The organism is Luteimonas panaciterrae, from assembly GCF_020511115.1.
Classification (GTDB): Bacteria; Pseudomonadota; Gammaproteobacteria; order Xanthomonadales; family Xanthomonadaceae; genus Luteimonas; species Luteimonas panaciterrae.
In genome coordinates this window covers 57,672-113,778 of the sequence record NZ_JAJAVH010000012.1, presented here as the reverse complement: position 1 = coordinate 113,778, position 56,107 = coordinate 57,672, and the positions used below count along the sequence as shown (strand labels likewise).

Sequence of the window (56,107 nt, the reverse complement as noted above, 5' to 3'; positions counted from 1 at the left end):
CGCAAGGTCGCGGGCATGTTGTCCGGCGGCTTGTTCAATGTGCGTCTCAGCGGTCACGGCATCGTTGCGATCACCTCACACTACGAGCCGCTCACCTTGCCGGTGAATGCGACGACCGGCCCGGTGTTCACCGATCCCAATGCCACCGTTGCATGGTCGGGTGGCTTGACGCCGGAGATCGTCACCGATATTTCGCTCGGAACGCTGTTCGGACGCGGCTCTGGCGAAAGCATGCAGCTCAGGTTTGCCGGCGAAGGCTGGGTGGTGGTGCAGCCTTACGAGGAAGTCGCGTTTCAAGCCAAAGAGTGATTGGCTGTCGATCGATGTCGGATAAAGCGGCGAGGCTTTCGATGGCGCCGCTTCACCGGCCTCGGAGATTCCTCTTCATCGCCGCGCTGACGGCGTGGTTCTGAATTCCCGGCTGGCATTGGTCCGCAGGCGATATCGACAGGACATCGATCAGGCGCGGACCAATGCCCAATGCCATGGTTCGTAGACAATGCCGTGCGGATTGCCGCGCGGATAGCTCATGGCGAAACCATAGGCGGCCGCGTTGCGTTCGAGCCAGGCGAAGGCGTCTGTCCGTTCGAAGGATTCCTCCGCCGGCGGTTCACCTGGTGTGCCGATGTCGAGCGCGAGTCCGGAGTGGTGCTCCGAATAGCCAGGCGCGGCATTCACGGCGAGGATGTCGTCGACGTTGAGTCCGCGCGCGAGCTTGCGTTCGAAAATGCCGAGCTGGTAATCGTGGCTGCGATATCCGGAGATCGATTCCAGCAGCACGCCTTCGAGTAGCGCGGCGGACTGCATGTTCCGCCATGCGCGCGCCGCGTCGACGTGCAACCAGAGCGGACGCCGGTAGCGGTCGAATCCCGCGAAGGCGAGCCATGCCGGCTCGGCGACCAGCGCGAGGCCGGTGCGCGCGGCATAGCCTTCGGCGTCGATGTCGAGGGTGTCGAGACGATCATGCAGGCGGTGCAGGGGCAGTTCGGCGACGGTGTCGATGCCGAAGCGTTGGTGTTCGGAGATGCGATCCAGCGCATCGAGCGCTTCGTCGACGCCAGGTTCGTGCGCCCAACGTTGCACCAGGGGCAGGAGGCCCTCGGGCAGTTCCGCGGCGAGATAGCGGCCATCGCGCTTGCGGCGCAGCACGTGTCGTGCGCGGGCGAGCGCGCGCGCGTCGCGGTTGCTGCGCGCGCGCAGCAGGTGCGCGGGCCACAGCTCGATGTCCGGGGTGTTGATCAGGTGCAGGGGACGGGCGTGCATGACGGCAGCATAGGGCGTGTGACGTGCTTTTGGCCACGTCCTCGGAGGTTCGGGGCGAGGCGAGTTGCCGTGGTCCGCTTTACGGGCGACGAGGGGCCGGCGGCGCGTCGGATCGCGTGATGCTCCGCAGTTCGTCGAGCAGCGCTTGCGGTTTGTCCGGACTGAGCAGGAGCAGCTTGCCGTCGCGCTGTTGCAGCATCAGCACGTGTTTCCGGTCGGTCAGCAGACAGAACGCGCGGCGGCGATTGCGCAGCAGGTAATGACCGGCCTTGAAACCCGGCAGGCCGAAGGCGAACAGTGGCAGGATCGGCTTGAATTCGATGTGCTCGTCGAGCGAGAGAATCCGAGCGCGGTCCAGCAGCAGATCGTCGAGCGCGATGCGGCGCGTGTAGAACACCGCAGCTGCGACGACGAGGGTGCGGTCCTTGAGGTGGATCTGGCGGTGCAGGAGCATGATCAAAGGACCGATCACCACCAGCGCGATGGCGAACGGCACGACTAGCCACCACGGCACGGGATTCGTTGGTGACTGCTGGTGCGGCTGCATGTACGCGATGACCACGAGCAGTCCCCACACCGCGACCAGCAATCCCCACGAGAGACGATGCAAAGGGGCGAGCGGGAAGTCGCGAGTGGTCTTCGTCGTCTTGATGCGCCTGTCCGATAGGGGGGTGCTCATGGCTCGTCCTGATCCGGCTGATCTTCATTGCGGAGCGGCAGCCGCCCGGCTTTGCGCAGCGCATCCCGAAGCACGTATTCGATTTGCGCGTTGAGGCTGCGCAACTCGTCGTCGGCCCAGCGTTGCGCCGCGGCCAGCACTTCGGCGCTGATGCGTAGCGGATAGGCTTTCTTCTCGCTCATCGATCTCGCGTGCCGGGGCCGGGCTAGAGCGCGCCGTGCGTGGTCGCGATCGCGATGCCCGTGACGAGCAGGGCGAGGGAGGAAATCCCCGCCGCGACGAGCCCGCGCCGCCATTTGCGCTGGCCGCGGCGACGCAAGTACATCGCCAGCGGCAGAATCGGCAGCAACGCGATCAGGACGGCTATTCCGCTGTAATGCGTGGTATCCATGATGATTATTCTCCGATGAAGAGAGTTGTCATTGCGCTGTGGCTCAGTACAGCGTACCGGCGTTGACGATCGGCTGCGTGGCGCGATCGCCGCACAGCACCACGAGCAGATTGCTGACCATGTTGGCCTTGCGCTCCTCGTCCAGCTGCACCACGCCGTTCTTCTGCAGTTCGGCCAGCGCCATCTCGACCATGCCGACGGCGCCGGCGACGATGCGCGTGCGCGCGGCGATGATCGCGTTGGCCTGCTGACGCTGCAGCATCGCTTGCGCGATCTCCGGGGCGTAGGCGAGGTGACTGATGCGTGCATCCAGCACCTGCACGCCGGCGTCGGCGAGGCGGTCGCCGAGCTCGTCCTTCAGGTGCTTCGAAATCTCGGTGGCATGGCTGCGCAGCGCGATTTGCCCATCCTCGTGCTGATCGTATGGATAACTCGTCGCCATCGTGCGCAGCGCGGATTCGGTCTGGATGTGCACGAAGCTCTCGTAGTCGTCGACGTTGTAAACCGCCTCGGCGGAATCCACCACCTGCCAGACGATCACGGCGGCGATCTCGATCGGGCTGCCGTCGAGTTCGTTGACCTTGAGCTTGCCGCTTTCGAAATTGCGTACGCGCTGGCTGACCTTTCTCTTCGAGTAGAAGGGGTTGTTCCAGCGCAGGCCATTGTCCTTCACCGTGCCGACGTACTTGCCGAACAGGCTCAGCACCGCGGCCTGGTTGGGTTCGACCATGTAGACGCCGAACAGGCAGAACACGGCGAGCACATTGATCGGCAGAGCCACGGCGATCATTCCCCAGCGCTCGGTGGCGGCGCCGTTCAAGCACAGATAGCCGGTGACCAAGATGACGACGGCCAGCACCAACAGGACGGGTATGCCGGGCAGCGAGCGGGTCGGGTTCTCTTTCATTGGGTGTCTCCTCATCCCCTGAGTGGATGAATTATTGATATCAATTTGATATCACATTGTCAATCGAACGGGTGCGATCGACTCATCGCTTTGGTAAGCAATTGATTTTCATGATGTTGAGTTCGAGGGCGGGCCGCCGGCTCAATCGGTGTTGAGGTAGAGCAGCGGTGCCGGCGCGAATTCGCCGGTGGCGAACAGGCCGCGCCCCCCCTCGGCCCAGCCGATCGCCTCGGCCTGCGGCAGCCAGGGCAGTTCATGTACGACGGGTTTGCCCGCGAGCGCTTCGGCCCAGCCTTGCCGGTCGCGGCGCCGGTACAGCAACACTTCGCTGTAGGTCATCACCGCGATGCGATTGCGATCGGGGGCGATGTCGGAGGAGGTGACCTGATGACGGATGCGGGCCATGCGCGGATTGGCCTGCAGTTCTTCTTCCGTGGGCAAGGGGACGCCGGCGAGGGTGCCCAGTTTCGCGGCGGTCTGCACCGCATCGTCGCGCGGGCGCAGCGGCACCGCGAACAACTCCGGCGGTGTGCGCTTCTTCGAGATCAGCAAGACCTGTCCGAGCACGGGATCGACCGCGATCGCTTCGCAGTCGCGCGCGCCGTCCGGCCAGCGGAACGCGATCGACCAGGCCGGGCGCAATACGCGCTTCGATGCCGGCACGTCGAGCGCCGCCGGTTCCTCGATCACGTGCAATTGCAGACTACGCCGCAAGCCGCCGTTGTCGCCGGTGTCGGCGATCATGAGGTAATGACGGCCATCGAGATCGAAGGCCGCCAGATCCTCCCAATCGGTGTTCGCGGCGCCATCGACGCGGAAGGTCGCCAGCAATTGCCCGCGCGTGCCGATCGCGAACAATTGCGGCGTGTTACCGCCGTCGTCGAGCATCCACAGCACGTCCTCGTGCGTGCGCGAGGCGGCGAGACCGCTCACTTCGTCGAGCCGCTCGTCCATCAGCATGCCCGACAGCTGCGCGAACGGCGGCTTCTGCACGCTGCAGGCCGCCAGCAGCGCCAGCGCGGCGAATACCGCGAGTGGCATCAGCAACTGGCGTAACGGATCGCGAAGCGGCCTCGGCATGCATGCAGCATGGCATCGCGGAATCGTTCGCGGAAGCGGCCGTGAGGCACTTGCACTGCTCGCGGGATACTCCTCGCGGGACGCTGCGTTGCGGAGAAGGTTTCGACCGCGACGGCGCGAGGAAACCGCCGTGGCGGCGCCCACGCGTTTAAAATGCCGGTTTCCGCACCTGCAAGGCCCCGCATGTCCTCCTCCGTCGTCATCGGCACGCCGTATTCCGAACACGCGCTGCGCGTGCTGCTGCTGGGCTCCGGCGAACTCGGCAAGGAAGTCGTCATCGAGTTGCAACGTTTCGGCGTCGAGGTGATCGCGGCCGATCGTTATGCCGACGCACCCGCGATGCAGGTCGCGCACCGCAGTCATGTGCTCGACATGCTCGACGGCGCCGCGATCCGCGCGCTGATCGAACTGGAAAAGCCGCATCTGGTGGTGCCGGAGATCGAGGCGATCCACACCGAAACGCTGGTGCAGCTGGAACAGGAGTTCGCGCGCACCGGCGCGGCGACGCGCATCATTCCGACGGCGCGCGCCGCGCGCCTGACCATGGATCGCGAAGGCATCCGCCGGCTCGCGGCCGAAACGCTGGGATTGCCGACCTCGCCTTATCGCTTCGTCGATACGCGCGAGGATTATCACGAGGCCGTGCGAGCGCTCGGCCTGCCGTGCGTGATCAAGCCGGTGATGTCGTCTTCCGGCAAGGGGCAAAGCCTGGTGCGTACGGCGGAGGAGATCGATCATGCCTGGGATTACGCGCAAACCGGCGGCCGCGCCGGCGCTGGACGTGTGATCGTCGAAGGATTCGTTGACTTCGATTACGAGATCACGCTGCTGACGGTGCGTCATGCCGGCGGTACCGCATTCTGCGCGCCGGTCGGACACTTGCAGCGCGACGGCGATTACCGCGAAAGCTGGCAGCCGCAACCGATGTCACAGCAGGCGCTGGCACGCGCGCAGGAGATCGCCAAGACAATCACCGACGATCTCGGTGGCTGGGGCCTGTTCGGCGTGGAGTTGTTCGTGAAGGGCGACCAGGTGTGGTTCAGCGAAGTCTCGCCGCGTCCGCACGACACCGGCCTGGTGACACTGGTGTCGCAGGAGCTGAGCGAATTCGCGCTGCATGCGCGCGCGATCCTCGGTTTGCCGATCCCTGCCGACAGCGAAGGCTGGATCGCGCAGATCGGCCCGTCGGCATCGTGCGCGGTGCTGGCGCAGGGGCATGGCGTGCCGGTGTTCAGCGCTGTCGAGGCGGCCTTGCATGCGCCACACACCGCGCTGCGCCTGTTCGGCAAGCCGCGCGTGGAAGGACAGCGGCGTGTCGCCGTCACCCTGGCGCGTGGCGCGGATGTCGACGAGGCGCGAGGCGTGGCGCGCGAAGCCGCGGCGGCGCTGATCGTGGAATTGCGGTAACCGACCCTAGAATCGAATCTTCCCGGAGCAGACAGGCATGAACGACAGCAACGGCTACGCCGTGTTCTTCTTCCCGCAGGCGCTCGAGGCCCTGGGGGAGGCGATCAAACCCTACCTGCAGGACAGCCCGGCCGGTCCGCACGTGGTGTGCAACGAGATCGACACCGGCGGCGCGCTGATCGAGATGACCTTGCACGGGCGCTCATCGGAAGGCCGCGAATTGGCGTTGGAACTGATGGTGCCGACCGGAATGGTGCGGATGGTGGTGTCCACGCACAGCGATGGCCTGTTCGGGTTCACGCCACGGATGGCGGAGGCGGCCGCGTCCACGGCGACGGTTTCCGCGCCGAAAGCCGCGCAAGCCGTGGAAGCATCGAGCGAGAAAACGAAACCCGCGGGCTGACAGCCCTTGCTGCTCATCCCGGTCCAGGCGCGTAGTGCTTGGACATTCGTGAGCACGTGAACCTATGGCTCGCCAGGCTCACTCACTCCAAACGATCAGCTGCCCGCGATTGTGCGCATGTTCGCGCACTCGCGCGCCGTAGCGGTTCTCGATCACGTCGCGCTTCACTTTCATGGTCGGCGTCATGACGCCGCTGTCGATGTTCCAGGTCTCGCTCACGATATAGAGCTTGGCGATCTTCTCGTGATCTTCCAGCGACTGGTTGACCGCTTCCATGTCGGCCAGCAATTCCCGTTCCAGCGACTGCCGGTCCTGCAGCTGCGCGTGTGGCGTCAGCGTGAGGATCATGATCGGCTGCGTGAGCTGGGTGCCGATCAGGCAGAGCTGATCGATGCTGATGTTGCGCGCCATCGCGCTTTCGATCGGAGCGGGCGCGACGTACTTGCCCTTCTGTGTCTTGAAGATGTCCTTGACGCGGCCGATGACGTACAGATAACCGTCCTCGTCGAGGCGGCCCTTGTCGCCGGTCTTGAGCCAGCCGTCCTCGGTGAAGACTTCCTGCGTGTGCTCGGGATCGCGGTAGTAGCCGAGCATGACGCCGGGATGCTTGAGCTGGATCTCGCCTTCCTCGGACAGGCGGAAGCCGCTATCGGACATCGGTTTGCCGACCGATCCGAATCGGGTGTGCTCGGCGGTGTTCACCGCGCCGTAGGCGCCGGACTCGGTCGGAGCACAGCCTTCCTGGATCAGGATGCCGAGCTTGTCGCGGAACCATTCCAGCGTCGTCACCGGAATCGGCGCGGCGCCGGTCAGGCAGAAGCGCGCGTTGTCGAGGCCGATGGCGCGGCGCAGCTTGCGACGCACGATGCGGCCGACGACGGGCAGCGACAACAGAAAATCCAGGCGCTTCTGCGGAACCTTCTGCAGGATGCCGGCCTGCAGGCGCATCCACACCAGAGGCACGGCGATGAACCGCGTCGGCGCGACTTGCGGCAGCTGCTGCGCCAGCTTGTCCATGGATTCGAGGAAATGCACTTCCGCGCCCCACAGCAGGCTGCCGCTTTCCACCGCCAAACGCTCCAGGAAGTGCGCCAGTGGCAGGTAGGAGAACAGGCGTTCGTTCTCGCACAGTTGCGGTGCGACGTTGTTGAAGGCCGCGCGCAGCCAACGCATGTTGCTGGCGCTGAGCATCACGCCCTTGGGATGGCCGGTGGTGCCTGAGGTGTAGATCAGCACATACAGCGCATCCGGATCGGGCGCGGTGTAGTCGCGCACGGGTTCGAAGCCGGTGCTGAACGTGTCCCAGTCGGTATCGCCGCGCGGCGCCGTGGGGTACGGCATGCGGATCTTCAGGACGCTGTCCGGGATCGCTTCCAGGAACTGCGGACCATCCATCATCGGGCCGAGGAACACTGCCTTGGCGTCGCAGTGTTCGAGCACGTAGGTGGTGATCTTCTGCGCCTGCTTCGGATACAGGCCGACCGGCACGTAGCCCGCCATCTGGATGGCGAGATCGGCCAGGAACCAATGCGCGGTGTTGAAGCCGGAGATCGCGATGCGGCTGCCCGGTGGCCAGCCTTGCGCGCGCAAGGCTGCCGTCATACGGCCGACCTGTTCGGCGGCCTCGCTCCAGGTGTATTGCAGGATCTGTCCGTCAACCGGTTGGAACAGCCACGGCTGGTGCGCTTTCTCGCGCGCCAGCCGCAACAGGATTTCGACCGGCAGCTCCTGCATGCTGGCCGCCGTCTCTCCCACGGTGTCTTTCATCGGTCGACGTTCTCCCCCGTCAGTCGCGCCTGTACATCGTCACGACGCAAGCGCCGCCCAGGCCGAGGTTGTGTTGCAGGGCGATGCGCGCCCCGTTCACCTGGCGCTTGTCGGCGTTGCCGCGCAATTGCCAGACCAGTTCGGTGCATTGCGCCAAGCCGGTGGCGCCGAGCGGATGGCCCTTCGACAGCAGGCCGCCGGAAGGATTGGTGACGAACTTGCCGCCATAGGTGTTGTCGCCATCCCAGATGAATTTCTCGGCACCGCCTTCCTCGCACAAACCGAGCGCTTCGTAGGTGAGTAGCTCATTGGCGGTGAAGCAATCGTGCAGCTCGACCACGTCGATGTCGGACGGGCCGATGCCGGCCTGTTCGTAGACCTGGTTCGCCGCCTGCTTGCTCATGTCGTAGCCGACCATCTTGATCATGCTCTTCGGCTCGAAGCTGGAGGCGTAATCGGTGGTCATGCTCTGGCCGGCGATGTAGACCGCGTTGCTGATGCCGTGCTTCTTGGCGAACGCGTCGGAGCACAACACCGCCGCGCCGGCACCGCAGGTGGGCGGGCAGCACTGGAAGCGGGTGAGGGGGTCGAAGACGTCGTCCGAGGCGAGGATCTGCTCGAGGCTGAGCTTCTCGTTGAACAGCGCATACGGATTGTTGCTGGCGTGGACGCGCGCCTTCTCGGAAATCTTGGCGAAGGTTTCCTTCTTGGTGCCGTGCTGCCAGCGGTATTCGCGACCGGCACCTCCGAACATCTGCGCGGCGGCCGGCGCGGAATTGAAGCCCTGGATATCGGCCATCACCTGCGCGTGCTGGCCGAGCGGGGTTTCGCGGTCCTCGAACTTGGAGCCGAGCGCGCCCTTTTCCATCTTTTCGAAACCGAGCGCGAGCACGCATTCGGCGGCGCCGCTTTCGATCGCCTGCCGCGCCAGCCACAGCGCGGTCGATCCGGTGGAGCAGTTGTTGTTGACGTTGATCACCGGAATGCCGGTGAGGCCGAGCTCGTACACGGCGCGCTGTCCGCAGGTGGAATCGCCATAGACGTAACCGACGTAGGCGTGCTGGATCTTCTCGTATGGGATGCCGGCATCCTTCAACGCGATCTGTCCGGCCTCGCGGGCCATCTCGTAATACTCGGGGCTGGCGCCAGGCTTGGTGAACTTGGTCATGCCGACGCCGATGACGTTGACGCGGTTGCTCATGGGGGACTCCTTGACGAACTTGATTAGGTCAGAGCCTCGACTGCGCGAGGCTTCGAGTTGGATGACAGCAAGGTGTGGAAGCGGTCGAGCTCGCGCGCCAGCAGCACATCGCCATCGACGCGCAGACGACCGCGCTGATACAGGTCGTGCGCTTGTGCCTTGCCGCCGGTGAGATCGGCGAGATCGGCATCGTCGAGCGTGAACGTGGCATCCGCCTTCGGCGCGCGTCCGGATTCGACGCTCGGCTTGGCACCGCTGAAATCCAGCACCCAGTCGGCCGCGGGCTCGCGCAGATGGAACTGCACGATGCGTCCCGCCAATCCGCTGGCGGCCTTGGCGTCGGCGGCGAAGCGCGCCTGGAGCGAGGAGAAGATCGAGGATGCGCGACCCGCCGTCGCGGAGGCCGCCGGTGCAGCTGCGGCCGGTGCCGCGGCCGGCGCGGGAGCAGGTGCGGAGGCGCGTTCGGCCAGCACCGCTTGCAGCAGCTTGGGATCGATCTTCTGCAGGAAGGTGAGCTTCTGCGTGGCCATGATGTTGCCGGTGATCTTGAGCTTGCCGCCGAAGTAGAGCTTGGTCGGGTCGGCCTGCCCGGTGCTCATCGCCAGCCAGTCGTCGTCGCTCAGTTCGAGCGTCGCGTCGGGCTTGTCGGTGGTGCCGGATTTGATCGAACCATCGCCGGACTTCAGGTCGATCACCCAATCCGAATCGGGGTTCTTGAGCTTGAACTGGAACACGGTCTTGACCTGATCGCCCAGGCCCTTGTTCGCCGCGAAGTGTTTTTCGATCACCTTGAAGATGTCGGCCGTGGTCGGGCCGGCCGGCTGCGCGGGCGCGGCGGCCGGTGCGGCGGCGGTGGCCGCTGGGGCTGCATTGCCTGCGCGCGCGGCGAGCACTTCCTCCAGCAGCTTCGGATCGATCTTCTGCAGGAAGGTGAGCTTCTGCGAGGCCATGATGTTGCCGGTGATCTTCAGCTTGCCGCCGAAGTACAGCTTGGTCGGATCGACCTGGCCGGTGCTCATCGCCAGCCAATCGTCACTGCTCAGTTCCAGCGTGGCGTCGGGTTTCTCGGCGACGCCCTGGCTGACCTTGCCGTTGCCGGATTTCAGATCGAGTGTCCAGCTCGCGTCCGGGTTCTTCAGTTCGAACTGGAACAGCGTCTTGACCTGATCGCCGGTGCCTGGATGCGAGGCGAGGTGCTTCTCGATCACGGCGAAGATGTCGGCGGCGGTCGGTGTGATCGGTGCGGCGGGAGCTGCAGCCGGCGCTGGCGCAGCAGCGTGTGCGGCGGTCGCGGCCGCACCGGCGCGCTTGGTCTTCGCCTGCGCGTAAGGCTCGGCGCCGATCGCCTGCAGCGCGGTCAGCTTCTGCGAGGCCATGATGTTGCCGCCGATCTTCAGCTTGTTGGCGAAGTAGAGCTTCTGCACGTCGGCGAGCGGCTTGGTCACCACGGTCTCGACGTGTTCTTCGTCGAGTTCGAGCGTGCAATCCGGTTTGTCGATGGTGCCGGGGCGGACTTCGCCATTGCCGTTCTTGAGATCGAGCACCCAGTCCGAATCCGGATTCTTCACCTTGAACTGGAACACCGTCTTCACCTGCGACGCCAGTTCCGGATGCGCGTTGACGTAGGCGGTGATCACTTCGAAGGCATCGGTCGCGGTCAGGCGCGACGCGGCGGCGGGAGCGGCCGCCACGGCAGTAGGCTGCACGGCCGCTGCGATCGCGGCCGGCTTGGCCTTCGTCTGCGGAATCTCGGCGTAGAACTCGACCGCGGCATGGCTGATCGCCAGCTCGTCGCGCTCCTTGATACGGGTTTCGAACACGATGCGCTGATCGGATTCCTTCCACATCCGCGTCACCAGCGTCTCGCCGGGGAACACGGATTTGGCGAAGCGCACCTTGATGCTCTTGAACTTGCGGCCATCGTTGTTGGCGAAGGCCTTGAGCACATGGCGACCGACGAAGCCGTAGGTACACAGGCCGTGCAGGATTGGCTTGTCGAAACCGAAGGCCTTGGCGAAGTTGGGGTCGGCGTGCAGCGGATTCCAGTCGCCGGAGAGGCGGTAGAGCAGGGTCTGGTTGGGATCGATCTGTTCCTCGATCACCGCGTCGGGCTCGCGCGTGGGCGGCGTGTTCGCTTCGCTCGACGGACCGCGATCACCACCCCAGCCGCCGGCACCGCGCACGAAATTAGTGATCTCGTTGTAGGCCAGTTTCTCGCCGTTCTCGTCCAGCGTGTCCACGGCGAGGATCACCACCGCGTTCGGATCCTTGTCGTAGGCGGTCTTGAACCGCACCACGTGCTTGAGCTTGGCGTGCGGCGGCAGCGGACGCAGCAGTTCGGTGTACTGCTCGCCGTGCAGCAGGCGATCCAGGCCGTAGTTCAGCCCCTTGATCGTGCGGCCGTCGCGGGCGAGGTTGAGGTAGGTGTTGACCGCGGGCATCACCGCATAGGTCGGCAGGGCCTGGAAACCGTCGCCGAGTTCGTAGACGAAGGGCAGCTCCTTCGGATCGAGCGCATCACGTGCCGCGCCGACACCGAGCGCGTACAGCGACAGATCGCGTTCGTCATATGACGACTCGGCTTCGATCACGTCCTTCGAGGCTTCGTCCAGATCGATGAACTCGTTGCCGCCCAGGCGCGGCTGCGCGGCGCCTTCGAGGATGGTGCTGACCGATTCCGCCGGCGTACTGATATGGCTGTTGTTGCCGGAGAAGTCGATGACCTTGCTCCACTTCGCCGCGACATCGTCGAGGGTGAAGGGGCGATTGCTTGGGAAGTAAACGCCTTCGCTGCGCTCCCAGCGAAGCTTGCCGATGAAGCCGGCACCGACTTCGAAGATGCCCTTGGTTTCCTCGCAGTCCTCATGGCACAGCCAGGCCACCAGCGGCGTGACCGCTTCGGGTTTCAGCAACTGGAGGATTTCCTGCGGCATGACCGTTTCGGTCAGGCGTGAGGCGGCCACCGGGGCGATCGCATTGACGTGGATGTTCTTGGCCCGGCCTTCCTCGGCGAGTGTCTGCGCGAAGCCGACCAGGCCGATCTTGGCGGCGCTGTAGTTGGCCTGGCCGAAGTTGCCGTAGATGCCGGCGGACGAGGCGGTCACGACGATGCGGCCGTAGTTTTTCTCGCGCAGGATCGGCCAGGCCGCCTGGGTGACGCGCATCGTGCCGAGCAGATGCACGCGATAGATCAGGTCCCAGTCCTGCTCGGTCATCTTCTGGAAGCTGACGTCGCGCAGGATGCCGGCGTTGTTGATGACGATGTCGACGGTGCCGAAGGTGTCGAGCGCGGTCTGCACGATCTTGGCGCCGTCCTCCACCGAATCGTAGTTGGCCACGGCTTCGCCGCCCGCCGCCTTGATCTCGGCGACCACGGTATCCGCGGCCGAGGAGGATTTGCCGTCGCCGTGCGCGCTGCCGCCGAGGTCGTTGACCACCACGCGCGCGCCGCGCGATGCGAGGGCGAGCGCGTGCGAGCGCCCGAGACCGGCGCCGGCGCCGGTGATGATGGCGACTTTTCCGTCGAAGCGAAGTTGGTCTGTCATGTCGTGTTCGTCTCTAAGTGATGTCTTGCTGTTGTCTTTTTTTCTCGTCATCCCGGCGAAAACCGAGATGAAGGAGGAGGGCATCAAAGCGTCCGCGCGATGATTTCCTTCATGATCTCGTTGGTGCCGCCATAGATGCGCTGCGCCCGCGCATCGACGAAGGCGCGGGCGATCGGATACTCCAGCATGTAGCCGTAGCCGCCATGCAGCTGCACGCACTCGTCCACGACCTTGCACAGCAGGTCGGAGCACAGGTATTTCGACGCGGCCGCGGCGTCGATCGGCAGTTCGTTCTTCAGCACCAGTTCGATGCAGCGGTCGACGAACACGCGCGCCATGGTGATTTCCGACTTCATCTCGGCCAGCTTGAAGCGCGTGTTCTGGAAGCTCGCCACCGGCTTGCCGAAGGCCTTGCGATCCTGCACATAGTTCTTGGTGAGCTCGAAACAGGCTTCGGCGCCCGAGATCGAGGTGATGGCGATGATCAGGCGCTCCCAGGCGAGCTCCTGCATCAGCATCATGAACCCCATGTTGAGCCCGTCCTCGCCGCCGAGCACGTTGCTCTTGGGGATGCGCACGTTGTCGAAGAACAGCGGCGCGGTGTCCTGCGCCTTCATGCCGACCTTCTTCAGCGGCTTGCCCTTGGTGAAGCCGGGACGATCGGCCTCGACCAGCACGAGGCTGATGCTTTTCGCGCCGCCCTCGCCACCATCCATGCGCACGGCGACGATCACCAGATCGCTTTGCAGGCCGTTGGTGATGAACATCTTCGAGCCGTTGATGACGTACTCATCGCCGTCCTCGACGGCGGTGGTCTTGATGCTCTGCAGGTCCGAACCGGTGCCGGGCTCGGTCATGGCGATGGCGCCGACGGTCTCGCCGCTGGCCATGCGCGGCAGCCAGGTGCGCTTCTGTTCCTCGGTGCCGTAATGGAGCAGGTAGTTGGCGACGATGTCCGAGTGCAGCGCGAAGCCGACGCCGCTGGCGCCGGCCATCATTTGCTCTTCCATCATGATCACGCTGTACAGGCGGTCGCCGCCCTGGCCGCCGTATTCCTCCGGGATCGCGCAGCAGAGCAGGCCGAGTTCGCCGGCGCGGTTCCAGACGGCGCGATCGATCTGTCCCTGTTCTTCCCAGGCTTCGTGCCTGGGGATGATCTCTTCGGCGAAGAACCGCTTCGCGGTGCGGCGGAATTCGTCGTGGCCGGCGTCGAACAGGGTTCTGGGCAGCATTTGGAATCTCGTCGGTGGCGTGCGTGGCCCGTCATCGTGACGGACCCGTGGTTTCAATCATGCGTTTGAATGAATCACGCGGGTGAGGCGATATCGCGCCAGAATGCTTAGCATTTTGGGCCACGAATTGGCGGATGTGACCGGGGCCGCTCTTGGCGGCATTCCGCCGCTTTCGGACGTGCCCCGCCTGACGGCGTCGTTCGAACTCCGGCCAGGATTGGAGCCGCGGCCGATGCCGATAAGGCATCGGCCGAGCGCGGCTGTTTACCCCAAGGCCTCGATCTCGGACTCACTCACTCCATAACGACGCAGAACGGCCAAGGTATCCGCACCCAGCGCGGGCGTATCGCCTTTGATGGTCGCGGCATTCTCGAAGCGGATCGGGCAGGCCAGGGCCGGCTTGCCGCGGAAATCCTCAACCATTTCGCGAGCGCGGACCTGCTCGTTGCGCAGGGCTTCCTCCAGCGTGAGCACGGGCGAAGTGCAGCAATCCGCCTCGGCGAACACCCGCTGCCATTGTTCGAGCGTGCGCAGCCGGAATATCGGCGCCAGCAACCAATGCAGCGGCGCGAGACGCTTCTTGAGTTTTTCCGGCTCGCGCTGCAGTGCCGTCCAGCGGTCGAGACCGCCATCGCGCGGAGCGGCTTCGCCGCCGGAGGCATTCGTTTTCGGTTTGCCATCGCCGACCCAGGCGAACAGGAATTGCAGCGGCGCCGGGAGCGAGGCTTTCAGCGCGCGCAGCAATCGCAGGAAGAATTTCGCCTCCAGCGCCCCGACCGCCAGATAGCGGCCATCGCGACAGCGGTAGATCCGGTAATTGGGCAGGGACCCGGTCAGCACGTCGCGTCCGCGCGGCGGCAGACTGCCTTCGCTGCGGATCGTGGACAGGGCGATCTGCTGCAGCGCGAGCGTGCCATCGAGCATGGCGACGTCGACCATGCAGCCTTCTCCGGACGCGCGCGCGCCCAGCACCGCGGCGAGGATGCCGATCGCGCCGGTGAGCGAGCCGCCGGCGACGTCGGCGATCTGTACGTTGGCCAGCGCCGGCGCGTCGCCGGCGCGGCCGATCTGATCGAGGACGCCGGCGTAGCTGCAGTAATTCATGTCGTGCCCGGCGAGATCGCGGTATGGGCCGGTCTGGCCGTAGCCGGTGATGGCGGCATAGACCAGCTTCGGATTGATCCGCTTCAACGTCTCGTAGCCGCAGCCGAGCTTGTCCATCACGCCGGGACGGAAGGACTCGACCACCACGTCGGCTTGTTCCACCAGGCGATGGAAGGCGGCCACGCCGGTGGCGCTGTTCATGTCCAACACCACCGACTGCTTGCCGCGATTGACGAGGGCGAACAGTTCCGGCGACAGCTCGCGCGTGTAATCGCCGCCGCCGGAATGCTCGATCTTCACGACCTCCGCGCCAAGCTGCGCCAGGTAGAGGGTGCAGAACGGTCCGGGCAGCAGGCGTGTCAGATCCAGGATGCGGATACCGGACAACAAAGGGTTGCTCATCTCGACTCGCGGGCAGAAGGGAACGGAATGTCAGGGCTTTTCTCTCGAAATCGCCGACGGCGCAAGATCGAATCGTCGATCGTTCGCGCGCCGGATGCCGAATGTCGCCGCTGCGCAGGCGCGTCGCATGTGCAAGTGCAACATCAGGCAACGTGCAGTTTCGTCGCTGCGGGCCGTTTGCAATCAGTGGGCATCGTGTCAACATGATTAGCATTTAAGGCCGTCCGACCCGTTCCGCTCTTCATGCCGACGACCTCCGGAACTCATCGCTTGCACGCTCCAACGACCGCATCGGGCGATTCGCGCCCTCGTCCGGCCCTGCGCAATTCGCTGCCAGCGGCCTACCTGCGCATCCTGCTGGATGCGGCGGCGGAGCGGGGCGTCGATGTCGAAGCGGCCCTCGTCGGCAGCCGACTGACGATGGACATGCTGAACAGCCCCGACATGCGGGTGATGGCGCGCGATGCTGCGGATGTGATGCGCCGTGTGGTGGCGGCGAGCCGCGAAGTCGGTTTCGGCATCGAATTCGGCCTGCGTTCGATCCCGACCGCGCACGGCTACCTCGGCTACGCCGCGATGAGCGCGCGCAACCTGCGCGAGTCGATCGATCTGATGATCCGCTACGAGCATTTGCGCCAGCGCGATGTCACGCTGACTCTGCAATTCGATGGCGATCTGGCCATTCTCGAAGCGCACGAGACGCACAATCTCGGTTCGTGGCGACAGCTTTTCCTGGAAGGCATCCTGGTCGGTGTATACCGCATGTTCGGTTTCCTGATCGGCGAGGCGCATCCATGGTGTGAGCTCTGGTTCGACTGGCCGGAGCCGGACTACTTCGCCCAGTACAAGTCACGCCTGCCGACGGTGCGCTTCTCTATGCCGTCGGTGCAGGTGCGCTTTCCGCAGGCATATCTCGATCGCCCGCTGATCACCGCCGATCGCAGCGCCGCACAGCATGCGCTGGAGCAGATCGAGCGCGAGGCGGCGATCTCCAGCGTCCCGTCGTTGACGCTGCTGGAACGCATCCGCGCCAAGATTCGCCTGAGCGAGCGCGGCAACTATCCGCCGCTGGCGGAAGTCGCGTCGCAGCTGTACATGTCCAGCCGCACGCTGAAGCGCAAGTTGAGCGAACTCGGCACCGGCTTCCAGGAACTGCTCGACGAAGCGCGCCGCCGCGATGCCATGCGCATGCTGGCCGATCCCGATATCAGCATCCAGCACATCGCCACCGCGCTGGGTTACAAGGATCCGCCTTCGTTCACGCGCGCCTTCCGGCGCTGGAGCGGAACGACACCAAGCGCCGCGCGCAGGAAACTGCTGGGGTTGTCGGCGGACTGACGCGTGCTTCCAGTCGGGACGGCGTCGACCTCATCCTGGACCAGCAGCCTTCGCTGCTTTCGCTTCCTGCGACGGTGTGACCGCTTTCAGGATCGCATCCATCTCGTCCTGCCGGTCGAAGACGCCGAGGTGCGAATGCCTGACGCGTCCTTGCGCATCGACGACGACGAGCAACGGCACGGCCTGGGCCTTGAACAAGGCCAGCTTGCGGCGATCCGACAGCGTTGTGACCGGAAATCCGAATCCGTGTTCGTTGACGTAGCGACGCACCGCTTCGGATTCGCCGTCCGCCACGCCCAGCATCTGGACGCGGGTCGAGTCCGAGGCCAGTTGTTCGGCCAGCTTGCGCACCAGCGGCGCGGACTGCTTGCAATACGGGCAGGTGGACGTGAAGAAATACAGCACCTGGAACTGCTTCGGCGCGGTGCCGATCACGACGGCAGCACCGTCGAGTGATTTGGCCGGAATCTCCGGTACCCACATGCCGACGTAGGGCTCGAAGGCGCGCTTCTCGAGTGCGTCCTTCTGCTGCCGCAATTCGCGGTTCTGCCAGGCGAGAACGAGCACGAGCGTCGCGGAAAGCAGCAGTCCAATCAATAGCCAGGGAATTCGGCGCATCTGTGTCGTCCGCATCAGGCCGGTTGAGGCCTGCGCACTTTGCGAACCGCCATTCCCGCCGTCAAGGAGGATCGCATCCGATCCGTGATCGCGTGCGCGTTGATCGGAGGCATGTTGCGACGCAAAAGAGTTTGATGCGATGCCACGAAATCGGGACGCCATGCGAACAGCACGTGCATGACGACGAACAGCGTGCGTGCGCCGGAAACGAAGACGATTTCAATGGAGCGTGCGTTGAAGCGTCGAAGCCCTGAAGGTATCGCCTAAGCGCGATCCCTTACCCACTTCCTGCCATCGAACGATTCGAGCGGATGGAAGTTCCGCTTGTAATCCATCTTGGCGTGGCCATCGATCCAGTAGCCGAGATACAGATGACGCCGGCCGTCGCGACGCGCCCATTCGATCTGGCGCAGGATCGCCAGCGTGCCGAGGCTGCGCGCCGCTTCGTCCGGATCGTAGAAGGTGTAGACGGCGGACAGCGCGGCGTCGGCCAGGTCGGTCACCGCGACGGCGATCAGGCGACCATGCAGGCGCAATTCGAGGAAGCGCCCCTGCGACCAGCTGCCGATCAGGAACTGGTCGAACTCGGTCGCGCCGTGATCGTCCATGCCGCCGCCGATATGGCGCGCACCGAGATAGCGGCGGTACAAGGCGAAGCGCTCGTCGTTGCGCTTGGCCGGCAGCACGCGTTCCTCGACGTCGGCATTGCGTGCGAGGCAGCGGCGCTGGCTGCGGTTGGGCGTGAATTCGTCGACGGGAATCCGCACCGCCACGCAGGCCTGGCAGTTCGGGCAGTGCGGCCGATAGACGATGTCGCCGGAACGGCGGAAACCCCAGCCGAGCGCGCGCGGGTACACCTGCAGCAGGCGTGGATCGCGCGGATCGAGCACCAGATCGCGCGCGATGCGCTCCGGCCAGTAGCCGCAGATGTGCTCGCCGGTGTGAAACAGTCGCAGGTCGTCGACGTCGCGCATGGGGGCGTCCTAGACCTGTCCCGCGCGCAGGAGCAGCAGGAACGAGATACCGGCGATGGCGCCCGTCGCCGCGCCGGCGACCAGGTCGCGCGGCACGTGCCGCGACAGCGACAGACGCGACCAGGCGATGCAGGCGGCGAAGACGAGACCGGCGAGCGTGGCCCACCACGCCAGCGGCGCCAGCAGGCAGGCGGCGAACACCGCGAAGGCCAGATGCAGCGACAGCTTGCACCAGCGCGCGGTGAGCAGCGCGACGAGGATGATGACTGCCGAGAACGCGAGCGCGGCCGGCACGCCGCGCGTGGCGCCGGCCATCCAGGCGACGGCCGCGCCGGCGCTCAGGACGATCAGCAGGAAACGGTTCAGGCTGCCGCGTTCGCTGTGATGGCTGGCATCGACGTGCCCCCAGCGCTCGCGGCGGACCTGCCACCATGAATACGCCATCACCAGCACAGCGGCCGCGCCGAGGCCGGCGGCGAGCTGCCACGCCTGCGCCACGGAGCCGCGGCCCGCCTGCGTGGCCAGCAACGCCAGCGACAGCACGGCCAGGGGATGGCCGAGGATCGAGACGGTGCGGGCGAGGGCGGTGGACATGGGAGGAGCATACCGCTGGCGTCTCGCAACGGCTGCGATTCCTGTCCATGGTCTTCAGGTTGCCCGCGGGCGGCGGTCAACCGCTGCCGGGATCGCGCGTTGATCGAGGCATGGCACGGCCGTGCCTCGACCAGGAGATTCCCGACATGACCCGCAAGACCCTACTCGCCGTTTCGCTGCTGACCCTGCTGCCCTCCGGCGTAGCGCTCGCCGCGCAGTCCGATAGCACCGGCACCGCGGCCGCGTCGCGCGGCCATCTGGCCCAGCTCGACAAGAACGGCGACGGCGTGATCGATCGCAGCGAAGCGGCGGCGGCCCCGCGGCTCTCCGAGCACTTCGACGAGATCGACACCAACAAGGACGGCAAGCTCAGCGCCGACGAACGCACGCAGGCGCGCAGCGGCATGCGCCACCACGAGCGCCAGGGTAAGTGGAAAGCGCTCGATAACGACAAGGACGGCCGCGTCAGCCGCGCCGAAGCCGCCGCGGATCCGAAGCTGGCCGAACGCTTCGCCGAACTCGACGCCGACAAGAACGGCTATCTCGATCGCGCGGATTTCCAGGCCCGCGCCGAACAGCGTCAGGCCGAATGCTTCGTCAAGGCCGATACGGACAAGGACGGCAAGTTGAGCGCGGAAGAATTCGCCGGTGTCCGCGAGGTCTGTCATGGGCCGCGCGGGAAGATGCTGGCCGCGCCAGCGCAGGCGCCGAAGTCCTGATCGGAAAGTTTCGGAAAGTTGTTGCGACGAGTGCAACGTTGAACCGGCCGCCGCGTGCAACCACGCGGCGGCCGTCAGCTTCTTACAACGGCTGGATCACACGCCAACTGTCACCTTCCGGCCGCACCTCGAACCAGCGCGGCACCACCGGCCCGTTGCCGCGACGGCGCACGAAATAGACGATGCCGGAACCCGAAGGCACGCCGCTCTCGTAGCGGCCCACCGCCAGCACCAGCGGCAGCGCGTCGCCGTTGCCCTGCGCCGGGCAGCGCGAGACCGGCAGCACCGTGGCCTGGGTCTGAGGCAGCGCGGCCAGCAGCGCGGGCGAGGGATCGCGCGCGTCGACGGCGATGCAGACATGGCTGCCGGCTTCCTTCGGGATATCGCCGCGCAGCACCGCCAGCGCGAGGCTGTCCGGCACCGGCGTCTTGCCGCGCGGCAATTCCGCAGTGCTGACCATCGCCACGGGCTTGGGCGCGGTTGCCGGCACCGGCGTGCGATTCGAGCGCCACGACATGAAGGTCAGCGCGATCACGACGGCGATCACCGCGATCAGGCCGAGCTTGATGCGGAAGGCGCGACGCTCGCTTGCACTCCGGCCGCCACGATCGGGCAGTTCGTTGCGGAAGCTCATCGCGAGATAACTGTCCGGCGCGTTGCGCGAGGAATCCATCAGTCCGGCTTCGCGCAGCATCTCGCGCGCACGCGGCTGGTCCTCGGATTTGACGATCCACACCGCCGGCATCTGCTGCTTGCCGTCGTCGCGATAACTGAAATTGCCACGGATCGCGCTCTTGTATGAGCGTCCGTTGGTCACGCGCGTTTCGATGCCGGCTTCTTCGAGCAGCTTCGCGACCGCCTCGACGTTTTCCAATCGAGCGCTGGAGAAGACCTGTCTCATCTCAACCCTCAGCCGCTTGAGGCGGCTTCGATGCCGGGACGTGCGTCGTCGCGTCGGTAGCCGTCGTGACGCGGATCATGCCTTCCTGCGCCGTGCTCGCCACCAGCTTGCCGTCGCGATCGAAGATCTGGCCGCGTGCCAGCCCACGCGCGCCCTGCGCGCTGGGGCTGTCGATCGAATACAGCAGCCACTCGTCGGCGCGGAACGGGCGGTGGAACCACAGCGCATGATCGAGCGAGGCCATCTGCACGTTCGGCTGGTAGTAGCTGATGCCGTGCGGGAAGGTGGCGGTGCCGAGCAGCTGGAAATCCGACGCGTAGGCGAGCAGGGCGCGATGCAGTTCGGGCGCGTCGCCGACCGGCTCGCTGAGGCGGAACCAGACCTGCTGGAACGGCGGCCGCTTCGGCGGCTTGAGTTCGTCGCGCGGATAGACGTGGCGGAATTCGAACGGGCCGGTGCGGTCGAGCCAGCGCTGGATCTTGATCGGCAGCTTGGCCAGCACTTCCTGCGGCACCGCGTGCGCGGGGTCGATGTCCTCGGGCTTGGGCACTTCCGGCATCGACAGCTGATGCTCGACGCCTTCCTCGCGTTCCTGGAACGAAGCCGCGCAGAAGAAGATCACCTGGCCGTGCTGGATCGCGGTGACGCGCCGCACCGAGAACGAACCGCCGTCGCGGGTACGGTCGACGTCGTAGACGATGGGGTGTTCGATGTCGCCGGCGCGCAGGAAGTAGGCGTGCAGCGAATGCGCGTCGCGCGGCGCCGTCATCGTCGCCTGCGCCGCCGACAGCGCCTGTCCCAGCACCTGGCCGCCGAACACGTACTTGGTGCCGATGTCGCGGCTCTGGCCGCGGAACAGGTTGTTCTCCAGCCGTTCCAGCGAGAGCAGTTCGATCAGTTCGGAGACGGGGGAGGTCATGGGCGCCGGTATCGTGGGCAGACCCGGATTATACGGGCCCCCCGCGACCGGCCTCCGGTTCGGACGGTTGCAGGCGTTGCAGCGTCGTCGTCGCCAGCACCTGCGGCCAGGGGAACAGCGGTCCGGGATCGAGTTTGCGCCGGACTTCCAGCGCCGGGTCGTCACTGGCCGGCTCGGTCGTCGTGTCGAGCTCCTCGTGGCCGGCGATCCAGCGCAGCGACGGCAGGGTTTCGCTCAAGCGCTCCAGCAGCAACAGCAGCGCGGCGATCTGCGCCTGCGGATAGGGTTCCTGCATCGCCTGGTGCTGGGAATCCAGCCAGTGTGGATAGCGGCCGGTGTTGACCAGTTCGATGCCGATCGAGCGCGGGTTGTAGCCGCGCACGTGATGGGCGATGCGCTCGTGCGGCACGTACTGCACGGCGCTGCCGTCGCGATCGAGGTACCAGTGGCCGCTGTTGCCGGTGCCACTGGCCGGGTACAGCACACGTTCGCCATAGTCGCGCGCCGTCGCCAGGTCGGGGAGTTCGGTGCAGTGAATGACGACCAGATCGATTTGCGAAAGCGGGCGCGGGTCGAGTTTTTCGACGTAGGGGAGCGGGTCGATCCGAGCAGTGGTCATAGAGCCTATCTCGGCAGGGAACATAGGTTGCGCTGGGACTGTGTGCCCGCAGCGCAAGGAAGAGTGAGGGCGCGTATGCCGATACGCAACTGAGCGATGACGCTGCGCTGCGGGCACACAGTCCCAGCCCGGAGGGTTGTTCCGCTGTAGCCGCCCGGCGGCTGCAGCGGAACAACGCGACCTATGTTCCCTGCCGAGATAGGCTCTTGGCGATGCTAGCATTCGCGCATGTCGCTCCCGTCCCCGAATTCCGAACTGTATCGCCTGATGTCGCAATTCCCGCGAGGGGGCCGGGTCGAATGGATCGGCCTGCGCCCGGCGCGCGACGTGCCGATGCGCGAGGTCGACGAAGTCGATGCCCAGGCCGGCGGCGGGCTGGCGGGAGACCGGTATGCCGGCGGTAGCGGCAATCGCGGCATCACGCTGATCCAGGCCGAGCACTTGCCGACGATCGCCGCGCTGAGCGGCCACGCCAGCGTGCCGCCCGCGCTCCTGCGCCGCAACGTCGTCGTCTCCGGCATTCCGCTGATTGCGTTGAGGGATCGGCGCTTTCGCATCGGCGATGTGTTGCTTGAGGGCGTGGATGCCTGCGATCCGTGCTCGCGCATGGAGGCGGCGCTCGGTCCTGGCGGCTACAACGCGATGCGCGGGCATGGCGGGTTGTGCGCGCGCATTCTCGAAGGCGGCAAGTTCCGTGTCGGCGATGCCGTGACCTGGGTGGAAGCCTGAGCATGCGCGGCCATTGCATCCTCTCGCACGGCTTCGAAAGCGGACCGGACGCCACGAAGGTGACGGCGCTGGCCGAGGTCGCCGAACAACTGGGCTGGACGCACGAGCGTCCCGATTACACCGACCTGGACGCCAGGCGCGTGGTCAGCGAACTCGGCGACGTGCCCACGCGCCTGCAGCGCCTACATGCACTGGCGCGCGAGGCGGCGGCGCGTGGTCCGCTCGTGCTGGCGGGATCGAGCCTCGGTGCCTGGATCTCGGGCCAGGTATCGCTGCAGGTGCCGGTCGTCGGCCTGTTCCTGATGGCGCCGCCGGTGTCGATGGGGCCGGCGCCAACGCTCGATGCCGCGCGTGTGCCGGTGTCGATCATCCACGGCTGGGACGACGAGCTGATTCCCGCGCAGCAGGTGATCGACTGGGCACACCCGCGCCGCGCGCGCGTGCTGATGGTGGATGACAGCCATCGTCTGTCGGCGCACGTCGCCGCTTCCGCCGAGGCGTTCGCGGAGTTGTTGCGGCGCTTTTGATTTGCTTTTCCTTCTCCTTCCGGGAGAAGGTGCCCGAGGGGCGGATGAGGGCAGGAACTGACTCGCCGAGATACGCTCCCAGGAAAGTGATTTCCCTCCCTCATCCGGCGCTTCGCGCCACCTTCTCCCGGAGGGAGAAGGGAAAGCAGAAAGCAATTCCATGAAATTCTTCGTCTCCTGCGCCAAAGGCCTCGAATACCTGCTCGTCGACGAGTTGCAGGCGCTGGGGTGCGCGCGCGCCAGCGCCGCGATCGCCGGTGTCAACGTGGAAGGCGAGGAGGTCGATGCGCAGCGTGCGGTGTTGTGGTCGCGCCTGGCCAGCCGCGTGCTGTGGCCGTTGACGGAGTTCGACTGTCCGGACGAGCAGGCCCTGTACCAAGGCGTGGCGGCGTTGCCGTGGCACGAGCATCTCGACGCCACGATGACACTGGCGGTGGACGCGCACGTGGCGGGCGAGGCCATCACGCACGCACGCTACGCCGCGCAGCGGGTGAAGGACGGCGTGGTCGACGCGATGCGCGCGCAAAGCGGCGCACGGCCGAGCGTGGACGTCGATGCGCCGGATCTGCGCCTGAATCTCGTCGTGCGCAAGGGCCGGGCGATCCTGTCGGTGGATTTGGGTGGTGGTCCGCTGCATCGTCATGGCTGGCGTCGCGCGCAGGGCGAGGCGCCGCTGAAGGAAAACCTCGCTGCCGCCGTGCTGCTGCGCGGTGGCTGGCCGAAGCTCTACGCGGAAGGCGGCGGCCTGCTCGATCCGATGTGCGGCAGCGGAACGCTGCTGATCGAAGGCGCGCTGATGGCGGCGGACGTCGCGCCCGGCCTGTTGAGATACGCGGGTGAATTGCCCACGCGCTGGCACGGCTTCGACATCGCGACATGGACGAAGCTGGTCGAGGAGGCCCAACTGCGCGAGCGCGCCGGACGCGCGGCCTTGCGCGATGTCTTCGACGGTGGCGATCTCGACCCGCGCGCCATCGCCATCGCGCGCGAGAACGCCACCGCCGCGGGATTGCGCGATGCGATCCGTTTCGATGTGCGCGATGTCGCCGTGCTGCCCGTGCAATCGAATCCACGCGGCCTGATCGTGTGCAATCCGCCCTACGACGCCCGTCTCGCCGCCGATCCGGAGCTCTACCGCGCCCTGGGCGATGGCCTGAGGCAGGCCGTCCCGAATTGGCGCGCGAGTCTCCTCTGCGGCGATGCGGAACTCGCGCATGCCACCGGTTTGCGCGCGCAGAAGAAATACCAGCTGTTCAACGGCGCCCTCGAATGCAGCCTGATCATTTGTGATCCGATCAAGCCGGCATTGCGCGAGTCCGCCGAGCCGCGTGCCTTGTCGGAAGGCGCGCAGATGCTCGCCAATCGCCTGCGCAAGAACCTGCGCGCGTTGAAGTCCTGGCGCGCGCGCGAGGCGATCGATTGCTATCGCGTCTACGACGCCGATCTGCCGGAATACGCGGCGGCCATCGATGTCTATACGGAGGCCGATGATCCCGAGGCACTCTGGCTGCACGTGCAGGAATACGCCGCTCCGGCCTCCATTCCGGAAGCCGATACGCGGCGCCGCTTCGGCGAAGTGTTGGCGGCCGCGCGCGAGGTGTTTGGTCTGCCGCGCGAGCGTATCGCCACCAAAACGCGTTCGCGAGGCAAGGGCGGAAGTAAGTACGGACGTTTCGATCGAAAAGGCGAGATGCTGGTCGTGCGCGAAGGCGCCGCGCGCCTACGCGTGAACCTGTTCGATTATCTCGACACCGGTCTGTTCCTCGATCATCGCCCGTTGCGCAAGCGGATTTCCCAGGAAGCGCGCGGCAAGAGCTTCCTCAACCTGTTCTGCTACACGGGCGTGGCGACGGTGCAGGCTGTGGTGGGGGGCGCGATTTCCACGACGAGCGTCGACCTGTCGGCGACCTATCTGGAATGGCTGGCCGACAATCTGCAAGAAAACGATTTCGGCGGTTCCGCGCATCGCCTGGCGCAGGCGGATGCGCTGAGCTGGCTGGAAGCCGACCGTGGCCGCTACGACCTGATCTTCTGCGATCCGCCCACGTTCTCGAATTCCGCGCGCGCCGACGATTTCGACGTGCAGCGTGAACACGTGCGCCTGTTGCGCGCCGCGGTGGCGCGGTTGTCGCCGGGAGGCGTGCTTTATTTCTCCAACAACTTCCGCCGTTTCCGGCTCGATGCCGATGCCGTCGCCGAATTCGCCGTGTGCGAGGACATCAGCGCGCAGACCATTCCGCAGGATTTCGCTCGCAATCCACGCATCCACAGGACTTGGGCGCTGCGCCGCGCCTGACTGTCGGGGCGGCGCCGAACACGGAATCGTCACAGCGCCATGGCATCAATAGAGGAAGCGGCGCGCCCGATACGGACAGGCCCGGTTAACAAAGTTGGAATCCTTCCATGGTCATGATGGCCGCATGACCAACACGTTCGAAAACGCCATGCCCCACTGGATGTTTCTGCTGCGGCAATGGCTGAAGCACCCCCGCCGCACCGCCGCGATCGTGCCGTCGGGGCGGGAGCTGGCCTCGGCGATGTTGGCCGAGTTGCCGCTGGGGACGCGCCGGGTGATCGAACTCGGCGCGGGTACGGGCGTCTTCACCGAACGTCTGTTGGCCCATGGCATCGCGCCGCAGGATCTGCTGTCCGTCGAGCTGAATCCGGCCATGCACACCCGCCTGCAACGGAGATTTCCGCAGGTGCACATCGTCCACGGCGACGCGCGCGAACTCGAAGCGATCGCGGCCGCGCACGGCTTCACGGGCGAGGACAAGGCCGATGCGGTGGTCTCCGGATTGGGCGTGCTGTCGATGCCGCGACGGGTGCAGCACGACATCTACGCCGCGGCATTCGCCTGCCTGCGCGAGGATGGACGGCTGGTGCAGTTCACTTACGGCCCGCAGGCGCCGCTGGCTTCCGGGGTGGCGGAGGCGCTGGGTCTGGAGGCGGAGCGGGGCGCGTTCGTGCTGCGCAACATCCCGCCGGCGACCGTTTACGTGTACCGGAAGGTCGGCGCCGCGCCGATGTAACCCTCCGTTCCACCAGCCGCCCTGTTGGCGGTGCGGGCATGGCCGCAGAGTTGGGGCATCTAGACCCCGACGAGAGATCGCCATGAACGCCACCACTCGATTCCATGCCTCCCGCGTGACCCGCAAGATCCGTGGCACCGCCGCCTCGGACGGTGCCGGCGTCAAGCTGACCCGCGTGATCGGCGGCGCCGAGCTTCCCGACCTCGATCCGTTCCTGCTGCTCGACGAATTCGGCACGGACAAGCCCGAGGATTATCTGGCCGGCTTCCCCGACCACCCGCACCGCGGCTTCGAAACCGTGACCTACATGCTCGATGGCCGCATGCGCCACCGCGACAACCACGGCAACGAAGGTTTGCTGGGGCCCGGCAGCGTGCAGTGGATGACCGCAGGACGCGGCCTGGTGCACTCGGAAATGCCCGAGCAGCAGGCAGGCCGCATGCGCGGCTTCCAGCTGTGGGTGAACCTGCCGGCGAAGGACAAGATGGCCGTGCCGAAATACCAGGAATTCGCCGCCGAGCGCATTCCGGTGGTGACGCCTGCCAACGGCGTGACCGTGAAGGTCATCGCCGGTACCGTCGGCGACGTGCGCGGGCCGATCACGCAGCCGGCGACCGATCCGGTCTATCTCGACGTCGCGCTCGAGCGCGGCGCCACCTGGGAATATGTCTTGCCGGAAGGCCACAACGCATTCGCCTACGTGTTCGAGGGCGAGGCGAAGCTCGGCGAGGGCGAGGATGTGCGCGTGCTTGCGACCCACGAACTCGGCGTTCTTGGCGGCGGTGATCTGCTCAGGATGGAGGCGGGCGGCGAAAGTGCCCGGCTGATCCTGGTCGGCGGTCATCCACTGCGCGAACCGGTCGCCCGCTACGGCCCGTTCGTGATGAATACCAAACAGGAAGTGATGCAAGCTTTCGTCGATTTCCAGGAAGGCAAGTTCTAATCCTTCTCCGTTTGGGAGAAGGTGCCCGGAGGGCGGATGAGGGTGCGGCGAAGTTCGGATGTTTGAACCCTCTGGACTTCGCCGCACCCTCACCCCAACCCTCGGCCGCTTGAGGTGGCTTCGATTCCCGGAGGGAGAGGGCAGAAAGCGCTTGCCAAACCCACGGCGGACCGGTTAGCGTCTGACCCATGCCGTTTGTCACCTCCATCGCCAACGCCCAGCGGAACGTCAATAACCGTTCCAATAACCGCGCGCCCACAAGGCGGGTCGGCGGCTAGGTGCGAGCGAGCATCCAGCATCCCCGAAACCCGCGCCCAGCGCGGGTTTTTTGTTTTTAGGCGTATGCGGGGCCCTCCGCAAGAGCCCGCACACCTCACCGCGCTGACGGCACGGTTCGATGTGCGGACTTTCCAAATAAAGCAATCCAATTGGAGACATCGCGATGTGTTCGATCCTCGGAATCTTCGGCCTGCAGACGGGCGACGATCTGCCCGCTCTGCGGCGACAGGCGCTGGAACTCTCGCAACGCCAGCGTCATCGCGGCCCGGACTGGAGCGGGGTGCATGCCGACGAGGGCGCGATCCTGGTCCATGAACGCCTGGCCATCGTCGATCCGGCCGGCGGCTCGCAGCCGCTGAAATCGTCCGACGGCCGGCTGGTGCTCGCGGTCAACGGCGAGATCTACAACCATCGCGAGCTGAAGAAGGAACTGCGGCACGCCTACGACTTCCAGACCGGCTCCGATTGCGAGGTCATCAACGCGTTGTATCTGGAAGACGTGCTCGACCAGGGCGGGCCGGAAAACTTCCTCAACCGTTTGAACGGCATCTTCGCCTTCGCGCTCTGGGATCGCGACCAGCAGCGCGTCCTGATCGCCCGCGACCCGATTGGCGTGTGCCCGCTGTACTGGGGCCATGATCGCGAAGGGCGCCTGTGCGTGGCTTCCGAGATGAAGGCGATCGCCGGCCTGTGCGCGGACGTCGCGCAGTTTCCGCCGGGCCACTACTACGACAGTGCCACGCGCTCGCTGGTCAAGTATTACGAGAAGCCGTGGCGCGATTACGCAGTGACGGAGGGTGTGCAGGTTTCGGCGCAGGAGCTGCGCGAGGCTTTCGAGCGTGCCGTGCATCGCCAGCTGATGACCGACGTGCCTTACGGCGTGTTGTTGTCGGGTGGACTGGATTCCTCGTTGGTCGCCGCCTGCGCCGCCCGCTTCGCACGCAAGCGCGTGGAGGACGACGACGTCTCCGAAGCCTGGTGGCCGCGTCTGCATTCCTTCGCCATCGGCCTGGAAGGCTCGCCCGATCTCGCCGCCGCGCAAATCGCCGCCGATGCGCTCGGCACGGTGCATCACGGCTTCAAGTACACCTTCGAGGAAGGCCTGGACGCGTTGCCGGACGTGATCCGCCACATCGAGACCTACGATGTCACCACCATCCGCGCGTCCACGCCGATGTACCTGCTGGCGCGTCGCATCAAGGCGATGGGCGTGAAGATGGTGCTCTCGGGCGAGGGCAGCGACGAGATCTTCGGCGGCTATCTCTACTTCCACAAGGCGCCGAACGCGCGCGAGTTCCACGAGGAGCTGGTGCGCAAGCTCGACGCGCTCTACAACTACGATTGCCTGCGCGCCAACAAATCGATGATGGCCTGGGGCGTGGAGCCACGCGTACCGTTCCTCGACGTCGAATTCCTCGACGTGGCGATGAAGATGGACGCGCAGGCCAAGATGGTCGACAAGCCCAGCGGCCGCATCGAGAAAGCGGTGTTGCGCGAGGCCTTCGACGGCTATCTGCCTGAGTCGATCCTGTGGCGGCAGAAGGAGCAGTTCAGCGACGGTGTCGGCTACGGCTGGATCGACGGACTCAAGGCGCATGCGGAGAAGCAGGTCAGCGACCGCGAACTCGCCGCCGCCGACAAACGCTTCCCGATCAATCCGCCGCTGACCAAGGAAGCGTATTTCTATCGCAGCTTGTTCGAGCAGGCGTTCCCGTCACCGGCTGCGGCCGAGACTGTGCCCGGTGGCAAGTCGATCGCCTGTTCGTCGCCGGCGGCGATTGCCTGGGACGCGAGTTTCGCGAATGCGGCCGATCCGTCGGGGCGCGCGGTGGCGGGTGTGCATAACGCGGCGCTGTAGAGCGCTGATACGCTGGGAGCGCTTTAGCTGCTGCTCGTCATTCCCGCCTTCGCGGGAATGACGAGCCAAAAAGAGCTTTGTGCTCTTGAGGTTTGAAACTAGGGCTTCAGCGTCAACTTGTACTCGGTCTCGCCCGGCAAAAACGGCGTCGGCCGCCCATGCACCCAATCCTCGTGCCCGGCGCCCCAGAACGGCGACAGCGGATTTCCGCTCTGCCCGCCGGGCATGTGGATGATGCCGTCGGCTTCGTGCCCGGGCGAGACCACCATGCGTTCCGACGCGCCGAAATCGGGCGCGACCACGCGCGGCATGTTGTGGTCGCCATCCAGCGGATCGGAGGGCATGCACAGGAAGCGCGTGCCGATCAGCGGGATCGCCTTGGCCAGTGGATGACAGATTCGCGCGGTGTTGGCTTCACCCCAGGTGCGGCTGGCGAGCGGTCCCTTCGCGGACAGCTCATCGCTTACTTCCTTGGCCGCGTCTTCCAGCAAGGCATCCCAGGAGTCATAACGACGCGGCAACAGATGCGCGGGACGCTGCGTGACCAGCGGCCACACCACGCCTTCCAGCTGCGCGCGCTTGGGCATCACGAAATCGTCGCCGAGCGCGGCTTGCGCGGGCGCGGTGAGGCCATCGGCGATGCGTGCGACCACCGCCAGCCGCCATGCGCGCACGAGGCGGTAGCTCACCGAGTTGGCGACGGCGCGGCCTTCCCAGGTCTTCGACGCCTCGGCGAGCGCTTGCAAGGCCGGCGTGCGTGCGCGTGTCGATTCGCTGCGCAGCAGTTCCCACCAGCGCTGCAGGAACACGGCGCGATCGTCGAGCTGGATCGCCAGCAGGTCGCGTTCGGTGAACTTGCCTTTGGCCAGAAGATCGTCGCGAATCTGCTGCGCGCGGGCGCCGAGATCGTAGCCGCCGTCGCCCACCTGTTGCAGCGCCTCGCCATCGAGCGTGCGAGCGTTGGCCGTCCACAGGCGCGCGTTGGCAGGATCGATCAGGCGGGGATTGTCGATGGTCGAGATATTCCAATCCGAGCAGTGACCAGGCTGCGGCGCCTCAGTGGCTGTTTCGGGGGGCTGCGGTTGGACCGGCGGTTCGGTGCCTTCGACCAGATGTTGTGTGGAGCATCCGGGCGTGCGTTGCGGCAATGGTCCGAGCAGGCGCCAGGCGATCCGTCCTTGCGCGTCGGCCACGAGCAGGTTCTGGGTCGGAATCGCGGCGTGTTCGGCGACCGTGAGTGCCTGATCGAGATTGCCCGCCGTGGCGAAATCGGAAACGCCGAAGTTGAGCGAACCGGGCAGATGCGCCGTCCAGCGCAGCGCGAGCGCCTTGCCGTCCGATTGTTCGTGCAGGATCGGCCCCCACGCGGTTTCCTTGACGTCGAAATCGACTGGCGCACCACCCGCGACCCGGATCGCTTCGCGATGCGTGGTGATCGCGTCGCAGGATGTCGCCGCCGCGCCCGGCTTGCAGGGCGTGACCTGCTTCCAGTCGGTCGTGTCGGCATAGCTGTTGGTGAAGGCCCAGGCGATGTGGCCGTTGCTGCCGACCACGATCGCGGGCAGGCCCGGCAGGCTGAAACCTTGCACGTCGACTTTGCCTCCGGGCGCGCGCGGATCGGGGTAGCGCAAACGCACGCGGAACCAGATGTTGGGCGCACGCAGGCCCAGATGCATGTCGTCGGCGATGATCGCGCGCCCGTCGCCGGTGAGCGCGCCGGCAACGGCGAAGTTGTTGCTGCCCGATGCGGGACCTTCCTTCGACGTGAACGGTTTCGGTTCCGCAGGCACCGGCAGCTTGCGCAGGTCGAGCACATCGGGGCCGGGCAGCGTCGCATCCGCGCGGGGCTCTCCGAACAACGGCGCGTCCCAGGGCGTGCCGTCGAGGGAGAGCAGCGCGTACAGCGCGGGCGGCACGTGCTGCCGGATCTTCCACAGGGCGAATTCGCGTTCGTCCGTGGAATCCTGCAGATCGAAATACATCGCATAGCCGGTGAGGGCGGAATCGGCCGGCGTCCATGTTTGCGGTGATTGCCGCAGCAGCAGATAAGGCCAGGGGCGCACCTTGAGATCGGCGAGTCCGGCGTTGACGCCGTCGCTGTAGGCGCGCAGCTGTTGCAGCTTGCCATTGGCGAATGCGTCGAGATGTTCGTTGACGCGCGCGCGCAGGCGATGCGTGCGATGTCGCTTGTCGAGATCCACCGCGCGTGCGCCCACCAGTTCCGACAACTCGCCGGCGGCCGCGCGCCGCAGCAGGTCCATCTCGAAGTAGCGCTCCTGCGCGTGCACGTAGCCGAGCGCGCGCACGGCATCGTCGGCGTTGGCGGCATCGATGGTGACGACGCCAAGGTTGTCCCGCTGGATCGTCACCGGAGCGGCCAATCCCGATAGCGCGACCTCGCCATCCAGCGTCGCCAGACTGCCGCGCAACAACCACCAACCCGTCCCGACCGCGACCAGCACGAGGACCAGCAACAGGACGACGACGCGCTTCAGCCACTTGGCCATGAGATCCCCCGATTCGGTTTCCGCCATTGTAGGCATAGCCCGGTCGCGGGCTGAGTGCCGGGTGCGCCAACCGTGATCAGGTTGCAGGCGTATTACGACGCAGGCGATAGGCGGCCGTGTGCAGCGCGGTCACGCCCGCGGCGGCGAAACTGGGTTCCTGCGCGAGGATGTCGCGACGCTCGATCGGCTCGATGGTCCAGCCGTCCGCGAACAAGGCGCGCACTTCGGTGTCATCGACCGAGAACGGCGGGCCGGCCTTCTCGTGCTGCGGATATTCCAGCGTGATCAGCAGACCGCGGCACCCGGCCGGAAGGCTGGCATACGAGGTGGCGAGATAACGCCGGCGCAGATCGGCCGGCAATGCGATCAGGGCGGCGCGATCGTGGACGGCGGCGCAATCGGCCAGCACTTCGGTATCGAGCGCGAAGGCATCGCCGCAGATCAGTTCGTAAGGGCCGGCGACGTAGTGCGTGCCGTAACGCGAGGCATGCGTCGCTGGCGACAGCCCGTTCTCGTCGAAGAACTGCCGCACCGCCAGTTCGGAAAGCTCCACGCCCAGAATGCGGTGTCCGCGCGCGGCGAGCCACGGCATGTCCAGTGTCTTCCCGCACAGCGGCACGAACACACGGCTGTCCGGCGGCAGCGACAGCGCATCCCAGTGCTGCTCCAGCAGGGGCGACACGCGCGCCTGATGGAAACCGATCTGGTTGTCGCGCCAGCGTTGCTGCCAGAACCCGGCTTCCATCATTCCACCGACAGCGCGTCCACTTTCTGCCATCCGCGCGGCAGCAGGCCGCCACGCGAGGCGCGCGCGCCGAGGTATTCGTCGAGGTCCTTGAACGACAGCGACATGGTGCGGCTGCCGGATTTCACCTGCAGCGTGCCGCCGGGCGACACCACCGCGATCGCCACCACGCGTTCGGTGCCGCGCTTGGCCTTGGGAATCTCGATCAGCTTGTTGCCCTTGCCCTTGTCCAGTTCCGGCAGTTCCGCGACGGGGAAGGCGAGCAGATGCCCGGCGCTGGTGACGGCGACGATGCGATCCTTGGCTGCATCGGTCACCGCCACGGGCTGCACCACGACCGAGCCCGGCGTCAGCGACAGCATCGACTTGCCGGCCTTCTGCCGTCCCGTGAGATTCTCGAAACGCGTGACGAAGCCGTAGCCGTGCGAGGACGCCAGCACGAAGCGCGTGTCGTTGTCGCCCGTCACCAATGCCTGGAACGAGGCGCCGGCCGCCGGCGAGAAGCGTCCGGTGAGCGGCTCGCCATTGCCGCGCGCCGACGGCAGCGTATGTGCCAGCGTGGAATAGCTGCGCCCGGTGGAGTCGAGGAAGGCGACCTGCTGCGTGCTGCGGCCCTTGACCGCCGCCAGCAATCCGTCGCCTTCGCGATACGACAGCGACGCGGCATCGATATCGTGACCCTTGGCCGCGCGGATCCAACCCTTCTCGCTGAGCACGACAGTCATCGGCTCGCTGGCGACCAGTTCGGTTTCGTCCAGCGCCTGCGCGGCTTCGCGCGAGACTAGCGGCGAGCGGCGCGCATCGCCGAATTTCTTGGCGTCGGCCAGCAACTCTTCCTTGATCAGCTTCTTCAGCTTGGCCTTGCTGCCGAGGATGGCGATCAGTCGATCGCGCTCGCTGTCCAGTTCGTCCTGCTCGCCGCGGATCTTCATTTCCTCCAGGCGGGCGAGCTGCTTCAGCTTGGTGTCGAGGATGTAGTCGGCCTGCTCCTCGCTGAGCTTGAAGCGCTTGATCAAGGCCGCCTTGGGTTCGTCCTCGGTGCGGATGATGCGGATCACTTCATCGAGGTTGAGGAAGGCCACCAGCAGGCCTTCCAGCAGGTGCAGGCGGCGCTCGACCTTTTCGAGGCGATGGGTGAGGCGCTTGGTCACCGTGTCGGTGCGGAACACCAGCCATTCCGACAGCAGCATCTTCAGGTTCTTCACCTGCGGACGGCCGTCGAGACCGATCACGTTGAGGTTGACGCGATAGCTCCTCTCCAGATCGGTGGTGGCGAACAGATGTCCCATCAGTTGTTCGACGTCGACGCGGTTGCTGCGCGGCACCAGCACCACGCGCACGGGATTGGCGTGGTCGGATTCGTCGCGCAGGTCTTCCAGCCACGGCAGCTTCTTGGCCCGCATCTGCGCGGCGATCTGCTCGATCACCTTCGACGGCGACACCTGGTAGGGCAGCGCGGTGATGACGATGTTCTGGCCTTCCTTCACGTAGGTGCCGCGGGCGCGCACGCCGCCGTTGCCGGTTTCGTACATCGCCAGCAGATCGGCGGCCGGCGTGATGATCTCGGCGGTGGTCGGATAGTCGGGGCCGCGGACGTGCTCGCACAGATCGCGCACGCTGGCGTCGGGATCGTCGAGCAGGCGCACGCAGGCGCTGACGATTTCGTTCAAGTTGTGCGGCGGCACGTCGGTGGCCATGCCCACCGCGATGCCGGTGGTGCCGTTGAGCAGCAGGTGCGGCAGGCGTGCCGGCAGCCAGGTCGGTTCTTCCAGGGTGCCGTCGAAGTTGGGCGTCCAGTCGACCGTGCCCTGGCCGAGTTCGCCCAGCAGCACTTCCGCGATTGGTGTCAGCTTGGATTCGGTGTAGCGCATCGCCGCGAACGATTTCGGATCGTCCGATGAGCCGAAGTTGCCTTGGCCATCGATCAGCGGATAGCGGTACGAGAACGGCTGTGCCATCAGCACCAGCGCCTCGTAGCAGGCCGAGTCGCCGTGCGGATGGTATTTGCCGATCACGTCGCCGACGGTGCGCGCAGACTTCTTCGGCTTGGCCGCCGCGTTCAAGCCCAGCTCGCTCATCGAATAGATGATGCGGCGCTGTACCGGCTTGAGCCCGTCGCCGAGGAAGGGCAGGGCGCGGTCGAGCACCACGTACATCGAATAGTCGAGGTAGGCGCGCTCGGCGTATTCGCGCAGCGGGATTTGTTCGAAGCCGTGGAAGACGGGGCGGACGGGGTCGGCCATTGGCGGGTGTGTTCTCGGGTGTTGCGTGGACAAGCCCACAGTTTAACCGGCCGCTCCGGGTCGGATTAACGTTTTTTCATCCTGCGGAAAGCCGCCGGCATGGTCCGCGCGCATAGCTTGCGCATCGCAATCCCGCAAACCATCCGCATACCTCCGGAGAAACGCCATGACCCGTTTACTGCTTCCGATCGCCGCCGCCGTTGCCATCGGCCTGGCCGGCGGCGCATGGACGCCCGCGCATGCCGCGACCAAGCCCGTCGCCGCGGCGACGACTGTCAAGCACACCAAGCTCGCCGCCGCGGGCCAGGCCAAGCAGGTCTGCCGCGATGCCAAGGGCAAGTTCGAGAAATGCCCGCAGGCGCAAACGCAAACCAAGGCCAAGCGCTGCCGCGATGCGGCGGGCAAGTTCACCAAGTGCGCGGCCTGAGCAAAAGCCGCTGACGACAGGTGACGGGAACGGCAGTGGTTGCGAGGGTGGCCACTGCCGTTCTTTGTTGCGCGGAATGTGAGCGGGAGCGTTTGTCAAACACCGACCCGCTGGATAGAGTCGCGGAACATGCCCGCCATGCCGGCTCAGGCCGAAGCAGGGGCGACGAGAGGGAGAGTTCCGATGCGACCATATCGACCATATGCGGCAGCAGTCATCGTTCTGATCGTCGCGGGCCTGGCGGCCTGCGCCAGCAACACATCGGCACCGCAGCAAAAGACCGAACCATCGGCGGCGACAGAACCCGTTCCCGCGCCCGGTTCCGACCGCGACGCGCATGGATGCATTCCCTCGGCCGGCTACGCCTGGTGCGCCAGTACCAACAAGTGCGAGCGGTCGTGGGAACTGGCCAAGGAGAAGGGCTTCGAACTAACGCCGGAAGCTTTCGACAGCTACTGCAAGAATCCGCCCGGCAAGCCGCAGGCCGGCGGGTGACCCAACAAAAAACCCCCGCTTTCGGCGGGGGTTTCTGTTTAGAGCCGACGACGAGCGAAGTGGCTCGAAGTCAGGAGTCTGGTGCCCAGGAGAGGACTCGAACCTCCACGGTGTTACCCGCTAGTACCTGAAACTAGTGCGTCTACCAATTCCGCCACCTGGGCAGGTGAGCCGCGTATGTTGCTGCGCGAGACGTCCGTTGTCAACGGAGTTACCTGCGAGGGCGGGTTCCGGGCGCCCGGACGTGTAACATCACGGCAATGGCAAAAACTCCCAGCAAGCGCGGCGGCAGCCGCGGCAAGCCCCCTGGCAACAAGACGGCCGCGCCGAAGCGCGGCGGCGGGGCGAAGGCGTCGGGCAAGGCCCGCAAACTCCCCGGATGGATGCCTGAATCGGCGATGTCCGCATCGGCCGGAAAACCCGAGCCGCGACCAGGCAAGCATTCCGGCAAGCGTGATCATCCCACCCCGGCCGGCAAGGCGAAGCCGTCAGCGCAGCATGGCGGATCGGGCAGGAGCGGCACTCCCCAGGACCCGCACGCCGCGCGCGAGGCCGAGCGCTACGAGTGCCCCATCGCCAGCCGCGAGGCGATCCTGCAACTGCTGGCCGATGCCGGCGGGCCGCAGACGGCCGAAGCGCTGGCCGAGCAGCTGCAACTCACCGAGCCGGACCGTTTCGACGCCCTGGGCAAACGCCTGGCGGCGATGCTCCGCGACGGCCAGCTGCTGCAGAACCGGCGCGGCGGCTATGTCCCGGCGCAGCGATTGGACCTGATCCCGGGCACGGTGATCGCCAATCCGGAAGGATTCGGATTCCTGCGCCCCGAACCCGGCACTCCCGGCGCCGGCGACGACCTGTTCCTGCCACCCTACGAGATGCGCAAGGTCATGCATGGCGACCGCGTGCTTGCCAGCATCACCGGCGTGGATCGGCGCGGCCGTCGCGAAGGCGCGATCGTGGAAGTGCTGGAACGCCGCCTGAATCGGCTGATCGGACGGTTCGAACTCGAATCCGGCGTCAGCTACGTGGTGCCTGACGACCGCCGCATCCAGCGCAACGTGCAGATTCCCGCCGACGCGCGCGAGGGCGCGCGCCACGGCCAGCTGGTGGTCTGCGAGATCACGCAGCCGCCGACCGCGCAACGTCCGCCGATCGGTCGCGTGCTCGCGGTGCTGGGCGACAAGCTCACGCCGTCGCTGGTGGTGGAGGCCGCGATCCACGGCCATGAACTGCCGCATGAATTCCCGCAGGCGGTGCTCGACGAAGCGACCGCGGTGCCGCTCGCCGTCGATGCCGCCACTGCCGCGGCCCGCGTCGATCTGCGCAAGATGCCGCTGGTCACCATCGACGGCGAGGACGCCAAGGATTTCGACGACGCGGTGTATTGCGAGGCCAACCGGAATGGGTTTCGCCTCGTCGTCGCCATCGCCGACGTCTCGCACTACGTGCAGCCCGGAACCCCGCTTGATGATGAGGCGCAGAAGCGCGCCACGTCGGTGTATTTCCCAGGCTTCGTCGTACCGATGCTGCCGGAGACGCTGTCCAACGGCATCTGTTCGCTGAATCCGAGGGTCGATCGCCTGTGCTTCGTCTGCGACATGCAAATCGGACGCGATGGCGAGGTGACCAAATCGCAGTTCTACGAAGCGGTGATGAACTCGCACGCCCGCCTGACCTACACCCAGGTCTGGAAAGCGGTGGGCGAGGACGATGCCGAAGCGAAGGCACAGGTCGGCGCGCTGCTGCCCGACGTGCAACGCCTGCACCAGCTCTACGCGATCCTGGCGAAGGCACGTGAGAAGCGCGGCGCGATCGAGTTCGAATCGTCGGAAACGCGCTTCGTCCTCGACAACAAGGGCGAGGTGACGCAAGCCGGCATGCTGGTGCGCAACGACGCGCACAAGCTGATCGAGGAATGCATGATCGCTGCGAACGTCGAGGCGGCGAAATTCCTGCTCGACAAACAGGTGCCGGCGCCGTTCCGCGTCCATGACAAGCCGCCGGAATCGAAATACGAAGACCTGCTGGAATTCCTCAAGGAGTTCAGCTTGCGCATGCCGCCGTGGGCGAAGCTGCAGCCGCGCGATTTCACCCAGCTGTTGAAGAAGGTGCGCGAGCGTCCGGATGCCGCGCTGATCGAATCGGTGCTGCTGCGCAGCCAGAGCATGGCGGTGTACACACCCGACAATCTGGGTCATTTCGGCCTGGCGCTGGCGGCCTACGCGCACTTCACCTCGCCGATCCGGCGCTATCCGGACCTGCTGGTGCATCGCGCGATCAAGTACGCGCTGTCCGGGAAGAAGGCGAGCGGCTACCTGTATTCGCCGCGCGAGATGGCGGCGCTGGCCCTGCAGTGTTCCGAGCGCGAGCGCCGCGCCGACGAGGCCGAGCGCGAAGTCGACGAGCGTTACCGCGCCGCCTGGATGGAGCAGCACGTCGGCGGCGAATTCGACGGCGTGATCAGCGGCGTGACCAGCTTCGGGCTGTTCGTCGAGCTGGACCAATCCAAGGTCAACGGCCTCGTCCACGTGACCCAGCTGCCGAACGACTATTACCATTTCGATCCGGTGCGGAAGACGCTGTCCGGCGAGCGGACCAGCCGCAGCTTCCGCCTCGGCGATCGCGTGCGGGTGGTGGTGCTGAAGGCGAGTCTGGAGGAGCGGAAGATCGATTTCCGTCTCGTCGAGGAGCGTGGCGCGAAACCGCTGCCGCCGCGTGGACAGCCGGCGAAGCGGGCGAAGCAGAAATACTGAGTTTGCTTTTCCTTCTCCAGCTCGGAGAAGGAAAAGTCGGGGCAAGGGCAAGGCATGAGCAAAGACAACCAATGGATCGTCGGCATCAATGCCGTCGCCGCCGCCTTGGAACACGACGCGGAACACGTCCGTGAAGTGCTGCTGGAAGCGGGCGCGAAGAATCCGCGCATCGTCGAGATCGAAGGCGCCGCGCGACGCATGGGCATCGACGTGCGCCGTGTCGCGCAGCAGGCGCTCGATGGCGTAGCCGGTGGCCTGCGCCACCAAGGCGCGGCCGCGCGATACGCCGCGGCGAAAACCTGGGACGAGCACGAACTCTCCGCGCTGGTCGAAGCGGCCGAGGGCAGGGCGCTGCTGCTGGTGCTCGACGGCGTGCAGGATCCGCACAATCTCGGCGCCTGTCTGCGCAGCGCGGCGGCGGCCGGCGTCACCGCGGTGGTGATTCCGAAGGACAAGGCGGTGCAGGTCAACGCCACGGTGCGCAAGACCTCCGCCGGCGCGGCCGACAGCATTCCTGTGGTGCGCGTCACCAATCTCTCGCGCACCTTGCGTGATCTGCAGAAGCAGGGCGTGTGGATCTACGGCCTGGCCGGCGAAGCACAGAGTTCCCTATATGCGCTGGACCTGCGCGGCAACGTCGCCTTCGTGCTCGGCGGCGAGGCGGACGGTCTGCGCCGGCTTACACGCGAACATTGCGATCAGTTGGTGACAATCCCGATGCCGGGGCTTGCCTCGGCGGCCGTGGAAAGCCTCAACGTTTCGGTCGCGGCCGGCGTCACCCTGTTCGAGGCCGTGCGCCAGCGGCAACAATGAATCAGATCAAAGCAACTCCGGAGGGAACATCGATATGAATATCCAGTGGTATGACTGGGTCGGCATCGTTGGCACGTTGATGGTGCTGTTCGCCTACTACCTGCTGCAGGCGGGCCGTTTGCACGGCAACGGATTGCTGTATCAGTTGCTCAATTTGTTCGGTGCGGCCGGCGTGCTGGCTTCGTTGTACGGCAAGTTCAATATCGCGGTGTGCCTGCTGATGGTGGTCTGGCTGGTGATCAGCGTGTACGGCCTGGCGCGGACCTTGAAAGGCGGCGGGGCGCCGAAAACACCAACGCCTTAGTCATTCGCCGCGTGGTTACATGGCGGTCAACTTAGCCTGCTCCGCGCGTGCGAAAGTGACCGCCACACAGGAAGCGGGGACGGCCCCGCCTCTCCAACGCATCCCGGGACGGCCCCATCGATTGGAGGCGATCTCATGCCCTGGATCATTCTCGTGCTCGCCGGTTTGTTCGAGATCGGCTGGGCGATCGGCCTGAAATACACCGAAGGTTTCACGCGGCTCTGGCCCAGCGTCGGAACGATCGCTGCGATGGCGATCAGCCTCGGCCTGCTTGGCGTCGCCATGAAATCGTTGCCGGTCGGCACGGCCTACGCGGTGTGGGTGGGCGTGGGCGCGGTGGGAACGGCGATCCTCGGCATCGTATTGCTCGGGGAGCCGGCGAATGCGGGGCGGCTGGCCAGTCTGGGATTGATCGTCGCCGGCATCATCGGCCTGAAACTGGCGTCCGCTGCGTGATCGCGACATGGCTGGATGTTTCCGGTCATCGGGCCTGAAGTGAAATTGTGTAACTCCCGCGCCTCTCGCTAGGCTTGCACCCATGGTTCGCCGAAAGCGCCACCGCCGACCGATTTCCCTGCTGCGCCTGTGTCTGCTGGCGTTGCTGTCGCTCGGCTTGGTGTTGCAGCCGCTGCTCGCGGCGGTGGGCGAGTTGCACGAGCTGGCGCACGATCCCACCGGCACGCATGCCGTCCTGGATGGCGGCGACGTCGCAAAAGACGGCTCCGCGAAGGACGACTCCGCGAAAGATGCGGGCGAGAAGAGCGATCCATCCAGTCTGCACTTGCTCCTCGAATACGCACACTGCTGCGGGCAGATGCCGTTGTCGGCATGGCCTACGGCCGCGTCGGCCACCGTTTTCCCCGTCATCGCTGATCCGCCGCAAGCCGAGCCGCAATTGCCGTTGCAGGCGCGTGCCTTCATTCCATTCCGTCCCCCGATCGTTGCTTGAGTGCATGACCGGCCGCTGAGCGGCCGATGTTCACTCTTGCAATCACATCGAGGGATTCTTCATGTTCGTGCGACTCGCGGCCGTGGCCGCCTGGGTCGTCGCGTGCGCGCTGGCGTTGCCGGCGCGGGCGACCGATCCACCCAGTTTCGAAACTTCGCGCTCCGGAACTTCATACTCCAAAACGGTTCCAGACACGGCGCAAGCACCCGCCGATCTTCGCGCCGCGGTGCGTGAAGCATGGCTGCGCTATCCGGGCCAGCGTGTTGCCGAGGCCCAGCTCGCGGCATCAAAAGCGCGCCGTGATGCGGCGGCACAACCGCTCTACAACCCCGAACTCGTATTCGCCCGCGACGACGAAGGCACGGATGTCACCACCACTGGGGGTGCGTCGCTGACGCTCGATCTGAGCGGCAAGCGGCGCACGCGCCGTGATGCCGCTGATGCTCGCGTCGACCAGAGCATGGCCGACGCGCGACTGCGGCGACGTGATTTCGTCAGGCAATGGTTCGCGGGCTGGTCCGCGTTGCAGAGCGCGCAGCAACGCGTCGTGGTCGGCGAGCGTCGGCTTGCACTGACACGCCGTTTCGCGGAGATCGGTGGCAGGCAGTTTGCGGCCGGCGATATTTCCGGCGCCGAACGCGATCTCGCGCAACTCGCCCACGACGAGGCGCAGGCACAGCAAGCGACGCTGGTGGCCGAGCGTGCGCAAGCCGAGGCGGCGTTCCGTTCGATCGGCGGCGATGAGCGCGCACTCGCATCGTTGGCGTTGCCGAGCGATGGACTGCCACTTCCGGAAGCCGTCGTAAGCGATGCCGATGTCGAAGGCCTGCCCGAATGGCAAGTGGCCGATGCGGCGGCGCGCGCGGCCGACCGGGAAATCGCGGTGGCGCGCCGCAATCGGATTCCAGATCCGACCGTGGGATTCAACGCCGGACGCATCCGCATGGGCGGCGCCAGCGACAACGTGTTCGGTGTTTCGCTCAGCATCCCACTGTTCGTGCGCAATTCCTATCGTGCCGAAGTGGTCGCGGCGAACGCGGAGGCGGATGCGGCGAACGCGGAGCGGCAACGCATCGCCGCGGAGCTCGCCGCTGAGCGGCAACGATCGATCGACAGCTATGCATCCGCATTGGCGGCATGGAAGCAATGGCGCCTCAGCCGCGCCACCGACGTCGAGCGACGCGCCGAGCTGCTGGAGCGCACCTGGCGCGAAGGCGAGATCTCCACATCCGAATATCTGCTGCAGCTGAAGCAGTCGCTCGACACCGCCCTGGCTGGCGCCGAACTCGAAGCGCGTCTGTGGCAGACCTACACCGACTATCTCGCCGCCACTGGCCGCATCGAACGCTGGGCCGGTTTGGAGGAAGCGCAATGAAGGAGAACATCATGATGAGAACGCGAGCCATGGCATCGATGCGAACGATCCTGACGCCGCTCGCGGCATCGCTGCTGATCGCGCTTGCCGGCTGCTCCAAGGAAGCCCCGTCGAAAGCATCGGCATCCGCGGAAACCGACAAACAGCGGACCGCGACCGACATCAAGCCGAAAGAGGAAGCGGCGGAGGCCGATCATCAAGAGGATGGAGAGGATCACGAAGAAAGCGAAGGTGTAGCCACCACGGTTTCGATGGATGCGGCCGCGATGCAAGCGGCCGGCATCCGTGTGCAGGCGCTCGCGCCTTCCGCGATCGGCGGACAGCTGCGCGCGCCGGGCGAAGTGCTCGACAACGCCTACGGCACCACGCTGATCACGCCGCGCGTGGCGGCGTTGGTGGTGCGGCGGCATGCGAAACTCGGCGACGAGGTGCGCGGCGGAGCGCCGCTGGCGACATTGGCCAGTGTCGAGGTCTCCGACGCGCAGGCCGAGCTGCGCATCGCCGAACAGGAATGGCGCCGCGTATCGGCGCTGGGCACGGAAGCGGTTTCGGGGCGGCGCATAGGTGAGGCTAGGATCGCCGTCGACCGCGCGCGCGCGAAATCGCAGGCGTATGGATTGCCCGGAACGTCGAGTGGCAGCGTCAACGGTCAGTTCACCCTCAGCGCGCCGCATGCGGGGCGCATCACCGAGGACGATTTCGTCGTCGGCGAACGCATCGAACCAGGGCGGGCGCTCTATCGTCTGGTCGACGAAAGCACGGTCTGGGTCGACGCGCGTCTGCCTCCAGGCAGAGTGCCGGACCTGAAACCCGGTGCCGAGGCGACCATTGTCGCTGGCGGCGAGCGCATCACGGGCAAGGTGCTGCGCACCTCGCATCGCACTTCCGAGAGCACAAGAAATGCCGTGGTGCGGATCGAGGTGCCGAACGAAAACGATCGTCTGCACGGCGGCGATTTCGTCGACGTCTATCTCGATGCCGGCAGCGGCGATACGTCGAGACTGAGCGTCCCGACCACGGCACTGGTGCAGATGCAAGGCGATACCGTGGTGTTCCGTCAGAACACCGCGAGCGCGCTCGAGGCGGTGTCGGTACGTACCGGCGCGGTCGTCGGCGACGTGACGACGATCGAGGAGGGGTTGAAACCGGGCGATCGCGTCGTGGTCGAAGGCGCCTTCGCCGTCAAGGCGAGCATGCTCAAATCGCAGTTGGGAGAAGGGCATGGGCACTGATGACATGCGAATCTCCCGCAAGAGCGCGCATGCCTCGCCGCGCGGACGGCGCTGCTGCGATGTGCGCACTGCTCAATGTTCGGGAGGCGAGTCATGTTGAACCGCCTTGTCGAACTTTCCCTGCGTTACCGATTCCTGGTGCTGATCGTCTTCGCGGTCGTTGCCTTTCTCGGCATCAGCGCGGTGCGCAGCGTACCCATCGATGCGTTCCCGGACGTCACGCCGGTGCAGGTGAACGTCTACACCGAATCGCCTGGACTGGCGGCGGAGGATGTCGAGGAATTGCTCACCACGCCGGTGGAATCCGCGCTGGCGGGTCTGCCGAAAGTGCAGGAAATCCGCTCGGTCAGCCTGTTCGGGCTGTCCTACGTCTCGGTGTACTTCAGCGACGACACCGACATCTTCTTCGCGCGGCAGCTGGTCAACGAACGCCTGCAGGAAATCGGCGATCGCCTGCCGGAAGGTTACGGTAAACCATCCATGGGGCCGAACACGTCCGGTCTCGGGCAGGTGTACTGGTACACCATCGAGCGCGCGCCGGGTGTGAGCAAGCAGCAGGTCAGCGACATGGATCTGCGCACCTGGCAGGAGTGGACGGTGCGGCTGATCCTGCGGACCGCTCCCGGTGTCGACGATGTCAGTTCCTGGGGCGGTGGCGAGCGCCAGTTCCAGGTGCGGATCGATCCGCAGAAACTGTACGCGCGCGGGCTCGGCTTCGCCGACGTGATCAATGCCTTGCCCGCCAACAACGGCCAGGTCGGCGGCAATGTCATGGATGTCGGGCGCGAGCAGTTCCTGGTGCGTGGCCTCGGCCTGCTCAAGTCGACCGAGGACATCGGCGCGATCGTGCTCAAGGCCGTGGATGGCGCGCCGATCTATTTACGCGATGTCGCCGAGGTGGTGGAAGCGCCGGCACCACGCTTCGGCGCGGTCACGCGTGACGGGGAAGAGGTGGTGCTCGGCATGGCGCTGTCCCGCATCGGCGAGAACGCGCGCAACGTCGTCGCCGCGGTGAAGGACAAGCTGGACGTCGTGCGCGCGGCCCTGCCCAAGGGCATCGTGTTGAAGCCGATCTACGAGCGCACCGATCTGGTCAACAAGGCGGTCAGCACGGCGACGCGCGCGCTGATCGAAGGCTCGCTGCTCGTGGCGGTGATCCTGTTCCTGTTCCTCGGTGAATTGAGATCCGCGCTGGTGGTGATCGTGACACTGCCGCTGGCGATGCTGATCGCGTTCATCGGCATGGGACAGTTCGGCCTGTCGGCCAATCTGATGTCGCTGGCGGGTCTGGCCATCGGCATCGGCATGATGGTGGACGGCGCCGTGGTGATGGTGGAGAACGCCTTCCGCATCATGGCCGAGCGTCGTGCGCACGGTGAACATGTGAACCGTGTTTCCGCGGTGCTCGCGGCGGCGCAGGAAGTCGCCAATCCGATCGCCTTCGCCATCCTGATCATCATCGTCGTGTTCCTGCCGCTGTTCTCGCTGGAAGGGCTGGAAGGGAAGATGTTCAAGCCGATGGCCTTCAACATCGCCTTCGCGATGGCGGGTTCGCTGGTGCTCAGCCTGACGCTGATTCCGGTGCTGGCCTCGATGATCCTCAAGCCCAAGGAAGAGAAGGACACATGGCTGGTCGCCTGGCTGAAGCGCCGCTACCAGCCGCTGCTGGAATGGGCGCTTGCCCGCAAGAAGGCGGTGGTGGGTATCGCGCTGGCGGCGTTGCTGGCGAGCCTGGCGCTGTTCCCGTTCCTCGGCAAGGAATTCATGCCGCAGTTGCAGGAGGGTTCGATCATGTGGCGCGTCACCGGGATTCCATCGACGTCGTTGAACGAGTCGATCCGGACCAGCAACATCATCGCCAAGGCGTTCAAGAAATTCCCGGAGGTCGAGACCACACTGGCGATGATCGGTCGCGCCGAGAAAGGCGAAACCGCGGACGTCAATTACATGGAGATCTACACCGCCCTCAAGCCGGAAAAGGAGTGGACCAGCGGCCGCAGCATCAAGCAACTGGAAGAAGCGATGCAGGAAACACTGGAGAAGGAGGTGCCCAACGTTGTTCCCGGGTATACCCAGCCGATCCAGATGCGCGTGGAGGAATTGATCTCCGGCGTCCGCGCCACGCTGGCGTTGAAGCTTTACGGTACCGATCTCGGGCAGCTCGATCGCTTGAGCGGGCAGATCAAGGGCGTGCTCGGGAAAGTGCCGGGCGTGGCCGATCTGTCGCTGGAGGCCAATGTCGGCAAGCCGCAGATCCGCATCAAGGTCGATCGTCAGGAGCTGGCGCGTCATGGCATGAATGCCGAGGATGTGCTGACGATCGTCCGCAACGGGCTGGGCGGCGAGCCGGTCAGTGTGTTGTTGGACGGTGTCAGGCGCTTCGATATCGCGGTGCGGCTGGATGAGGCGACTCGCGGTTCGGTGGAGGCGTTGCGGCGGATTCCGCTGCGCACATCGGCTGGCGCCGTGGTGCCTTTGTCGGAAGTGGCGCAGATTGAAATCGCGGAGGGATACTCCTTCGTGCGTCGCGAGCAACTGCAGCGTTATGCCGTGATCCAGATGGACGTGCGCGGCCGCGACATCGACGGTTTCGTCAAGGAGGCCAATGCCGCGATCGGACAGCAGGTGAAGCTGCCGCCCGGTTACTGGATCGAGTGGGGTGGTGCGTTCGAGAACCAGCAGCGCGCGCTGTCGAAGCTGGCGGTGATCGTGCCGGTGACGATCTTCTTCATCTTCGTCCTGCTCTACACGGCGTTCAATTCGGTGAAATACGCCGCCTTGATCCTCGCCAACGTACCGTTCGCCACGATCGGCGGACTGGTGGCATTGTTCGCGACGGGGCAGTACCTGTCGGTGCCTTCGGCGATCGGTTTCATCGCCGTGTTCGGAGTGGCGATGCTCAACGGCATCGTGCTGGTGAGCTTCCTCAACGAACTGCGAGGCAAGGGGTTGTCGCCGCGCGAAGCGGTGCGGCAAGGCACGGCCTTGCGCTTGCGTCCGGTGCTGATGACCGCCAGTGTGGCGATTCTGGGCCTGGTGCCGATGCTGCTGTCGAGCGGCGTCGGCGCGGAAACCCAGCGGCCTCTGGCCACGGTGGTGGTCGGCGGATTGATCAGTTCGACGCTGTTGACGCTGATCCTGCTGCCGGTGCTGTACGAGTGGCTGGAGGATCGCGTCGAAAGCAAGCGTGCCGAAGGCAGGCATGTCGGTGGCGAGCATGAGGAGAATGTCGCATGAGCGCGGGGCACGATCACGGTACGGGCGAAATCCGCCACGAGACACCGTTGTGGTGGGCCTTCGGCCTGACCGCGGCCTTCCTGGTGGCGGAGGTGGTGGGTGGCATCGTCACCAACAGCCTCGCGCTGCTGTCCGACGCGGCGCATATGGGGACCGACGTGATCGCGCTGGCGATCTCGTTGTTCTCGGTGCGGCTGAGCCGGCGTCCGCCGGACGCGAAGCGCAGCTACGGCTACGCGCGCATGGAAGCGCTCGGCGCGATGGTCAACGGTGGCCTGCTGTTCGTGGTCGCGATCTACATCCTCTGGGAAGCGGTCGGGCGCTTCCGGCAACCGCCGGAAGTCGCCTCCACGGGCATGCTGGTGATCGCGGTGCTGGGACTCGTGGTGAATCTGATCTCGATGCGCCTATTGCGCGCGGGAAGCGGCGAGAGCCTCAACGTCAAGGGTGCGTATCTCGAAGTCTGGGCCGACATGCTCGGATCGATCGGCGTGATCGCGGGCGCGATCGTGATCAAGCTTACGGGATGGACGCCAGTCGATCCGATCGTCGCCGTCCTGATCGGCCTGTGGGTGCTGCCACGCACCTGGATGCTGCTGCGTCAGGCCGGCAACGTGCTGATGCAGGGCGTGCCGGAAGGATTGTCCCTGGACGAAATACGCAAGACGCTGCTGGCGCAACCCGGCGTGGCTTCGCTCCATGATCTGCATGCCTGGGCCTTGGGTTCGCGCGAACCGGTGCTGAGCGCGCACGTCGTCATCGATATGGAGGCGTCACCGGATCGGATACGCGCCGCACTAGTCGAGATGCTGGAAACCCGCTTCGGCATCGAACATTCGACGCTGCAGATCGAACAGGAGGATTGCAGCGGGAACGAGACGGCACCGGGTGACCTGCACGCCTAGGCGCGCTCGCGGCTCCATTGGTTGGCGATCCTGCAGAATAGCTGCGCGGTGCGCTCGGTGTCGTAGACCGCCGAGTGCGCATCCTCGCTACTCCATTCCATGCCGGCCGCCTGCACCGCGCGGGCGAGCACGGTCTGGCCGTAGGCCACGCCCGCCAGCGTCACGGTGTCGAACACGCTGAAGGGATGGAACGGGCTGCGCTTGTGGCCGGTGCGCGCGATCGCCGCATTGAGGAAATTGAGGTCGAAGTGCGCGTTGTGGCCGACCAGGATCGCGCGCTGGCAATCGTACTTGCGCACGGCGGCGCGCACCGTTGCGAAGACGTGGTCGAGTGCCTCGCGCTCGGGCTTGGCGAAGCGGAACGGGTGATCGATGACGATGCCGGTGACTTCCAGCGACTTCGGATCGATTTGCGTCCCAGGCGCCGGGATGACGTGCGCGCTCGCGCCTTCGCCGGGGATGAGCCGGCCTTCCTCGTCGAGGTCGATCGGCAGCACGGCGATTTCCAGCAGGGCGTGGCGATTCCAGTCGAAGCCGCCGGTCTCGACGTCCACGACGACGGGAAGGAAGCCGCGGAAGCGCTCGGACATCTTGCGGAATGTGGGGAAGGCGGCGCTCGGATCGGCTTGCGTCATGCCGCAAGCCTATCAAAGCTGGCGGCAGGGACGGCAGTCGCGGTTCCGGAACCGGGAATTACGCGCGTGTCCCCAGCACCGTGCCTTCTTCCTGAAGCCGCGCCAGCATCGACCGGCCCTCGTGCAGAAAGGCGTCGAGGTCCTGGGCGGCCGCTTCTTCGGCAAGCGCCAGCAGCTGCTGGTGGCCGGACAGCTCCGGTTCGAGGTCGAGGCGTTGCAGCAGGCGGTAGGTCAGCGGGCTCAGTGCATGGAAACTCACCTTGCCGTTGCTCTCGCGCCGAAGCAGCAACAGCGTGGGCTGCAATGGCGGCGTTTCGGGCCTGTAATCGGGGCCGATCCGGTTGACCGGCCAGGCGTAGGCCAGCGGCCATGCCAGGGGGGAGAGGACCGGGCTGCCTGCCAGCAGGTCGCCGTCGGAGTCGTGAGGAATGTCGTGGATGGAGGCTTCGCTGATCTGAAGCGCCAGCTCCACCCATTCGTAATGGGCGAGTTCGTACAGCCAGACGGGATCTGCGATGCCGCCGCGCTGGCCATAGGGCTCGATGAGCCGCGCTTCCAGATAGCGCAGGAATTCGCGCGGCAGCTCCGGGAACAGCGGTGTGCGGCATTCGTGGTCGCGGTAGAAGTCGCGGATCAGCGTCTGCCATCCCGCATCGCCGTAGATGCGGTGCAGGACCGGGAAATTGCCGGCGAGCAATCCCGAGACGTTGTTGAAGAACAGTTCGCGATAGATCTTCAGCCGGCGCGGCTCGATGCCGGGCGGCGGCGCGATGTTATCCGGATCGCGAATGTAGGCGGCGAGCGCATCCTGTTGCTGTTGCAGGCTGCTCATACGGCGGATGAGTTTCGTGATTTTGCATTGGAAAGTCCGGCCACGGACCGAGCCGTGCCGTCAGCGCGGCGAGAGGCTCTTGCGGAGGGATCCGCAAATTCCGCCAGTTGCCGACGCACGGTGCCGAGTTCGTCCACCAGTTCCTCGAAAGGCGGGAAGTTGAAGTCGCGTTCGAGCAGCGTCGGTTTGCGTCCATGTACGCGATAGGCCTCGGCCAGCAAATCCCAGACCGGGTCGCTGACGCTGGCGCCGTGGGTGTCGACCTTCAGGTCCTCGGCCTCGTCGTAATGGCCGGCGACGTGGATGTAGGCCACGCGTTCGCCCGGAAGCGCGTGCAGGAATTCGTAGGGGTCGTAGCGATGGTTGGTCGCGTTGACGATGATGTTGTTGACGTCCAGCAGTAGTTGGCAATCGGCCTCGCTCAGCACCGCATTGACGAAATCGATCTCCGGCATCGCCTGGAACGGCGCGGCGTAGTAGGAAATGTTCTCCACCGCGATGCGCTGGCCGAGGATGTCCTGGGTGCGGCGGATGCGCGCGGACACGTGCGCGACGGCTTCCTCGGTGAACGGCAGCGGCAGCAGATCGTAGAGCTGGCCGTGGCTGTCGCCGCAGGCACTCAGGTGTTCGCTGTAGATCGAGACCGAGTGCTTGTCCATGAAGCGGCGCACCTTGCGCAGGAACGTTTCGTCGAGCGGCGCGGGGCCGCCCACGGAAAGCGAGAGGCCGTGGCAGACGAGGGGATAGCGGGAAATCAGTTCGGCGAAACGATCGCCGAGCACGCCGCCGACGCTGATCCAGTTCTCGGGCGCGGCTTCGAGGAAATCGAAGGTGCCGGGCATGGCCGCCTGCAGCGGATCGAGCAGGGATCTGCGCAGCCCCAGTCCGGCGGCGTCGGGAGCGAGAGGCTGAGGACTCATGGAGTCGAGAGTAACTTCAGGGAGAAGGCATGCAACGCATGCCGCTTGTGACGAACCTCCCCCTGCGAGAGGGGGAGGTTCGATGACTCATATCAGACGGAACCACCGCACTTGCCTTCACCGCACTTGCCCTCGGCACCCTTTTCGCCGGCCTTCTTGTCGGCGCCGCACTTGCCTTCGTGATGTGCTTTTGCCTCGGCTTCGTCGATGAAGCCATCCTTGTTGGTGTCGATGCTGTCGAACTTGGCATCTTTACCGGGATGGGCGGTGGTGAATTCGGCGCGCGAAACCTTGCCGTCTTTGTCGGTGTCGGCCTTGGCGATACCGCATTTGCCCTCGCCACACTTGCCTTCACCGCACTTGCCCTCGGCCTTTTTCTCGCCGCCGCAGCTGCCTTCCTTCTTCGTTTTGTCGCCGCCGCAGGAACCTTCCTTCGCCTTCTCGGCGGTGGGGGTGTCCTGTGCTGCGCCCAGCAGGTAACCCTGTGCCAGCTGCGTGGACGCGAAAGCGGAGCCGGACAGCATCAAGCCGCCGGCAAGGGTGGCGCCGATGGCGAGTGCGACGGGCTTCTTCGTGTTGGACATGATGCTCTCTCCTATTGGTGCGGGCTGGGCCCGCAAGGGGTGGTGATGTTAACCGGCAACGGTTAAGGCTTCGGGAATCTCGGGTGCGGGGGACAGGTATTGTCGCGCCAGGCTGCGTGCGCGATGCAAGCGGGCCTTGGCGGCTTCGGGATGGAGGTCAAGCTGCGTGGCGATCTCGGCGATGGTCAAACCTTCCAGGTCGCGCAGCAGGACGATCTCACGGTAGTGGGCGGGCATCGCCGCCAACGCCGCGGCCACGTCGCGGAGCAGTCCGTCGGGGGCGGGGTAGTACGGCCCGTCGATCTCCTCGAGGGTCGGCAGCAACACCAGATGCCGGCGCGCCCGCTTGAGGCGATTGCATTCACGTTTGATGATGCGGAACAACCAGGAGGTGTAGGCCTCGAGCGCGCGCAGGCCGCCGAGTTTGCGCGAAATCAGCAGCAGGCTTTCCTGCACGGCGTCCTCGACGTCGTTGATCTCGCAGTGATATTCGGCATAACGGCGCAAGTCCTGGCGCGAATGCGCGAGCACGCGTTCCAGGGCGGCGCGATCGCCCGAGCGCGCGCGCTGGAGCTGCTGCTGGAATGCGCTGCCGGCATTGCTGGACTCGGCGGACTGATCGGTCATGGGCTCCCTGTGTGCGCAAGATAGCGGATGACGATCATCCGCACGCAATACAGGAGGCCGGCAGTGCGGCGGGCGTTGCGCGCCGCCGCAAAAGTGAGCTGAATGGGTTCAGCGCTGGTTTATCCCCGGAAGCAGGGGCGCGCGATCGAAGTTGCAGTGCAGCATGATCCCGCGCGGAGCAAGACGTCTGCCGCGTCGGGTGGCTTCGATCAGGCCGCTCAGGCGGCCGTGTTGGTCTCGTCGCGCTTCTCGCGGGGCGGCAATGGCTCTTCACCATGCACCTGGAACCAGATGTTCTCGGCGATGTTGGTGGCGTGGTCGCCGATGCGCTCGATGTTCTTGGCCATGAACAGGAGATGCGTGCACGGCGTGATGGCGCGTGCGTCTTCCATCATGTAGGTGAGCAGTTCGCGGAACAGGCCGGTGTACTGCGCGTCCAGGTCGGCGTCGCGTTCGCGAATCTTCACCGCCACTTCGGCGTCGTTGTCGCGATAGGCTTCCAGCACGTCGCGCACCTGCTGCGCGGCGAGCGCGCCCAGCGCGTGCAGGCCGCGGGTGTGCGGCAGCGGCGGCGCTAGGTTGAGCGCGATCGAGCGCTTGGCGACGTTGGCGGCATAGTCGCCGATGCGTTCGATGTCGGAGACAACGCGCAGGGTGGAGAGGATCTCGCGCAGATCGCGCGCCAGCGGCCCGCGCAGGGCGAGCGTCATGGCATCGTGGCTGATCGTGCGCTCGAGCGTGTCGATCTCCTCGTCGTTGCCGATGATGCGTTCCGCGGCGCGGTCGTCGCGTCGCTCGACCACATCGAGCGCGGCCTCCAGTTGCGCAGTGGCCATCTCGCCCATGCGCAGGACGTCGCTCTGGATGCGGCGGCGTTCTTCGTCGTAGCTCTTGACGATGTGGTCGTGGGGCTGGGTGCTCATGTGGGTTCTCGGATGCGTTTCGATGAATGCTGAGGTTGTCGTCTGCCGATCGGACATCGGCTAAGCGCGATTCCTCACCCAAATCTGCCGGTGATGTAGTCTTCGGTCTGCTGCTTGGTGGGGTTCGAGAAGATCGTCTCGGTCGCGCCATGCTCGATCAGATCGCCCAGGTACATGAAGGCGGTGAAATCGGACACGCGCGCGGCCTGCTGCATGTTGTGGGTGACGATGGCGATGGTGTAATCCACCTTCAGCTCCTCGACCAGCTGCTCGATGCGGCTGGTGGAGATCGGGTCCAGCGCCGAGGTCGGTTCGTCGAGCAGCAGGACGCTCGGCTTGAGTGCCACCGCGCGCGCGATGCACAGGCGCTGCTGCTGGCCGCCGGAGAGGCCGAGCGCGCTTTGCGAGAGCTTGTCCTTGACCTCGTCCCACAGCGCGCCCTGGCGCAGCGCGTGCTCGACGCGATCGTTCATTTCCGACTTCGACAGCTTCTCGTGATGACGGATCGCGTAGGCGATGTTCTCGTAGATCGTCATCGGGAACGGCACGGGCTTCTGAAACACCATGCCGACCTTGCTGCGCAGACGGTTCATCGGGTACTTCGGCGAGAGGATGTTCTCGCCGTCGAGCAGCACCTCACCGGTCGCCGTCAGCTTCGGATACAGCGCGTAGATGCGGTTGAAGATGCGCAACAGCGTGGATTTGCCGCAACCCGAAGGGCCGATCAACGCGGTGACGCGCTTCTCCGGAATCTCGAGGTTGATCGACTTCAGTGCGTGGAACTTGTCGTAGTAGAAATCGAGGTTGCGCGCCGCGATCTTGACCGGTGCCGCCGCGGGCTCGGTCGCGCGCGATTGCGTCGCGATCCTGCGGGGGGCGGTGTCTTCGATGTGGTGGAGATCGTTCATGGGGAAGTTCCGGATGGATCGTGCGGATTAGTCGTGCGAGATGCGCTTGCGCAGCAGTAGCGTGCGCGCCCCGAGGCTGACCAGCAGGACGAAAACGGTGAGCACCAGCGCGCCGGCCCAGGCTAGCGTGCGCCAGTTGTCGTACGGGCTGCCGGCGAACTGGTACATCACGACCGGGACGCTGGCCATCGGTTTGAAGATGTTGTTGCTGTCGTAGAGATTGCCGAAGGCGGTGAACAGCAGTGGCGCGGTCTCGCCGCTGATGCGCGCCAGCGCCAGCAGGATGCCGGTGACGATGCCCGCCGAAGCGCTGCGGTACAGCACCTGGATGATGACTTTCCACTGCGGCACGCCGAGCGAGAGCGCGGCCTCGCGCATCTGCGCCGGTACCAGCCGCAGCATCTCGTCGGTGGTGCGCACCACCACCGGCAGCACGATGAAGGCCAGCGCGATCGCGCCGGCGAGCGCGGAGAAGTCGCCGCCGGCCAGCTGCATCACCACCAGCGTGTAGACGAACAGGCCGAGCACGATCGACGGTGCCGACAGCAGGATGTCGTTGACGAAGCGCACCACCGTGCCCAGCTTGCGCGCGTTGCCGTATTCGGCGAGCCAGGTGCCGGCGGCGATGCCGAGCGGCGTACCGATCAGGATGCCCATCGCGCACATCAGGAACGAACCCTTGAAGGCGTTCATCAGGCCGCCTTCTTCCATCGGCGGCGGGGTGATCTCCGTGAACAGCTTCCAGTTGATGCCCTGGATGCCGCGCGACAGCAGCGTCCACAGGATCCAGGCGAGGAAGATCAGGCCGAAGATCGCCGCGACGCAGGACATCGCCAGGGCGATGCCATTGATGATCTTGCGGCGGCCGTACAGTTTGTCCGCGTAACGTTGCTCGGCGGTCAGCGTGGTGGCGTTCATCAGTTGCCCTCCTTGCGCGAGAGCTGCATCAGCATGAAGCGGGCGATGGCGAGCACGACGAAGGTGACGATGAACAAGACGAAGCCAAGCAGGAGCAGCGCGGAGCGGTAGGTCTGCGTCGCCTCGCCGAAATCGTTGGCGATCAGCGCGGCGATCGTGGTGCCGGGTTCCAGCAGCGAGGCCGACAGCGAGACCGAGTTGCCGACCACGAAGGCGACCGCCATGGTTTCGCCCAGCGCGCGGCCGAGGCCGAGGAAGATGCCGCCGATCACCGCCGAGCGCGTGTAGGGCAGCACGATGTCCCAGCTCACTTCCCAGCGCGTGGAGCCGAGCGCGTACGCCGATTCCTTCAATCGCGTCGGCACGGTGAGGAAGACCTCGCGCATCACCGAGCTGATGAAGGGAATCACCATGATCGCCAGCACGAAGCCGGCGGTGAGAATGCCGATGCCGAGCGGTGGCCCCTGGAACAGGCGGCCGATCACCGGCAGCGTACCGAGATTGTCGTTGAGCCAGGGTGTGACGTATTCGGTCATCACCGGCACCAGCACGAACAGGCCCCACATGCCGTAGATGATCGAGGGAATGCCGGCGAGCAGTTCGATCGCGCTGCCGACCGGGCCGCGCAGCCAGCGCGGCGCCACTTCGGTGAGGAACAGGGCGATACCGAAGCTGATCGGCACGCCGATCAGCATGGCAATGATCGCGGTGACGATGGTGCCGTAGATCGGCGCCAGCGCGCCGTACTTGTTCTCGACCGGATTCCATTCCGAGGAATAGAAGAAGCTCAGGCCTTCTTCCGACAGCACGTCGCGTCCGCCCCACAGCATCGACAGTGCCGCGCTCGCCAGCGCCACCAGCACGAAGATGACGGCGCCGGTGAGCGCGTAGCGGAAGAAGCGATCGTTGCGCGCGTCGCGGATGTCGCGCCCGGTGGGCGCGATTTGTGCGGAAAGGGTGGTGGCGTTCATGTCGTGCGTATGCCCTGCGACTGCTCTTTCCCGCTGTGGTGGGGATGTTGTGTCTTGCCGTCATGGCCCGCGTCGCGGGCCAGGATCATCCCTTGAACTCGGACGCCCAGTACGCCTCGATCTGCTGCACCAGTTCCGGCGGCAGCGGCACGTAGTCGAGCGACTTCGCCTGGTCCTGGCCCTGCTCGTAGGCCCACTTGAAGAACTCCAGCGTGTGCTTCGAACGCGCGGCATCCTTGGGCTGCTTGTGCATCAGGATGAAATTGGTGGCGGTGATCGGCCAGGCATCCGCGCCGGCGGCGTTGGTGATCACCAGGTTGAAGTCCTTGGCGTTCTTCCAGTCGGCGGACGCGGCGGCGGCCTGGAACGATTCCGCGCTCGGCTGCACGAAGTTGCCGGCGGCGTTCTGCAGCGCCAGGTAGGTCATCTTGTTCTGCAGCGCGTAGGCGAGTTCGACGTAGCCGATCGAACCCTTGATCTGCTGCACGTAGGAGGCCACGCCTTCGTTGCCCTTGCCGCCGACGCCGCCCGGCCACTGCACCGAGGTGCCTTCGCCGACCTTCGCCTTCCAGTCGGCGCTGACCTTGGACAGGTAGTTGGTGAAGTTGAAGCTGGTGCCGGAGCCGTCCGAGCGATGGACGATGTTGATCTTGGTCGAGGGCAGCGTCACGCCCGGATTCGCGGCGGCGATGGCCGGATCGTTCCAGGTGGTGATCTTGGCCAGGAAGATGTCGGCCAGCAGCGCGCCGGTCAGGCGCAGCTTGCCGGATTCGATGCCTTCGAGATTCACGACCGGCACGACGCCGCCGATCGCCGACGGGAACTGGCCGAGTCCTGCGGCCGCGAGTTCATCGCTGGGCAGCGGCTTGTCGCTGGAACCGAAGTCGACGGTGCCGGCCTTGATCTGCGCGATGCCGCCGCCGGAGCCGATCGACTGGTAGTTGACCTTGTTGCCGGTGGTCTTGTTGTAGTCGGCCGACCATTTGGAGATCAGCGGATAGATGAAGGTCGCGCCGGCGCCGGTGATCTCGGCGGTGACTTTGTCGCCGCTCTGCGCGGCGCCCGCGGCGGGCTCGTTGCCGTTCGCGGCTGGCGCCTGATCGCCGCCGGGCTTGCAGGCCGCGACGAAGAGCAGGGTGGAGAGGGTCAATGCGGCCAATCGGACCGGGGCGAGGTTCATGGGCGACTCCGAGAGGTAGCCGGCCAATGGCCAGCGGTTGTCGATATGAAATGATGTTTTTGTTACAACCAAATGACGAACGAGACGGGCGGCACCGGGACGGCGAAAACGGCCTGAAATGCTCAGTCCCACGGCGGAGTCGCCGCGATCGGTGATTCAGCGGCACACTGGGCTTAGGGCGCTCTGCCGGGCG

General features: G+C 65.6%; 52 protein-coding genes and 1 tRNA gene (1 of these 53 running past the window's edge). 22 read left to right on the top strand and 31 right to left on the bottom strand.

All coding sequences use genetic code 11. From position 1 onward, the window contains the following. Positions 1 to 309, top strand: partial view of an AIM24 family protein gene (locus LG367_RS14755; protein ID WP_226470026.1) — the final stretch only. Its footprint begins 387 nt before the window's first position; only the last 309 of its 696 coding nucleotides appear in the window; its start codon lies beyond the left edge, outside the window; the stop codon is at positions 307 to 309. A gap of 150 nt (positions 310 to 459) precedes the next feature. On the opposite strand, the gene LG367_RS14750 is transcribed toward LG367_RS14755, so the two are convergent. The 6 genes from LG367_RS14750 to LG367_RS14725 all read right to left on the bottom strand — a co-directional run bounded on the left by LG367_RS14750 (position 460) and on the right by LG367_RS14725 (position 4,320). Beyond that, positions 460 to 1,263 (bottom strand): M15 family metallopeptidase, encoded by an 804-nt coding sequence (locus tag LG367_RS14750; protein ID WP_226470025.1) that lies wholly within the window; start codon positions 1,261 to 1,263, stop codon positions 460 to 462. Positions 1,264 to 1,342: 79 nt separating this feature from the next. After that, the gene (locus LG367_RS14745) at positions 1,343 to 1,942 is read right to left on the bottom strand and encodes a PH domain-containing protein (protein WP_226470024.1); all 600 of its coding nucleotides are present in this window, start codon (positions 1,940 to 1,942) and stop codon (positions 1,343 to 1,345) included. Continuing rightward, entirely contained in the window at positions 1,939 to 2,124 is a 186-nt protein-coding gene (locus LG367_RS14740; RefSeq protein WP_226470023.1) for a type II toxin-antitoxin system antitoxin, read from the bottom strand. The genes LG367_RS14745 and LG367_RS14740 overlap by 4 nt, the downstream gene beginning before the upstream one ends. Positions 2,125 to 2,147: 23 nt before the next feature. Further along, the gene (locus LG367_RS14735) at positions 2,148 to 2,333 is read right to left on the bottom strand and encodes a hypothetical protein (protein ID WP_226470022.1); all 186 of its coding nucleotides are present in this window, start codon (positions 2,331 to 2,333) and stop codon (positions 2,148 to 2,150) included. A gap of 43 nt (positions 2,334 to 2,376) precedes the next feature. Continuing rightward, positions 2,377 to 3,240, bottom strand: coding sequence for an SPFH domain-containing protein (locus LG367_RS14730; RefSeq protein ID WP_226470021.1), 864 nt, complete (start codon positions 3,238 to 3,240; stop codon positions 2,377 to 2,379). Positions 3,241 to 3,381: 141 nt separating this feature from the next. Beyond that, positions 3,382 to 4,320: a hypothetical protein gene (locus LG367_RS14725; RefSeq protein ID WP_226470020.1), complete on the bottom strand. Its 939-nt coding sequence runs from the start codon at positions 4,318 to 4,320 to the stop codon at positions 3,382 to 3,384. Positions 4,321 to 4,503: 183 nt separating this feature from the next. On the opposite strand from LG367_RS14725, the gene purT reads away from it, so the two are divergent. Both purT and LG367_RS14715 read left to right on the top strand, forming a co-directional pair. After that, a complete protein-coding gene (gene purT, locus LG367_RS14720) occupies positions 4,504 to 5,727 on the top strand; it encodes a formate-dependent phosphoribosylglycinamide formyltransferase (protein ID WP_226470019.1) in 1,224 nt (407 codons plus the stop codon). 37 nt (positions 5,728 to 5,764) lie between these two features. Beyond that, entirely contained in the window at positions 5,765 to 6,130 is a 366-nt protein-coding gene (locus LG367_RS14715; RefSeq protein WP_226470018.1) for a hypothetical protein, read from the top strand. 78 nt (positions 6,131 to 6,208) lie between these two features. On the opposite strand, the gene LG367_RS14710 is transcribed toward LG367_RS14715, so the two are convergent. From LG367_RS14710 to LG367_RS14690, 5 genes are all read right to left on the bottom strand, one after another. After that, a complete protein-coding gene (locus LG367_RS14710) occupies positions 6,209 to 7,897 on the bottom strand; it encodes an AMP-binding protein (RefSeq protein ID WP_226470017.1) in 1,689 nt (562 codons plus the stop codon). Between the two features lie 19 nt (positions 7,898 to 7,916). Continuing rightward, positions 7,917 to 9,098, bottom strand: a complete 1,182-nt coding sequence (locus tag LG367_RS14705) for a lipid-transfer protein (RefSeq protein ID WP_226470016.1) — start codon at positions 9,096 to 9,098, stop codon at positions 7,917 to 7,919. A 23-nt stretch (positions 9,099 to 9,121) separates the two neighbouring features. After that, complete coding sequence (locus LG367_RS14700; RefSeq protein WP_226470015.1) at positions 9,122 to 12,643, bottom strand: peroxisomal multifunctional enzyme type 2; 3,522 nt, start codon at positions 12,641 to 12,643, stop codon at positions 9,122 to 9,124. 83 nt (positions 12,644 to 12,726) lie between these two features. Continuing rightward, complete coding sequence (locus LG367_RS14695; protein ID WP_226470014.1) at positions 12,727 to 13,875, bottom strand: acyl-CoA dehydrogenase family protein; 1,149 nt, start codon at positions 13,873 to 13,875, stop codon at positions 12,727 to 12,729. A 264-nt stretch (positions 13,876 to 14,139) separates the two neighbouring features. Then, positions 14,140 to 15,381 carry a CaiB/BaiF CoA transferase family protein gene (locus LG367_RS14690; RefSeq protein WP_226470013.1) on the bottom strand — a complete coding sequence of 414 codons (1,242 nt, stop codon included), beginning with the start codon at positions 15,379 to 15,381 and terminating at the stop codon, positions 14,140 to 14,142. A 270-nt stretch (positions 15,382 to 15,651) separates the two neighbouring features. On the opposite strand from LG367_RS14690, the gene LG367_RS14685 reads away from it, so the two are divergent. Then, on the top strand, positions 15,652 to 16,719 hold the full coding sequence (locus tag LG367_RS14685; protein WP_226470012.1) for an AraC family transcriptional regulator: 1,068 nt from the start codon (positions 15,652 to 15,654) through the stop codon (positions 16,717 to 16,719). A 30-nt stretch (positions 16,720 to 16,749) separates the two neighbouring features. On the opposite strand, the gene LG367_RS14680 is transcribed toward LG367_RS14685, so the two are convergent. The 3 genes from LG367_RS14680 to LG367_RS14670 form a co-directional block, all read right to left on the bottom strand. Then, complete coding sequence (locus LG367_RS14680) at positions 16,750 to 17,337, bottom strand: TlpA family protein disulfide reductase (protein ID WP_226470011.1); 588 nt, start codon at positions 17,335 to 17,337, stop codon at positions 16,750 to 16,752. A gap of 263 nt (positions 17,338 to 17,600) precedes the next feature. Further along, positions 17,601 to 18,311 (bottom strand): arginyltransferase, encoded by a 711-nt coding sequence (locus LG367_RS14675; protein WP_226470010.1) that lies wholly within the window; start codon positions 18,309 to 18,311, stop codon positions 17,601 to 17,603. A 9-nt stretch (positions 18,312 to 18,320) separates the two neighbouring features. Continuing rightward, positions 18,321 to 18,905: a hypothetical protein gene (locus tag LG367_RS14670; protein ID WP_226470009.1), complete on the bottom strand. Its 585-nt coding sequence runs from the start codon at positions 18,903 to 18,905 to the stop codon at positions 18,321 to 18,323. A gap of 146 nt (positions 18,906 to 19,051) precedes the next feature. On the opposite strand from LG367_RS14670, the gene LG367_RS14665 reads away from it, so the two are divergent. Further along, positions 19,052 to 19,624 carry an EF-hand domain-containing protein gene (locus tag LG367_RS14665; RefSeq protein ID WP_226470008.1) on the top strand — a complete coding sequence of 191 codons (573 nt, stop codon included), beginning with the start codon at positions 19,052 to 19,054 and terminating at the stop codon, positions 19,622 to 19,624. Between the two features lie 82 nt (positions 19,625 to 19,706). Here LG367_RS14665 and LG367_RS14660 read toward each other — a convergent pair whose 3' ends face one another. The 3 genes from LG367_RS14660 to LG367_RS14650 are packed head-to-tail and all read right to left on the bottom strand — an operon-like array spanning position 19,707 to position 22,063. Beyond that, a complete protein-coding gene (locus tag LG367_RS14660) occupies positions 19,707 to 20,525 on the bottom strand; it encodes a DUF2007 domain-containing protein (RefSeq protein ID WP_226470007.1) in 819 nt (272 codons plus the stop codon). A gap of 1 nt (position 20,526) precedes the next feature. Next, a complete protein-coding gene (gene tesB / locus LG367_RS14655; protein ID WP_226470006.1) occupies positions 20,527 to 21,444 on the bottom strand; it encodes an acyl-CoA thioesterase II in 918 nt (305 codons plus the stop codon). A gap of 28 nt (positions 21,445 to 21,472) precedes the next feature. After that, positions 21,473 to 22,063 (bottom strand): N-acetylmuramoyl-L-alanine amidase, encoded by a 591-nt coding sequence (locus LG367_RS14650; RefSeq protein ID WP_425490979.1) that lies wholly within the window; start codon positions 22,061 to 22,063, stop codon positions 21,473 to 21,475. 228 nt (positions 22,064 to 22,291) lie between these two features. Between LG367_RS14650 and LG367_RS14645 the strand changes: the two genes are divergently transcribed. The 6 genes from LG367_RS14645 to asnB all read left to right on the top strand — a co-directional run bounded on the left by LG367_RS14645 (position 22,292) and on the right by asnB (position 29,431). Further along, on the top strand, positions 22,292 to 22,792 hold the full coding sequence (locus LG367_RS14645; protein WP_226470004.1) for an MOSC domain-containing protein: 501 nt from the start codon (positions 22,292 to 22,294) through the stop codon (positions 22,790 to 22,792). Positions 22,793 to 22,794: 2 nt separating this feature from the next. Further along, complete coding sequence (locus LG367_RS14640) at positions 22,795 to 23,319, top strand: hypothetical protein (RefSeq protein WP_343225835.1); 525 nt, start codon at positions 22,795 to 22,797, stop codon at positions 23,317 to 23,319. 160 nt (positions 23,320 to 23,479) lie between these two features. Beyond that, complete coding sequence (gene rlmKL, locus LG367_RS14635; protein ID WP_226470002.1) at positions 23,480 to 25,615, top strand: bifunctional 23S rRNA (guanine(2069)-N(7))-methyltransferase RlmK/23S rRNA (guanine(2445)-N(2))-methyltransferase RlmL; 2,136 nt, start codon at positions 23,480 to 23,482, stop codon at positions 25,613 to 25,615. A 124-nt stretch (positions 25,616 to 25,739) separates the two neighbouring features. Then, positions 25,740 to 26,351: a class I SAM-dependent methyltransferase gene (locus LG367_RS14630; protein WP_226470001.1), complete on the top strand. Its 612-nt coding sequence runs from the start codon at positions 25,740 to 25,742 to the stop codon at positions 26,349 to 26,351. Positions 26,352 to 26,433: 82 nt separating this feature from the next. Next, positions 26,434 to 27,294, top strand: a complete 861-nt coding sequence (locus tag LG367_RS14625; protein WP_226470000.1) for a pirin family protein — start codon at positions 26,434 to 26,436, stop codon at positions 27,292 to 27,294. A gap of 442 nt (positions 27,295 to 27,736) precedes the next feature. Next, positions 27,737 to 29,431 carry an asparagine synthase B gene (gene asnB / locus LG367_RS14620; protein WP_226469999.1) on the top strand — a complete coding sequence of 565 codons (1,695 nt, stop codon included), beginning with the start codon at positions 27,737 to 27,739 and terminating at the stop codon, positions 29,429 to 29,431. Positions 29,432 to 29,529: 98 nt separating this feature from the next. Here asnB and LG367_RS14615 read toward each other — a convergent pair whose 3' ends face one another. From LG367_RS14615 to parC, 3 genes are all read right to left on the bottom strand, one after another. After that, positions 29,530 to 31,938: a penicillin acylase family protein gene (locus tag LG367_RS14615; protein WP_226469998.1), complete on the bottom strand. Its 2,409-nt coding sequence runs from the start codon at positions 31,936 to 31,938 to the stop codon at positions 29,530 to 29,532. Between the two features lie 76 nt (positions 31,939 to 32,014). Next, positions 32,015 to 32,683, bottom strand: coding sequence for a thiopurine S-methyltransferase (locus LG367_RS14610; protein WP_226469997.1), 669 nt, complete (start codon positions 32,681 to 32,683; stop codon positions 32,015 to 32,017). Then, positions 32,683 to 34,926 carry a DNA topoisomerase IV subunit A gene (gene parC, locus LG367_RS14605; RefSeq protein WP_226469996.1) on the bottom strand — a complete coding sequence of 748 codons (2,244 nt, stop codon included), beginning with the start codon at positions 34,924 to 34,926 and terminating at the stop codon, positions 32,683 to 32,685. Before parC ends, LG367_RS14610 begins: the two co-directional genes overlap by 1 nt. A 166-nt stretch (positions 34,927 to 35,092) precedes the next feature. Here parC and LG367_RS14600 point away from each other — a divergent pair, with 166 nt between their 5' ends. Both LG367_RS14600 and LG367_RS14595 read left to right on the top strand, forming a co-directional pair. After that, on the top strand, positions 35,093 to 35,353 hold the full coding sequence (locus LG367_RS14600; protein WP_226469995.1) for a hypothetical protein: 261 nt from the start codon (positions 35,093 to 35,095) through the stop codon (positions 35,351 to 35,353). Positions 35,354 to 35,536: 183 nt separating this feature from the next. Next, positions 35,537 to 35,848 (top strand): peptidase, encoded by a 312-nt coding sequence (locus LG367_RS14595; RefSeq protein ID WP_226469994.1) that lies wholly within the window; start codon positions 35,537 to 35,539, stop codon positions 35,846 to 35,848. A 79-nt stretch (positions 35,849 to 35,927) separates the two neighbouring features. Here LG367_RS14595 and LG367_RS14590 read toward each other — a convergent pair. After that, positions 35,928 to 36,012 (bottom strand) — tRNA-Leu (locus LG367_RS14590). A gap of 96 nt (positions 36,013 to 36,108) precedes the next feature. Here LG367_RS14590 and rnr point away from each other — a divergent pair. The 9 genes from rnr to LG367_RS14545 all read left to right on the top strand — a co-directional run bounded on the left by rnr (position 36,109) and on the right by LG367_RS14545 (position 47,416). Beyond that, entirely contained in the window at positions 36,109 to 38,601 is a 2,493-nt protein-coding gene (rnr, locus tag LG367_RS14585) for a ribonuclease R (protein WP_226469993.1), read from the top strand. 54 nt (positions 38,602 to 38,655) lie between these two features. Continuing rightward, positions 38,656 to 39,414: a 23S rRNA (guanosine(2251)-2'-O)-methyltransferase RlmB gene (gene rlmB, locus LG367_RS14580; RefSeq protein ID WP_226469992.1), complete on the top strand. Its 759-nt coding sequence runs from the start codon at positions 38,656 to 38,658 to the stop codon at positions 39,412 to 39,414. Between the two features lie 34 nt (positions 39,415 to 39,448). Next, complete coding sequence (locus LG367_RS14575; RefSeq protein WP_226469991.1) at positions 39,449 to 39,718, top strand: CBU_0592 family membrane protein; 270 nt, start codon at positions 39,449 to 39,451, stop codon at positions 39,716 to 39,718. A 135-nt stretch (positions 39,719 to 39,853) separates the two neighbouring features. Then, positions 39,854 to 40,174 (top strand): quaternary ammonium compound efflux SMR transporter SugE, encoded by a 321-nt coding sequence (gene sugE, locus LG367_RS14570; protein ID WP_226469990.1) that lies wholly within the window; start codon positions 39,854 to 39,856, stop codon positions 40,172 to 40,174. Positions 40,175 to 40,256: 82 nt separating this feature from the next. Then, a complete protein-coding gene (locus LG367_RS14565) occupies positions 40,257 to 40,667 on the top strand; it encodes a hypothetical protein (RefSeq protein ID WP_226469989.1) in 411 nt (136 codons plus the stop codon). Between the two features lie 61 nt (positions 40,668 to 40,728). After that, a complete protein-coding gene (locus tag LG367_RS14560; protein WP_226469988.1) occupies positions 40,729 to 42,042 on the top strand; it encodes a TolC family protein in 1,314 nt (437 codons plus the stop codon). Positions 42,043 to 42,071: 29 nt separating this feature from the next. Further along, complete coding sequence (locus LG367_RS14555) at positions 42,072 to 43,274, top strand: efflux RND transporter periplasmic adaptor subunit (protein WP_226469987.1); 1,203 nt, start codon at positions 42,072 to 42,074, stop codon at positions 43,272 to 43,274. 93 nt (positions 43,275 to 43,367) lie between these two features. Next, positions 43,368 to 46,511, top strand: a complete 3,144-nt coding sequence (locus tag LG367_RS14550) for an efflux RND transporter permease subunit (RefSeq protein ID WP_226469986.1) — start codon at positions 43,368 to 43,370, stop codon at positions 46,509 to 46,511. After that, positions 46,508 to 47,416 carry a cation diffusion facilitator family transporter gene (locus LG367_RS14545; RefSeq protein ID WP_226469985.1) on the top strand — a complete coding sequence of 303 codons (909 nt, stop codon included), beginning with the start codon at positions 46,508 to 46,510 and terminating at the stop codon, positions 47,414 to 47,416. Before LG367_RS14550 ends, LG367_RS14545 begins: the two co-directional genes overlap by 4 nt. On the opposite strand, the gene rnt is transcribed toward LG367_RS14545, so the two are convergent. The 10 genes from rnt to pstS form a co-directional block, all read right to left on the bottom strand. Continuing rightward, positions 47,413 to 48,051, bottom strand: coding sequence for a ribonuclease T (gene rnt, locus LG367_RS14540; RefSeq protein ID WP_226469984.1), 639 nt, complete (start codon positions 48,049 to 48,051; stop codon positions 47,413 to 47,415). The genes LG367_RS14545 and rnt overlap by 4 nt on opposite strands. Positions 48,052 to 48,109: 58 nt before the next feature. Continuing rightward, complete coding sequence (locus tag LG367_RS14535; protein WP_226469983.1) at positions 48,110 to 48,883, bottom strand: HvfC family RiPP maturation protein; 774 nt, start codon at positions 48,881 to 48,883, stop codon at positions 48,110 to 48,112. After that, positions 48,880 to 49,803 carry an HvfB family MNIO-type RiPP peptide maturase gene (locus tag LG367_RS14530; protein WP_226469982.1) on the bottom strand — a complete coding sequence of 308 codons (924 nt, stop codon included), beginning with the start codon at positions 49,801 to 49,803 and terminating at the stop codon, positions 48,880 to 48,882. The genes LG367_RS14535 and LG367_RS14530 overlap by 4 nt, the downstream gene beginning before the upstream one ends. 92 nt (positions 49,804 to 49,895) lie before the next feature. After that, positions 49,896 to 50,387 carry an HvfA family oxazolone/thioamide-modified RiPP metallophore gene (locus LG367_RS14525; protein ID WP_226469981.1) on the bottom strand — a complete coding sequence of 164 codons (492 nt, stop codon included), beginning with the start codon at positions 50,385 to 50,387 and terminating at the stop codon, positions 49,896 to 49,898. A 48-nt stretch (positions 50,388 to 50,435) separates the two neighbouring features. Beyond that, positions 50,436 to 51,014 (bottom strand): RNA polymerase sigma factor, encoded by a 579-nt coding sequence (locus LG367_RS14520; RefSeq protein WP_226469980.1) that lies wholly within the window; start codon positions 51,012 to 51,014, stop codon positions 50,436 to 50,438. 218 nt (positions 51,015 to 51,232) lie between these two features. Further along, the gene (gene phoU, locus LG367_RS14515) at positions 51,233 to 51,937 is read right to left on the bottom strand and encodes a phosphate signaling complex protein PhoU (RefSeq protein WP_226469979.1); all 705 of its coding nucleotides are present in this window, start codon (positions 51,935 to 51,937) and stop codon (positions 51,233 to 51,235) included. 74 nt (positions 51,938 to 52,011) lie between these two features. Continuing rightward, on the bottom strand, positions 52,012 to 52,845 hold the full coding sequence (gene pstB, locus LG367_RS14510) for a phosphate ABC transporter ATP-binding protein PstB (RefSeq protein ID WP_226469978.1): 834 nt from the start codon (positions 52,843 to 52,845) through the stop codon (positions 52,012 to 52,014). Between the two features lie 27 nt (positions 52,846 to 52,872). Beyond that, the gene (pstA, locus tag LG367_RS14505; RefSeq protein WP_226469977.1) at positions 52,873 to 53,763 is read right to left on the bottom strand and encodes a phosphate ABC transporter permease PstA; all 891 of its coding nucleotides are present in this window, start codon (positions 53,761 to 53,763) and stop codon (positions 52,873 to 52,875) included. Then, the gene (gene pstC / locus LG367_RS14500) at positions 53,763 to 54,734 is read right to left on the bottom strand and encodes a phosphate ABC transporter permease subunit PstC (protein ID WP_226469976.1); all 972 of its coding nucleotides are present in this window, start codon (positions 54,732 to 54,734) and stop codon (positions 53,763 to 53,765) included. The genes pstA and pstC overlap by 1 nt, the downstream gene beginning before the upstream one ends. Positions 54,735 to 54,819: 85 nt before the next feature. After that, the gene (pstS, locus tag LG367_RS14495; protein WP_226469975.1) at positions 54,820 to 55,914 is read right to left on the bottom strand and encodes a phosphate ABC transporter substrate-binding protein PstS; all 1,095 of its coding nucleotides are present in this window, start codon (positions 55,912 to 55,914) and stop codon (positions 54,820 to 54,822) included. Positions 55,915 to 56,107 lie beyond the last annotated feature (193 nt).

Coding starts and splice junctions, on each gene's coding strand:
- LG367_RS14750 (WP_226470025.1), bottom strand. CDS start 1,263: ATGCACGCCCGTCCCCTGCACCTGATCAACACCCCGGACATCGAGCTG.
- LG367_RS14745 (WP_226470024.1), bottom strand. CDS start 1,942: ATGAGCACCCCCCTATCGGACAGGCGCATCAAGACGACGAAGACCACT.
- LG367_RS14740 (WP_226470023.1), bottom strand. CDS start 2,124: ATGAGCGAGAAGAAAGCCTATCCGCTACGCATCAGCGCCGAAGTGCTG.
- LG367_RS14735 (WP_226470022.1), bottom strand. CDS start 2,333: ATGGATACCACGCATTACAGCGGAATAGCCGTCCTGATCGCGTTGCTG.
- LG367_RS14730 (WP_226470021.1), bottom strand. CDS start 3,240: ATGAAAGAGAACCCGACCCGCTCGCTGCCCGGCATACCCGTCCTGTTG.
- LG367_RS14725 (WP_226470020.1), bottom strand. CDS start 4,320: ATGCCGAGGCCGCTTCGCGATCCGTTACGCCAGTTGCTGATGCCACTC.
- purT (WP_226470019.1), top strand. CDS start 4,504: ATGTCCTCCTCCGTCGTCATCGGCACGCCGTATTCCGAACACGCGCTG.
- LG367_RS14715 (WP_226470018.1), top strand. CDS start 5,765: ATGAACGACAGCAACGGCTACGCCGTGTTCTTCTTCCCGCAGGCGCTC.
- LG367_RS14710 (WP_226470017.1), bottom strand. CDS start 7,897: ATGAAAGACACCGTGGGAGAGACGGCGGCCAGCATGCAGGAGCTGCCG.
- LG367_RS14705 (WP_226470016.1), bottom strand. CDS start 9,098: ATGAGCAACCGCGTCAACGTCATCGGCGTCGGCATGACCAAGTTCACC.
- LG367_RS14700 (WP_226470015.1), bottom strand. CDS start 12,643: ATGACAGACCAACTTCGCTTCGACGGAAAAGTCGCCATCATCACCGGC.
- LG367_RS14695 (WP_226470014.1), bottom strand. CDS start 13,875: ATGCTGCCCAGAACCCTGTTCGACGCCGGCCACGACGAATTCCGCCGC.
- LG367_RS14690 (WP_226470013.1), bottom strand. CDS start 15,381: ATGAGCAACCCTTTGTTGTCCGGTATCCGCATCCTGGATCTGACACGC.
- LG367_RS14680 (WP_226470011.1), bottom strand. CDS start 17,337: ATGCGCCGAATTCCCTGGCTATTGATTGGACTGCTGCTTTCCGCGACG.
- LG367_RS14675 (WP_226470010.1), bottom strand. CDS start 18,311: ATGCGCGACGTCGACGACCTGCGACTGTTTCACACCGGCGAGCACATC.
- LG367_RS14670 (WP_226470009.1), bottom strand. CDS start 18,905: ATGTCCACCGCCCTCGCCCGCACCGTCTCGATCCTCGGCCATCCCCTG.
- LG367_RS14665 (WP_226470008.1), top strand. CDS start 19,052: ATGACCCGCAAGACCCTACTCGCCGTTTCGCTGCTGACCCTGCTGCCC.
- LG367_RS14660 (WP_226470007.1), bottom strand. CDS start 20,525: ATGAGACAGGTCTTCTCCAGCGCTCGATTGGAAAACGTCGAGGCGGTC.
- tesB (WP_226470006.1), bottom strand. CDS start 21,444: ATGACCTCCCCCGTCTCCGAACTGATCGAACTGCTCTCGCTGGAACGG.
- LG367_RS14650 (WP_425490979.1), bottom strand. CDS start 22,063: ATGACCACTGCTCGGATCGACCCGCTCCCCTACGTCGAAAAACTCGAC.
- LG367_RS14645 (WP_226470004.1), top strand. CDS start 22,292: ATGTCGCTCCCGTCCCCGAATTCCGAACTGTATCGCCTGATGTCGCAA.
- LG367_RS14640 (WP_343225835.1), top strand. CDS start 22,795: ATGCGCGGCCATTGCATCCTCTCGCACGGCTTCGAAAGCGGACCGGAC.
- rlmKL (WP_226470002.1), top strand. CDS start 23,480: ATGAAATTCTTCGTCTCCTGCGCCAAAGGCCTCGAATACCTGCTCGTC.
- LG367_RS14630 (WP_226470001.1), top strand. CDS start 25,740: ATGACCAACACGTTCGAAAACGCCATGCCCCACTGGATGTTTCTGCTG.
- LG367_RS14625 (WP_226470000.1), top strand. CDS start 26,434: ATGAACGCCACCACTCGATTCCATGCCTCCCGCGTGACCCGCAAGATC.
- asnB (WP_226469999.1), top strand. CDS start 27,737: ATGTGTTCGATCCTCGGAATCTTCGGCCTGCAGACGGGCGACGATCTG.
- LG367_RS14615 (WP_226469998.1), bottom strand. CDS start 31,938: ATGGCCAAGTGGCTGAAGCGCGTCGTCGTCCTGTTGCTGGTCCTCGTG.
- LG367_RS14610 (WP_226469997.1), bottom strand. CDS start 32,683: ATGGAAGCCGGGTTCTGGCAGCAACGCTGGCGCGACAACCAGATCGGT.
- parC (WP_226469996.1), bottom strand. CDS start 34,926: ATGGCCGACCCCGTCCGCCCCGTCTTCCACGGCTTCGAACAAATCCCG.
- LG367_RS14600 (WP_226469995.1), top strand. CDS start 35,093: ATGACCCGTTTACTGCTTCCGATCGCCGCCGCCGTTGCCATCGGCCTG.
- LG367_RS14595 (WP_226469994.1), top strand. CDS start 35,537: ATGCGACCATATCGACCATATGCGGCAGCAGTCATCGTTCTGATCGTC.
- rnr (WP_226469993.1), top strand. CDS start 36,109: ATGGCAAAAACTCCCAGCAAGCGCGGCGGCAGCCGCGGCAAGCCCCCT.
- rlmB (WP_226469992.1), top strand. CDS start 38,656: ATGAGCAAAGACAACCAATGGATCGTCGGCATCAATGCCGTCGCCGCC.
- LG367_RS14575 (WP_226469991.1), top strand. CDS start 39,449: ATGAATATCCAGTGGTATGACTGGGTCGGCATCGTTGGCACGTTGATG.
- sugE (WP_226469990.1), top strand. CDS start 39,854: ATGCCCTGGATCATTCTCGTGCTCGCCGGTTTGTTCGAGATCGGCTGG.
- LG367_RS14565 (WP_226469989.1), top strand. CDS start 40,257: ATGGTTCGCCGAAAGCGCCACCGCCGACCGATTTCCCTGCTGCGCCTG.
- LG367_RS14560 (WP_226469988.1), top strand. CDS start 40,729: ATGTTCGTGCGACTCGCGGCCGTGGCCGCCTGGGTCGTCGCGTGCGCG.
- LG367_RS14555 (WP_226469987.1), top strand. CDS start 42,072: ATGGCATCGATGCGAACGATCCTGACGCCGCTCGCGGCATCGCTGCTG.
- LG367_RS14550 (WP_226469986.1), top strand. CDS start 43,368: ATGTTGAACCGCCTTGTCGAACTTTCCCTGCGTTACCGATTCCTGGTG.
- LG367_RS14545 (WP_226469985.1), top strand. CDS start 46,508: ATGAGCGCGGGGCACGATCACGGTACGGGCGAAATCCGCCACGAGACA.
- rnt (WP_226469984.1), bottom strand. CDS start 48,051: ATGACGCAAGCCGATCCGAGCGCCGCCTTCCCCACATTCCGCAAGATG.
- LG367_RS14535 (WP_226469983.1), bottom strand. CDS start 48,883: ATGAGCAGCCTGCAACAGCAACAGGATGCGCTCGCCGCCTACATTCGC.
- LG367_RS14530 (WP_226469982.1), bottom strand. CDS start 49,803: ATGAGTCCTCAGCCTCTCGCTCCCGACGCCGCCGGACTGGGGCTGCGC.
- LG367_RS14525 (WP_226469981.1), bottom strand. CDS start 50,387: ATGTCCAACACGAAGAAGCCCGTCGCACTCGCCATCGGCGCCACCCTT.
- LG367_RS14520 (WP_226469980.1), bottom strand. CDS start 51,014: ATGACCGATCAGTCCGCCGAGTCCAGCAATGCCGGCAGCGCATTCCAG.
- phoU (WP_226469979.1), bottom strand. CDS start 51,937: ATGAGCACCCAGCCCCACGACCACATCGTCAAGAGCTACGACGAAGAA.
- pstB (WP_226469978.1), bottom strand. CDS start 52,845: ATGAACGATCTCCACCACATCGAAGACACCGCCCCCCGCAGGATCGCG.
- pstA (WP_226469977.1), bottom strand. CDS start 53,763: ATGAACGCCACCACGCTGACCGCCGAGCAACGTTACGCGGACAAACTG.
- pstC (WP_226469976.1), bottom strand. CDS start 54,734: ATGAACGCCACCACCCTTTCCGCACAAATCGCGCCCACCGGGCGCGAC.
- pstS (WP_226469975.1), bottom strand. CDS start 55,914: ATGAACCTCGCCCCGGTCCGATTGGCCGCATTGACCCTCTCCACCCTG.